Annotated in this window: 51 protein-coding genes and 1 pseudogene; 41 read left to right on the top strand and 11 right to left on the bottom strand. The window is 68.6% G+C overall.

Translation table 11 applies throughout. From position 1 onward, the window contains the following. Positions 1–150: 150 nt before the first annotated feature. The 4 genes from MMF96_RS16560 to MMF96_RS16545 all read right to left on the bottom strand — a co-directional run bounded on the left by MMF96_RS16560 (position 151) and on the right by MMF96_RS16545 (position 2,804). Positions 151–426: a hypothetical protein gene (locus MMF96_RS16560; protein WP_256884186.1), complete on the bottom strand. Its 276-nt coding sequence runs from the start codon at positions 424–426 to the stop codon at positions 151–153. A 104-nt stretch (positions 427–530) separates the two neighbouring features. Beyond that, entirely contained in the window at positions 531–1,151 is a 621-nt protein-coding gene (locus tag MMF96_RS16555; RefSeq protein WP_176618546.1) for a TetR family transcriptional regulator, read from the bottom strand. 4 nt (positions 1,152–1,155) lie between these two features. Next, positions 1,156–1,911, bottom strand: a complete 756-nt coding sequence (locus tag MMF96_RS16550; RefSeq protein ID WP_176618547.1) for an ABC transporter permease — start codon at positions 1,909–1,911, stop codon at positions 1,156–1,158. Next, on the bottom strand, positions 1,908–2,804 hold the full coding sequence (locus MMF96_RS16545; RefSeq protein ID WP_256128111.1) for an ABC transporter ATP-binding protein: 897 nt from the start codon (positions 2,802–2,804) through the stop codon (positions 1,908–1,910). Before MMF96_RS16545 ends, MMF96_RS16550 begins: the two co-directional genes overlap by 4 nt. Positions 2,805–3,039: 235 nt before the next feature. On the opposite strand from MMF96_RS16545, the gene MMF96_RS16540 reads away from it, so the two are divergent. The 3 genes from MMF96_RS16540 (at position 3,040) to MMF96_RS16530 (ending at position 6,132) form a co-directional block, all read left to right on the top strand. Continuing rightward, entirely contained in the window at positions 3,040–3,264 is a 225-nt protein-coding gene (locus MMF96_RS16540; protein ID WP_176618548.1) for a hypothetical protein, read from the top strand. Between the two features lie 143 nt (positions 3,265–3,407). Beyond that, on the top strand, positions 3,408–5,204 hold the full coding sequence (locus MMF96_RS16535) for a proline--tRNA ligase (RefSeq protein WP_256884185.1): 1,797 nt from the start codon (positions 3,408–3,410) through the stop codon (positions 5,202–5,204). Between the two features lie 103 nt (positions 5,205–5,307). Further along, a complete protein-coding gene (locus MMF96_RS16530) occupies positions 5,308–6,132 on the top strand; it encodes a TSUP family transporter (protein ID WP_256884184.1) in 825 nt (274 codons plus the stop codon). Here the strand turns inward: MMF96_RS16530 and MMF96_RS16525 are convergent. The 3 genes from MMF96_RS16525 to MMF96_RS19820 form a co-directional block, all read right to left on the bottom strand. Next, entirely contained in the window at positions 6,129–7,121 is a 993-nt protein-coding gene (locus MMF96_RS16525) for an aminoglycoside phosphotransferase family protein (protein WP_176618551.1), read from the bottom strand. The two genes, MMF96_RS16530 and MMF96_RS16525, sit on opposite strands and share 4 nt — an antisense overlap. Before the next feature lie 15 nt (positions 7,122–7,136). Then, positions 7,137–7,868, bottom strand: a complete 732-nt coding sequence (locus MMF96_RS16520) for a VIT family protein (RefSeq protein ID WP_176618552.1) — start codon at positions 7,866–7,868, stop codon at positions 7,137–7,139. Positions 7,869–7,962: 94 nt separating this feature from the next. Beyond that, on the bottom strand, positions 7,963–9,546 hold the full coding sequence (locus tag MMF96_RS19820) for a DUF4439 domain-containing protein (RefSeq protein WP_256884183.1): 1,584 nt from the start codon (positions 9,544–9,546) through the stop codon (positions 7,963–7,965). 168 nt (positions 9,547–9,714) lie between these two features. Between MMF96_RS19820 and rimP the strand changes: the two genes are divergently transcribed. The 5 genes from rimP (at position 9,715) to rbfA (ending at position 15,263) form a co-directional block, all read left to right on the top strand. After that, positions 9,715–10,344, top strand: coding sequence for a ribosome maturation factor RimP (gene rimP, locus MMF96_RS16510; protein ID WP_256884182.1), 630 nt, complete (start codon positions 9,715–9,717; stop codon positions 10,342–10,344). A 2-nt stretch (positions 10,345–10,346) separates the two neighbouring features. Further along, positions 10,347–11,318: a transcription termination factor NusA gene (gene nusA, locus MMF96_RS16505; protein ID WP_176618555.1), complete on the top strand. Its 972-nt coding sequence runs from the start codon at positions 10,347–10,349 to the stop codon at positions 11,316–11,318. 184 nt (positions 11,319–11,502) lie between these two features. Beyond that, positions 11,503–11,748: a YlxR family protein gene (locus MMF96_RS16500; protein WP_309145237.1), complete on the top strand. Its 246-nt coding sequence runs from the start codon at positions 11,503–11,505 to the stop codon at positions 11,746–11,748. A gap of 161 nt (positions 11,749–11,909) precedes the next feature. Next, a complete protein-coding gene (gene infB, locus MMF96_RS16495; protein WP_256884180.1) occupies positions 11,910–14,741 on the top strand; it encodes a translation initiation factor IF-2 in 2,832 nt (943 codons plus the stop codon). Positions 14,742–14,825: 84 nt separating this feature from the next. After that, positions 14,826–15,263 carry a 30S ribosome-binding factor RbfA gene (gene rbfA / locus MMF96_RS16490; RefSeq protein ID WP_256884179.1) on the top strand — a complete coding sequence of 146 codons (438 nt, stop codon included), beginning with the start codon at positions 14,826–14,828 and terminating at the stop codon, positions 15,261–15,263. A 68-nt stretch (positions 15,264–15,331) separates the two neighbouring features. Here the strand turns inward: rbfA and MMF96_RS16485 are convergent, their stop codons facing one another. Continuing rightward, positions 15,332–16,156 (bottom strand): ScyD/ScyE family protein, encoded by an 825-nt coding sequence (locus MMF96_RS16485; protein ID WP_256884178.1) that lies wholly within the window; start codon positions 16,154–16,156, stop codon positions 15,332–15,334. Positions 16,157–16,472: 316 nt separating this feature from the next. Between MMF96_RS16485 and truB the strand changes: the two genes are divergently transcribed. The 12 genes and pseudogenes from truB to MMF96_RS16430 all read left to right on the top strand — a co-directional run. Further along, complete coding sequence (gene truB, locus MMF96_RS16480; protein WP_176618608.1) at positions 16,473–17,429, top strand: tRNA pseudouridine(55) synthase TruB; 957 nt, start codon at positions 16,473–16,475, stop codon at positions 17,427–17,429. After that, on the top strand, positions 17,426–17,830 hold the full coding sequence (locus tag MMF96_RS16475; protein ID WP_176618609.1) for a hypothetical protein: 405 nt from the start codon (positions 17,426–17,428) through the stop codon (positions 17,828–17,830). The genes truB and MMF96_RS16475 overlap by 4 nt, the downstream gene beginning before the upstream one ends. Continuing rightward, positions 17,827–18,261 carry a hypothetical protein gene (locus MMF96_RS16470; protein WP_176618610.1) on the top strand — a complete coding sequence of 145 codons (435 nt, stop codon included), beginning with the start codon at positions 17,827–17,829 and terminating at the stop codon, positions 18,259–18,261. The genes MMF96_RS16475 and MMF96_RS16470 overlap by 4 nt, the downstream gene beginning before the upstream one ends. Further along, positions 18,258–19,418, top strand: coding sequence for a GNAT family N-acetyltransferase (locus MMF96_RS16465; RefSeq protein ID WP_256884177.1), 1,161 nt, complete (start codon positions 18,258–18,260; stop codon positions 19,416–19,418). Before MMF96_RS16470 ends, MMF96_RS16465 begins: the two co-directional genes overlap by 4 nt. 58 nt (positions 19,419–19,476) lie before the next feature. Continuing rightward, complete coding sequence (locus tag MMF96_RS16460) at positions 19,477–20,421, top strand: bifunctional riboflavin kinase/FAD synthetase (protein ID WP_176618612.1); 945 nt, start codon at positions 19,477–19,479, stop codon at positions 20,419–20,421. 173 nt (positions 20,422–20,594) lie between these two features. Beyond that, positions 20,595–20,864, top strand: a complete 270-nt coding sequence (gene rpsO, locus MMF96_RS16455) for a 30S ribosomal protein S15 (RefSeq protein ID WP_176618616.1) — start codon at positions 20,595–20,597, stop codon at positions 20,862–20,864. A 311-nt stretch (positions 20,865–21,175) separates the two neighbouring features. After that, positions 21,176–23,425: a polyribonucleotide nucleotidyltransferase gene (locus MMF96_RS16450; RefSeq protein WP_176618613.1), complete on the top strand. Its 2,250-nt coding sequence runs from the start codon at positions 21,176–21,178 to the stop codon at positions 23,423–23,425. Between the two features lie 3 nt (positions 23,426–23,428). After that, positions 23,429–24,787, top strand: a complete 1,359-nt coding sequence (locus MMF96_RS16445) for a pitrilysin family protein (RefSeq protein ID WP_256884176.1) — start codon at positions 23,429–23,431, stop codon at positions 24,785–24,787. Positions 24,788–24,842: 55 nt separating this feature from the next. Then, positions 24,843–25,601, top strand: a complete 759-nt coding sequence (locus MMF96_RS16440) for an MBL fold metallo-hydrolase (RefSeq protein WP_256884175.1) — start codon at positions 24,843–24,845, stop codon at positions 25,599–25,601. 198 nt (positions 25,602–25,799) lie between these two features. Then, a complete protein-coding gene (locus MMF96_RS19700; protein ID WP_306295946.1) occupies positions 25,800–26,117 on the top strand; it encodes a dihydrodipicolinate synthase family protein in 318 nt (105 codons plus the stop codon). After that, the gene (locus tag MMF96_RS19695; protein ID WP_306295945.1) at positions 26,089–26,775 is read left to right on the top strand and encodes a dihydrodipicolinate synthase family protein; all 687 of its coding nucleotides are present in this window, start codon (positions 26,089–26,091) and stop codon (positions 26,773–26,775) included. The genes MMF96_RS19700 and MMF96_RS19695 overlap by 29 nt, the downstream gene beginning before the upstream one ends. Positions 26,776–26,902: 127 nt before the next feature. Continuing rightward, positions 26,903–27,872: pseudogene (locus MMF96_RS16430) on the top strand (IS256 family transposase); the annotation flags it as partial. Positions 27,873–28,026: 154 nt separating this feature from the next. On the opposite strand, the gene MMF96_RS16425 reads toward MMF96_RS16430, so the two are convergent. Further along, a complete protein-coding gene (locus MMF96_RS16425; protein ID WP_256884174.1) occupies positions 28,027–28,308 on the bottom strand; it encodes a MoaD/ThiS family protein in 282 nt (93 codons plus the stop codon). 2 nt (positions 28,309–28,310) lie between these two features. After that, positions 28,311–29,399, bottom strand: coding sequence for a GTP 3',8-cyclase MoaA (gene moaA, locus MMF96_RS16420; protein ID WP_256884173.1), 1,089 nt, complete (start codon positions 29,397–29,399; stop codon positions 28,311–28,313). A 102-nt stretch (positions 29,400–29,501) separates the two neighbouring features. Between moaA and MMF96_RS16415 the strand changes: the two genes are divergently transcribed. The 14 genes from MMF96_RS16415 to MMF96_RS16350 all read left to right on the top strand — a co-directional run bounded on the left by MMF96_RS16415 (position 29,502) and on the right by MMF96_RS16350 (position 43,481). Continuing rightward, positions 29,502–31,169: a molybdopterin-dependent oxidoreductase gene (locus tag MMF96_RS16415; RefSeq protein ID WP_256884172.1), complete on the top strand. Its 1,668-nt coding sequence runs from the start codon at positions 29,502–29,504 to the stop codon at positions 31,167–31,169. Positions 31,170–31,268: 99 nt separating this feature from the next. Beyond that, complete coding sequence (gene glp / locus MMF96_RS16410) at positions 31,269–32,546, top strand: gephyrin-like molybdotransferase Glp (protein WP_256884171.1); 1,278 nt, start codon at positions 31,269–31,271, stop codon at positions 32,544–32,546. Next, the gene (moaC, locus tag MMF96_RS16405) at positions 32,534–33,046 is read left to right on the top strand and encodes a cyclic pyranopterin monophosphate synthase MoaC (RefSeq protein WP_176617295.1); all 513 of its coding nucleotides are present in this window, start codon (positions 32,534–32,536) and stop codon (positions 33,044–33,046) included. Before glp ends, moaC begins: the two co-directional genes overlap by 13 nt. After that, positions 33,043–33,543: a MogA/MoaB family molybdenum cofactor biosynthesis protein gene (locus tag MMF96_RS16400; protein WP_176617296.1), complete on the top strand. Its 501-nt coding sequence runs from the start codon at positions 33,043–33,045 to the stop codon at positions 33,541–33,543. Before moaC ends, MMF96_RS16400 begins: the two co-directional genes overlap by 4 nt. Continuing rightward, positions 33,533–34,033, top strand: coding sequence for a molybdenum cofactor biosynthesis protein MoaE (locus MMF96_RS16395; RefSeq protein WP_256884170.1), 501 nt, complete (start codon positions 33,533–33,535; stop codon positions 34,031–34,033). Before MMF96_RS16400 ends, MMF96_RS16395 begins: the two co-directional genes overlap by 11 nt. Positions 34,034–34,043: 10 nt before the next feature. Then, positions 34,044–34,802, top strand: coding sequence for a 4-hydroxy-tetrahydrodipicolinate reductase (gene dapB, locus MMF96_RS16390; RefSeq protein ID WP_256884169.1), 759 nt, complete (start codon positions 34,044–34,046; stop codon positions 34,800–34,802). 4 nt (positions 34,803–34,806) lie between these two features. Next, entirely contained in the window at positions 34,807–35,283 is a 477-nt protein-coding gene (locus MMF96_RS16385; RefSeq protein WP_256884168.1) for a hypothetical protein, read from the top strand. A gap of 93 nt (positions 35,284–35,376) precedes the next feature. Continuing rightward, positions 35,377–36,183, top strand: coding sequence for an alpha/beta hydrolase (locus MMF96_RS16380; RefSeq protein WP_256884167.1), 807 nt, complete (start codon positions 35,377–35,379; stop codon positions 36,181–36,183). Positions 36,184–36,232: 49 nt separating this feature from the next. Further along, the gene (gene dapA / locus MMF96_RS16375; RefSeq protein WP_176617301.1) at positions 36,233–37,138 is read left to right on the top strand and encodes a 4-hydroxy-tetrahydrodipicolinate synthase; all 906 of its coding nucleotides are present in this window, start codon (positions 36,233–36,235) and stop codon (positions 37,136–37,138) included. A 2-nt stretch (positions 37,139–37,140) separates the two neighbouring features. Beyond that, positions 37,141–38,832 (top strand): ribonuclease J, encoded by a 1,692-nt coding sequence (locus MMF96_RS16370; RefSeq protein ID WP_176617302.1) that lies wholly within the window; start codon positions 37,141–37,143, stop codon positions 38,830–38,832. A 68-nt stretch (positions 38,833–38,900) separates the two neighbouring features. Next, positions 38,901–41,768: a DNA translocase FtsK gene (locus MMF96_RS16365; RefSeq protein ID WP_256884166.1), complete on the top strand. Its 2,868-nt coding sequence runs from the start codon at positions 38,901–38,903 to the stop codon at positions 41,766–41,768. Positions 41,769–41,811: 43 nt separating this feature from the next. Beyond that, a complete protein-coding gene (gene pgsA / locus MMF96_RS16360; protein WP_176617304.1) occupies positions 41,812–42,411 on the top strand; it encodes a CDP-diacylglycerol--glycerol-3-phosphate 3-phosphatidyltransferase in 600 nt (199 codons plus the stop codon). Between the two features lie 2 nt (positions 42,412–42,413). Further along, positions 42,414–42,911 carry a CinA family protein gene (locus MMF96_RS16355; protein ID WP_309145236.1) on the top strand — a complete coding sequence of 166 codons (498 nt, stop codon included), beginning with the start codon at positions 42,414–42,416 and terminating at the stop codon, positions 42,909–42,911. Between the two features lie 129 nt (positions 42,912–43,040). After that, entirely contained in the window at positions 43,041–43,481 is a 441-nt protein-coding gene (locus tag MMF96_RS16350) for a helix-turn-helix domain-containing protein (protein ID WP_176617305.1), read from the top strand. A 171-nt stretch (positions 43,482–43,652) separates the two neighbouring features. On the opposite strand, the gene MMF96_RS16345 is transcribed toward MMF96_RS16350, so the two are convergent. Next, complete coding sequence (locus MMF96_RS16345) at positions 43,653–44,138, bottom strand: MarR family winged helix-turn-helix transcriptional regulator (RefSeq protein WP_256884165.1); 486 nt, start codon at positions 44,136–44,138, stop codon at positions 43,653–43,655. A 58-nt stretch (positions 44,139–44,196) separates the two neighbouring features. Here MMF96_RS16345 and MMF96_RS16340 point away from each other — a divergent pair, with 58 nt between their 5' ends. The 7 genes from MMF96_RS16340 (at position 44,197) to dapF (ending at position 51,137) form a co-directional block, all read left to right on the top strand. Further along, positions 44,197–44,418 carry a DUF3046 domain-containing protein gene (locus MMF96_RS16340; RefSeq protein ID WP_176617307.1) on the top strand — a complete coding sequence of 74 codons (222 nt, stop codon included), beginning with the start codon at positions 44,197–44,199 and terminating at the stop codon, positions 44,416–44,418. Positions 44,419–44,669: 251 nt separating this feature from the next. Then, a complete protein-coding gene (gene recA, locus MMF96_RS16335) occupies positions 44,670–45,722 on the top strand; it encodes a recombinase RecA (RefSeq protein WP_176617308.1) in 1,053 nt (350 codons plus the stop codon). Between the two features lie 7 nt (positions 45,723–45,729). Beyond that, complete coding sequence (locus MMF96_RS16330; RefSeq protein WP_256884164.1) at positions 45,730–46,272, top strand: regulatory protein RecX; 543 nt, start codon at positions 45,730–45,732, stop codon at positions 46,270–46,272. Positions 46,273–46,338: 66 nt separating this feature from the next. Next, entirely contained in the window at positions 46,339–47,595 is a 1,257-nt protein-coding gene (locus MMF96_RS16325) for a hypothetical protein (RefSeq protein WP_256884163.1), read from the top strand. A gap of 54 nt (positions 47,596–47,649) precedes the next feature. Then, a complete protein-coding gene (gene miaB, locus MMF96_RS16320) occupies positions 47,650–49,218 on the top strand; it encodes a tRNA (N6-isopentenyl adenosine(37)-C2)-methylthiotransferase MiaB (protein ID WP_256884162.1) in 1,569 nt (522 codons plus the stop codon). Positions 49,219–49,256: 38 nt separating this feature from the next. After that, on the top strand, positions 49,257–50,207 hold the full coding sequence (miaA, locus tag MMF96_RS16315) for a tRNA (adenosine(37)-N6)-dimethylallyltransferase MiaA (RefSeq protein WP_256884161.1): 951 nt from the start codon (positions 49,257–49,259) through the stop codon (positions 50,205–50,207). A gap of 9 nt (positions 50,208–50,216) precedes the next feature. After that, the gene (dapF, locus tag MMF96_RS16310) at positions 50,217–51,137 is read left to right on the top strand and encodes a diaminopimelate epimerase (protein ID WP_256884160.1); all 921 of its coding nucleotides are present in this window, start codon (positions 50,217–50,219) and stop codon (positions 51,135–51,137) included. The last annotated feature ends 123 nt before the right edge of the window (positions 51,138–51,260 follow it).

The following is a 51,260-nucleotide window of genomic DNA, read 5'->3' as shown; positions in this document are numbered from 1 at the left end:
ACCCATCCGACGCTACACCCAGGCCAACGCCGACAGAACCCGCCAACACGCCCTCAACGAGCTGCACCAACTCGGATACCAGGTCACCCTCACCCAGGCAGCCTAACTCACCCTATTTTCGTATCAGTTGGAAGGTGGGGGTGGTGGCGGCTACGTGGAACTGGCGGCTTCCTGGCTGGCAGCCTGGGCGTCCAGCCGCCTGGCCGTCTCTGCCAGCATCGAGGCCGCCTTGCCGATGACGGGGGCGTAGGAGGACTGCCACGCGTGGCGGAACACAAAGGCGTCTGGCCCTTCCCACTGCAGGTTGTGGGCGATGCGGGCGCCCAAGGCCGTCTTGAGTTCCAGGAGCCGCCGGCCCGCGCCGTCCAGCTCGCGCGCGAACTGGCGCAGCGCTTCCGGGTCCGCGCCCTGCAGGGCCTGCGTCATGGGAACTCCTGCGGTTGGCTTTCGTGGTGGGCTTTAACCGTAGGGTGCGGGGCCGGGTGGCAGCCATGGGCAGGGCTCCCCATGGCGCCGGCGCCCGGTGGCGATCATTGCGGAAGGGCCCCGCTTCCGGGCAGCGGGCCGGTCAGGTAGTGCTGGAGGACCGGGGCCACCAGGGCCGCGAGCTCGTCGTGTCCGGCCGAGGCCAGCGGCTCGACCCGCAGCAGGTACCTGGCCACCATCACGCCCATCAGCTGGCTGGCCACCAACGCCCCGCGCCGTTCCAGCTCAGCCGGCGTCCCCGGCAGCCCGGCCAGGGCCCGCGAAAGGATGCGCTTGACGAGGACCTGGCGGATCAGGGCGCCCTGGGACCTGGAACTGATGGCACTGCGCAGGAGTGCAAGCAGCGCCGGCTGGGCGGAGGAGTCCCACAAGCGCAGGAGTGCGCGCAGCAAGGCCTCCCCGCGGGCTTCGGCGGGCGTTTCGCTGACCGTGCCCAGCACCTGTGCCGGGTCTGCCGGAAGTTCCACGCACGCGTTGAACAGCTCTTCCTTGCCGGCAAACCAGTGGTGGACCATGGCCGGGTCCACGCCGGCGTCACGGGCGATCTCACGCAGGCTGGTGGCCGCGAAGCCGTGCTCGGCGAACAATTTCCGGGCGCTGGCCAGGATTTGTTCACGCGAGGTGGTGCGTCCCCGGCGTCGGCCGCGCTGTGGCGGGGTGTGCACGGGACTAGGCCGTCCGGCGTCGCAGGGTCAGGGAGGCCAGCAGCAGTCCGGCCACCACAAAGCAGGCCACCACCACCAGGTCCGTGCCCATGGTGCCGGTCGCCTTGGCATGGCCGGCAATCTGCTGCAGGGCATCCACCGAATACGTCAGCGGAAGCACATTGGAGATGGCTTCGAGCACGGAATTCATCTGGTCACGGGCCACGAACAGGCCGCAGAGCAGAATTTGGGGGATGACCACCACCGGCATGAACTGGACGGCCTGGAATTCCGTGGTGGCAAACGCCGAGCACAGCAGGCCCAGCGCCACGCCCAGCACGGAATTCACCACCGCCACCAGCACCACCCACCCGGCATTGCCCCGGATGTCCATGCCAAACACCCAGTACGCCACGCCCGTGGCCACCACCGACTGCAGGGCCGCCATGAGGGAGAAGGCCAGCGCATAGCCGAACAACAGGTCGCCCTTGTGGATGGGCGTGGAGAGCAGCCTCTCCAGGGTGCCCGACGTCCGCTCGCGCAGCATGGTGATCGAGGTGACCAGGAACATCACAACGAAGGGAAAGATGGCCAGCATCATCAGGCCCACGCGGTCAAAGGTCCGCGGCACGCCAGGTGGCAGCGTCTCGTTCTGGTAGAGCCAATACACCACGGCCAGCAGCACGGAAGGCACCACCACGATCAGCCCGATGCTGCGCGGATCACCCTTGAGCTGCTGCAGGACCCGCACATTCGTGGCCCACATCATCCGCCAGTTCATCGTTTCCCTCCGCGTCCCTTGGGCGTTCCTGCCGCGTCGGCGTCCGCCAAGGCCGGACCTGCCTGGTTGCCTTCCCCGGCCTGGATGAGCCGCAGGAAGGCCAGTTCCAAATCATCGGTGCCGCCGCGCCGCCGCAGCTCGGCCGGGGTGAGCTGTGCCAGCAGCCGGGCCTCGCGCAGCAGCAGCAGCGAATCGCAGTGCCCGGCCTCCTCCATGACATGGCTCGAAATGACCAGTGTGGTGCCCCCGGCGGCCATCTGCGCAAACTGGGCCCACAGGTCCGCGCGCAGAACCGGGTCCAGGCCCACGGTGGGCTCGTCCAGGAACAGCAGCTTCGGCTTGGCGACCAGCGCACACGCCAGCGAGACCCGGTTGAACTGCCCGCCGGAGAGGTCCCCGGCGCGGCGCCTGAGGAAGCCATCAAGCCCGACGGCGGCCACCGCCTCCAGGGCGTCCGCCCGGCTGCGGCCGTGCATGGCGCCGAAATACCGCACATTGTCCAGGACGTTCAGGTCCCGGTACACGCTCGGCGCCTGGGTGACGTAGCCGACGTCGTGCCGCAGGGCCGGGTCCCCGGCCGGCAGTCCCAGCACCTGCACTTGCCCGGAAGTGATCCTTTGCACGCCGACGAGGGCCCTGATCAACGTTGTCTTGCCGCTGCCGGAGGGACCCAGCAGGCCGGTGATGCGTCCGGCGGGGATGCGGAAGCTGATGTCCTGCAGGACATCCGCCTTGCCCCTGTGCACCAGCAGGTGCTCAACGGCGACGCTGTCCCCGACGGTGTCGGCCGACGCTGCGCTGAGTGTTCCGGGTGCCCGGCCCCGGGCCGCGGCGGCGGGGACCGGCGGGTGCACCGCGGGGCCCGGCACCGGCATTTCTGCCCTGTGTGACATGTAACCTCCCAAGGATGTAATTCATCACCTGATGAATTAAATTTAGCGCCCCGCGGCCCCGTTGTCCACGGCAGGTCCACGATTCTTTCCGGCGGGACCCGGGCGTGTTCACGGCAATTACCCAGCCAAGGTTCTTGCCCCGCCCCGCACCGGTGGCATAGCGTGACAGAGGCGGCGCCGTTCGGGTGCGGCTTCCACCTGGTGGAGCATTGTTATTCGATGGAAGGACAAGCACATGGCTGTTGCTGTTGATCTGGCGAAGGCGCTGGACAAGGAATTTGAAGACAAGTCCCTCAAGGAAATTCTCGACGCTTCACCCGCCGCACTTGCCGGCATCACTGACGCCAAGGCCGCTTCGCTGAAGGAGCTGCTGGGCATCAAGACCGTCCGCGAGCTCGGGAGCAACAAGTACTTTGCCGTGGCCGGTGTCCTCGTCGCCCTCGAGGGCAAGGCCGGCTGACCCCCACGTGCACATGTCGGCGGTGTGCCCGCTGCGGCCTTTCACCGCGGCGGGTGTGCCGCCGTTTTGCTGTTAACCGGTAGATTGGTACTGGCCCGCAATGCATGGCGGGCGCACAACTGCTCAAGAAACGGACATCCCGCGTGGCCCTTCGCCTTTCCACACTCTTCCTTCGCACCCTCCGTGAGGACCCCGTCGACGCCGAGGTGGACAGCCACAAGCTGCTCCTGCGCGCTGGCTACATCCGCCGGGCCGCCCCCGGCATCTACAGCTGGCTCCCGCTGGGCCTGCGTGTCCTGCGCAAGGTCGAGGCCATCGTGCGTGAAGAAATGGATGCCATCGGCGCCCAGGAGGTCCACTTCCCGGCGCTGCTGCCCAAGGAGCCCTACGAGGTCACCAACCGGTGGGTGGAATACGGCGACGGCATTTTCCGCCTAAAGGACCGCAAGGGGGCCGACTACCTGCTGGCCCCCACCCACGAGGAAATGTTCACCCTCCTGGTCAAGGACCTGTACTCCTCCTACAAGGACCTGCCGCTTTCGCTCTACCAGATCCAAAACAAGTACCGCGACGAGGCACGCCCCCGGGCGGGCCTGCTGCGCGGGCGCGAGTTCATCATGAAGGACTCCTACTCCTTTGACATTGACGACGCCGGACTCGACGCCAGCTACCTGGCCCACCGGGGCGCGTACCTGCGCATCTTTGAACGCCTGGGCCTGGAAGTCATCCCCGTGGCCGCCACCGCCGGCGCCATGGGAGGGTCCAGGAGCGAGGAATTCCTGCACCCCGTCGCGATCGGCGAGGACACCTTTGTCCGTTCCCCCGGCGGCTACGCGGCCAACGTTGAGGCCGTCACCACCGTGGTGCCCGACGCCATCGACTTCACCGATGCGCCGGCCGCAGTCGTCCGCGACACCCCTGACACCCCCACCATCGAAACCCTCGTCGCGGCGGCCAATGAGCTGGCCCCCAAGCCCGACGGCGGTGCGTGGACTGCCGCCGACACGCTGAAGAACGTCGTGCTGGCCCTCGACCTGCCCACCGGCGAACGCCAGATCGTGGTCATTGCCGTGCCCGGTGACCGTGCCGTGGACCTCAAGCGCATCGAGGCCAACATCGGCGCCCACCTCGCCGTGGGCGGCGAAGTGGGCGTGGAGGCCGCCGGCGAGGCGGACCTCAAGAAGCACCCCGGCCTCGTCAAGGGGTACATCGGCCCCGGGCTGTCCCTGGACGCCGCCGTGCTGGGCACCGAGTCGTCCACGAAGCTGCTGTTCCTGGTCGACCCCCGCGTCGTTTCCGGCACCACCTGGATCACAGGCGCCAACGAACCGGGCAAGCACGTCTTCGGCCTTGTGGCCGGACGCGACTTTGGCTGGGACGGCACCATCGAGGCCGTTGAAGTGCGCGAGGGCGATCCCGCCCCCGACGGCTCCGGCCCCTTGGAGGCGGCCCGCGGCATCGAAATGGGCCACATCTTCGCCCTGGGCCGCAAGTATGCCGAAGCCCTGGACCTGAAGGTGCTGGACCAAAACGGCAAACTGACCGTGGTCACCATGGGCTCCTACGGCATTGGCATCACCCGCGCCGTGGCCGCCCTGGCCGAGTCCAACCACGATGACAAGGGACTTGTCTGGCCGGCAAACGTCGCACCGGCCGACGTCCACGTCGTGGCCGTGGGCCGTGGCGCCGAGATCTTCGAAGCGGCGGCACAGCTGACGGCCGACCTGGAAACCGCCGGACTGGAGGTCATCTACGACGACCGCCCCAAGGTTTCCCCCGGCGTGAAGTTCGGCGACGCGGAGCTCCTTGGCGTACCCACCATCCTGGCCGTGGGCCGCGGACTCGTGGACGGCCTGGTCGAAATCAAGGACCGTGCCACAGGCAACGCCGAAAACGTCGCCGTCGCCGACGCCGTCAAGTACATCCTCGACCACCAGTAGCCGCGCCTCGTTGGTCGGGCGCGTCGAGGCCCGGTGTGGTTGGCTCCGGCGCCGAAGCCAACCACGGCCGGCGCCGAAGCCACCACGATGACAGGGGGAACGCATGATTTCCGGCTTTGAGGACATCACCACCGCCACGGTCCTGCTGATCATTGTGGGGGGCTTTGCCGCGGGCTGGATCGATGCCGTGGTGGGCGGGGGAGGGCTGATCCAGCTGCCGGTCATGCTCATGGTTCCGGGGGTCACGCCCGTGCAGGCGCTGGCCACCAATAAAATGGGGTCGATCTTTGGCACTGCGACGAGCTCGGTCACGTACTACCGGCGCGTGAAACCGGACCTGCGCACGGCGCTGCCCATGGCGGGGATTGCGTTGCTGGGCAGTGTGGGCGGTGCCGTGGTGGCGGCAAGCCTGCCGGGCTCGGTCTTCAAGCCCATCATCGTTGTCGCGCTGGTGGCCGTACTGCTGTTTACGGCGTTCAATCCGGGCATGGGCGGGTTGACGGCGCTGCGGCACTCGGGCCGGCGGCACTACATCCTGGCCGGGTGCATCGGTGCCGTCATTGGTTTTTACGACGGGATGATCGGCTCGGGCACGGGTTCCTTTCTGGTGATCGCACTGGTCAGTCTGCTGGGCTATGCCTTCCTGGAGGCCAGTGCCAAGGCAAAGATCGTCAACCTTGCCACGAACGCAGGGGCGTTGATGTTCTTCCTGCCGCACGGATCCCTGCTGTGGGGCGTGGGACTGGTGCTGGGGGCCGCCAACATGGCCGGCGGCTACCTCGGCGCACGCACGGCGGTCAGGCAGGGCAACAAGTTCATCCGGATCGTGTTTCTGTCTGTGGTCGCGGTGCTCATTGTGAAACTCGGCATGGATGTGTGGAACGAAAACGGCGTGGGGGCCTGGATGGCGGCCGTCCTGGAGCGTTAGTCGAGCGTTTTCAGGTCGTGCGCGGCCGGCAGCCCCGGCAGCGACCTGCCCGCCATGGTGCCCGCCACCCAGAGGGACCGCTGGGCGTCCGCGCCGTGATGCGGGGTTTCCAGGTAGGAGAGCGCATTCTCCACTTCCCTGACCACGGCCCAGGCGGCTGCCAGGTCTGCGTCCAGGCCGGCGGCGGCGGAGAGGTCCGCGCAACGCCGTCGGAGCGCGGCCTCCGCGTCACGGTGCGGAAGTTCGGGAATCCGGTTCCACAGGCACGGTGCCACAGCGAATTCGGCGTCCCCCACCTGCGGTTGCGGGTCGATGCCAAGGTAGCGGCTGCCATCAAGGGATGCCAGGATGTTCTGGTAATGCAGGTCCGTGTGGACCAGCACGTCGCGGGATTCGCGCCGCCCGACAGCACCGCGCGTCTGGCAGACTTCCAGGGCCGCCTCGAGCAGCCACAGCGGAAAGGGCCGGTTGAGGTCGTTCCAGCGCGCCGGCAATTCGTCGCAAAACCGTTCAGCCGTGGCGGCAATGTGCGGCATGCGGGCCCAGCCGTCCCGGGCGTCGGGCGGGATGGACAGTTGCCGGACCACGCCGCCCCAAACTTCAACAGCTTCCGCCATGGGCAGGCTGATCAAGGACTTCCGGTCGTCGAGCCGGGCGATGAGCATGGAACAGGTGGCGGCGTCCTGTTCCAGGAGCTGCACCATGCCGCGCCCGTTCCACAGCTGCAGCGCAATGGGTTCGAGCAGCGTTTCCTCGTAGGGAAAGGCGATTTTCAGGGCAGCCGGTGTTCCGTCACTGCGGCGCACCGGCGCCACGATCCCTGTGTGGCCGTGCCATGGCGGCGTGCCCGGCACCAGGTCCACGGTGAGCTGCCAACGCTGCAGCGCTGCGTCCACCAGCCCGGGCAGTCCGGCCAGCCAAGCCCGGCCTTCGGGGCTGCGGGCGTGGCGCCGGTGCAGGTCTTCCGGGATGTCAACGGCGGCGGGCATGCAGCCAGCCTATCGTCAACCCACCAAGCCGCTGGCGCCCAGCAGGCTGCCGATTGCAAACGTGGCGGCCAGGGCCAGTGCGCCGCCCAGGACCACGCGGGAGGCGGCCCGCGGCTTGGAACCGCCGCCGACCACAGCGCCGATCCACCCCGTAATGGCGAGGGCGGCCAGGACCACCACAAACGCCACGGGGACGCGGGCGGCGGCCGGCGGGAGCAGGATGGCCAGCATGGGCAGAATGGCCCCGAGCGTGAAGGCGACGGCGGACGCAAGCGCAGCATGCCAGGGGCTGACGACGTCGTCCTCGTCCAGGTTCAGCTCGGCGGCGAGGTGCGCGCCGAGGGCATCGTGGTCGGTGAGCTCGCGGGCCACCAGCGTTGCCGTTTCCCGGGAGAGCCCCTTGTCCTCATACAAGGCGGCCAGCCCCGCCAGGTTGGCCCCCGGGTTCTGTGCCAGGTCGCGGCGCTTTTCCTCAATCATGGATTTTTGGCTGTCCCGCTGGCTGCTGACGGAAACATACTCGCCCAGGGCCATCGAGATGGCACCGCCCACCAGTGCGGCCATGCCTGCCGTGACGATCGGTCCCGTGGCGGCCGTGGCGCCGGCAACGCCAACCACCACGGCGGCAACGGAAACAATGCCGTCGTTGGCTCCGAGAACGCCGGCCCGCAGCCAGTTCAGGCGTTGGGCAATCTCGGCCGTGCGGGGCAGGCGCGGCCGGGAGACCAAATCCTCTGCTCGTTTCATGATTCCAGCAAACCACCGGGGCGAAACGGGCGCTAGCAAGGTGAGGATGTCCTCGCTGAGGTTTGGCTGCCCTGTGACCGGAACCCGCGGGGGTCTAGGGTGCTGCTGGTACGGAGGCCGGTACAGTCGGGCCGCCGTTGGAAGGGCCGGCGGCAATTCCGGGGAGCGCGTCCAGGGGGCCGCCCCACTCCTGCTGCCGGCTGGCGGACTGCACCATCCCGGCCACAGCCATGGCGCGGATGTCCGGTGCGGGGAAATCGGCGGACTGGGAGCCTGCTGAGGCGGGGCTGAAGGCGGCAAGGTCGCCGTATACCAGGACGAGCCCGCCCTCCAGCTTTGCCAGGGCGGCTGCCGGGGCCGTTGTGTACCCCGGGGCCAGCACAAAGCCGGGCGCGGGCGCCACGACGGGCAGGCAGTGCTGTGCAAGGGCTGCATTCAGGAGATCCAGGTTGTTTTGGTGCAGCGAGCCCAGCCCCAGGGCCTGGCTGAAGCCCGGCTCGGGCAGCCTGGAACCTGCCACCTGGTAGGCATATACAGCCTTTTGTTCGGCCTGGGCAGCGGCAGTGATTGCGGCATCGCCACTGTTCCCTGGCTGTGGCTGCCGTACTGCCTTGCAGGCTGCGGTGTCGGCAGGGACGGGCTGCACGGCGGCGGGCAGGTACGCCGACTCCGGGGCCGGGCTTCCCAGCTGGCGGTCCAAGGCCGATGCCAGCAGCAGCCTGTTGGTTCCCGCGGCGGCAAAGGTCCTGCCCATGGCGCCCCCGGCCGTCAGGGCATCGGCCAGGAGCGTGTTGGCGCTCCCGGCTAACTCCTTGGCAAAGCTGGTGGCCGTGACCCCGGCCGCGGCAGCCGCGGCGGCAGGAGGTGCGGCGCCGTCTGCCGGCAGCGGGCCGTCCAGGGCCGCGAGCTGCAGTTTGAGGGCGTCGGCACCCTGCCCCAGCAAGGCCTTCACGGCAGGGTCCTTCTGGGCGTCGTGCGCCGCGCGGGCCTGGGCCAGCAGCACCGAGGTCCGGGCCCAGGCTGCGCCCCGATTCACCTCGGTCACCGACGGTCCGGCTGCGGTGTCGTGTCCGGTGACCACAGTGCCCGCGCCCACCACGATGACGCTGATCAGGATCAGGAAGAGCAGCCCCCGGAGCCAGGCCCACGCCCGGTTGGGCTGCCTGGCCCGGGCGGGGGCCGGCCGCGCAACCGGCGCAACGGGCACCTTCCGTGACGGGGGCACGACGTCGGCTGCCGGGCCGGCGTCCCCGGCCAGCCGGCGTGCCCGCCTGGTCAGCGGTGCCGCTTCGGTGTCGGGTTCGGGTGGAGGCGCCGATTGGGTGTCCACCGCGGGTGTGGGTGCCGCTTCGGTGTCGGTGTCGGTGTCGGTGTCGGGTTCGGGTGGAGGCGTCGATTGGGTGTCCACCTCGGGTGTGGGTGCCGCTTTGGGTACCGTCTCGGGCGGGGGCGTCATTTCCGCCTCGGGTGCCGGCGCCTCCACGTCGGGCGCAACGGCGACGAGTCCGCCGGCGTCGAGCACCAGGAGCGACGGCGCAGCGGACACCCGGGCGGGGGAACCCGCGGGTAACGACGCCCGGCGCGGTCCGGTCCGGCGCGGCCGGGGCAGGGCTTTGGGGGGTGCCGATTCCCCGGATGGGTCCTTGGCGGGCTCGGCGGGGGAGTCGGAATCAGTCACAACTGTTGATGTTCTCATGATGTGGGTGCCCCGTGCACGCCGGCCCCACCCCGGACGAGTCCAGCGGCCCGGCATGCGTTCTTACTCACAGCAAAAACGTCCTGCGGCATGCCGGGAAACTCGGTATTGTAGATATCCACAACATCATTTAAGGGAGGCGGTCGTTCCATGACCAAGCCGGACAGGCCCAAAGCGGCCCGAAGCTCGGGGAACTTTCACTCGGTCGTCGACCCCATCGCAGAAGCCACGAGGCTGACCGCCCTGCTGGAACCCACCGTTGCGGCTGCCGGGCTGTTCCTGGAAGAGGTCAAGGTGCAGGTGGCCGGCGCCCACCGCACCGTTTCCGTGGTGGTGGACCTGCCGGAGACCGAAACCGGCGGCGTCGGGCTGGACGCGATCGCCCACGTTTCGAAGGTGCTGTCCGAGACCATGGATGCCGACCCCAACGACGACGGACAGCCGTACAACCTGGAAATCTCCTCCCCGGGCGCCACGCGCCCCCTGACGGAACCGCGCCATTGGCGCCGGGCCACAGGACGCATGGTCAGGGTCAACGCCGTCGGACGGGAAAACCTGCTGGGACGCATCCTGGCCGTGGACGACGACGGTGTGCAGCTGCTCCCGGAACTGCCCGTGAAAAAAGGCATGAAGGCCAAGCAGGGCGAGCCTGAAAAAGTGTTGTTCTCAGCAATCCGGCGTGGCGTTGTTGAAATAGAGTTTGCTCGCCTGGACCAGGCCGAGCTTGATTTGGAATTTGAACCGACCGGCGGCGACGCTGTCGACGGAGAGGAAAGCTGACCATGGACATTGATATGAGCGCGTTGCGGATACTGGAACGCGAACGTGAAATCCCCCTGGATCTGCTGATCCCCACCATCGAGCAGGCGCTGCTCATGGCCTACCACAAGTCCCCGGGCGCCATTGAGCAGGCCCGGGCAGAGCTGGACCGCAAGAGCGGCCACGTCACCATCTGGGCGGCAGAAGTTGACGAGGACGGTGAGCGGATCGGCGAATTTGACGACACCCCCGCCGGCTTCGGCCGCATTGCCGCCAGCACGGCCCGCCAGATCATCCTGCAGCGCCTGCGCGACGTCGAGGACGACAACGTCCTGGGCGAATTCCGCGGCAAGGAAGGTGAACTCGTCTCCGGCCAGATCCAGCAGGGCAACAACCCGAACATGATCCAGGTCAACCTGGGCACGGTCGAGGGCGTGTTGCCGCCCAACGAGCAGGTCCCCGGGGAAAACTACCGCCACGGGAACCGGCTGCGCGCCTTCGTCGTCGACGTGCACCGCGGCCTTAAGGGCCCCTCCATCACCCTGTCCCGCTCCCACCCCGGCCTGGTCCGCAAGCTCTTTGAAATGGAAGTGCCGGAAATTGCGGACGGCACCGTGGAGATCGTGGCACTGGCCCGTGAAGCCGGGCACCGGTCCAAGATCGCCGTGAAGGCGAACAAGGCCGGCGTCAACGCCAAGGGTGCCTGCATCGGCGAGATGGGCTCCCGCGTGCGTGCCGTCATGACCGAACTGAACGATGAAAAGATCGACATCGTGGACTTCCACGACGATCCGGCGACGTTCATCGCCAATTCCCTGTCGCCGTCGAAGGTGATTTCCGTCACGATCGTGGATGAGGGGGCGCGGTCCGCCCGCGTTGTCGTGCCTGACTACCAGCTGTCGCTGGCCATCGGCAAGGAGGGCCAGAACGCCCGCCTGGCTGCCAAGCTCACCGGCTGGCGCATCGACATCAGTTCCGACGCCGCCGCTGAATAGGTAGCTGCCGCTCCGGGCGGTAGACTGGTGGGGACCGGGTCCACGGACCGTCTGCGACTACGATTTGTAAGGCACCGCACAGTTGGCAAAGAATGCTGTCAAGGCACGGGGGAGCGCCCCTGACTTTGCCGGAGCTGTACGGACCTGCATTGGTTGCCGGCAAACCGCCGCCCGGGACGAATTAGTGCGGCTGGTGCGTTCAGCCGGTGCATCCGGGGAGCCGGAAGCACTGGTTGATGTACGACGCCGCATGCCTGGCCGGGGCGCGTGGCTGCACCCCAGCCCGGACTGTTTGCAGTTGGCGTTCAAGCGCCGCGCCATTGGGCGCGCCCTTCCGGGTGCCACCAATGCCGGTGAGCTTGCCGCCCAGCTCGCACAACTGTCAGGAGACGGCATCCAATCACTACGAACCGACATTGTCCCTTTGTGAAAGCGGGTCAGAAAACCGATGGAAACCCGATGAGTACCCAGCGATGAGTGCCCAAAAATGAGCATCTTCGTGCTCTCTCACGCCGCCCATTCCGACATGGAATGTTGCAGTAAGAATTAAGCGGTTCGTACCTGTCCGGTGCGGGCCGAGACAGGAGAAATGTGGCCAAGGCCCGCGTACACGAGCTTGCAAAAGAGCTCGGCATCACCTCAAAAGAAGCAGTCAACAAGCTGCAGGAACTGGGCGAGTTTGTTCGTTCGGCGTCCTCCACGATTGAGGCCCCCGTCGTGAAGAAGCTTCGCGACGCATTCCCCGTTGCCCCGAGGGCTGCGGATTCCAAGCCCGCTCCGGCCGCACCTGCGGCGGCAAAGCCGGGCGCAGTGCCCGCTGCCCCCGCACCGGCGGCAGCAAAGCCTGCCGCAGCGCCGGCTGCGCCGGCCCCGGCAGCCGCGGCACCGCAGGCGGCAACGCCCGCTCCCGCCCCGGCAGCAGTGCCCGGTCCCAAGGCCGCCGCACCGGCCAGCCCGGCGGCTCCGGCCCCGGCAGCACCCGCAACCGGCGGAGCGCGTCCGGGCAACAACCCCTTTGCCTCCTCCCAGGGCATGCCGCGCTCCGGCCGCCCCGAGCGTGGCGAAAACCGTGACGGCAACCGGGCCCCGCGCCCGGCCGGCGCCGGCGGGCCGCGCCCCGGCAACAACCCGTTTGCCACCTCGCAGGGAATGCCCCGTCCCGGGGCACCGCGCAGCGCCGAAGCCGGTGCAGGCGGTCCCCGTCCGGGTGCCCCGCGCCCCGGCGCACCCCGTCCCGGCGCCCCGCGTCCCGCCGGCGCAGCGGGTGCAGGCGGTCCCCGTCCGGGCGCTCCGCGTCCCGGTGGCGCACGCCCCACCCCCGGCATGATGCCCAACCGCACCGAACGCCCCTCGGCTCCCGGCCGTAGCAACGACCGTCCCGGCGGCGCCGGGCGCGGCCGTCCCGGGGCACCGGGCACCACGGGCGGAACACCGGGTGGCGCTCCTGCCGGCGGTGGCTTTGGCAAGGGCGGCCGCGGCCGCGGCGGCACCCAGGGTGCCTTCGGCAAGGGCGGCGCCGGCCGTGGCAAGCAGCGCAAGTCGAAGCGTGCCAAGCGCCAGGAACTGGAACAGATGAGCGCTCCGTCCCTGGGCGGCGTCAGCGTGCCCCGCGGAGACGGCAGCACCGTTGTCCGGCTCCGCCGCGGTTCCTCCATCACCGACTTTGCCGACAAGATCGAGGCAAACCCGGCAGCACTGGTGACCGTGCTCTTCCACCTGGGCGAAATGGCCACGGCCACGCAGTCCCTGGACGAAGACACCTTTGCCCTGCTGGGTGAAGAACTGGGCTACAAGGTCCAGGTTGTTTCCCCCGAGGACGAGGAGCGCGAACTGCTCAGCGGCTTCGACATCGACTTCGAGGCCGAGCTGGAAGCCGAAGGCGACGAGGACCTTGAGGTCCGCCCGCCGGTTGTCACCGTCATGGGCCACGTGGACCACGGTAAGACCCGCCTGCTGGATGCCATCCGCAAGTCGGACGTTGTGGCCGACGAGCACGGCGGCATCACCCAGCACATCGGTGCCTACCAGATCGTGCACGAGCACGAAGGCGACGACCGCCGGATCACCTTCATCGACACCCCGGGCCACGAGGCGTTCACCGCCATGCGTGCCCGTGGCGCAAAGGTCACCGACATCGCCATCCTGGTGGTTGCCGCCGACGACGGCGTCATGCCCCAGACCGTTGAGGCGCTCAACCACGCCCAGGCCGCCAATGTGCCGATCGTGGTTGCCGTCAACAAGATCGACAAGGAAGGCGCGAACCCGGACAAGATCCGCGGCCAGCTGACCGAATACGGCCTGGTGCCCGAGGAATACGGGGGCGACACCATGTTCGTGGATGTCTCCGCCCGCAACAACACCAACATCGAGGAACTCCTCGAAGCGGTGCTGCTGACGGCCGACGCCGCCCTGGACATGCGCGCCAACCCGAACAAGGACGCCCGCGGCATCGCCATCGAGGCGAACCTGGACAAGGGCCGCGGTGCGGTAGCCACCGTCCTGGTGCAGTCCGGCACCCTGCACGTCGGTGACACCATTGTCGCCGGCACCGCCCACGGCCGCGTCCGCGCCATGTTTGATGAGAACGGCGACACCATCACCGAAGCCGGGCCCTCGCGTCCGGTCCAGGTGCTGGGCCTGTCCAACGTCCCGCGTGCAGGCGACACGTTCTTCGTCACCGGGGACGAGCGCACGGCCCGCCAGATCGCTGAAAAGCGTGAGGCAGCCGACCGCAACGCCGCCCTGGCCAAGCGCCGCAAGCGCATCAGCCTGGAAGACTTCGACCAGGCCGTGGCCGAAGGAAAGGTTGACACCCTCAACCTCATCCTCAAGGGTGACGTGTCCGGTGCCGTCGAGGCCCTGGAAGACTCGCTGCTCAAGATCGACGTCGGCGAAGGCGTGCAACTGCGCGTCATCCACCGCGGCGTGGGAGCCATCACGCAGAACGACGTCAACCTGGCCACGGTGGACAACGCCATCATCATCGGCTTCAACGTCAAGCCGGCCGAGCGCGTGGCCGAACTGGCCGACCGCGAGGGCGTGGACATGCGCTTCTACTCGGTCATCTATGGCGCCATCGATGACATTGAGCTGGCCCTGAAGGGCATGCTCAAGCCCGAGTACGAGGAAGTCCAGCTGGGCACCGCGGAGATCCGTGAAGTGTTCCGTTCCTCGAAGTTTGGCAACATCGCCGGCTCGATCGTCCGCTCCGGCATCATCCGCCGCAACTCGAAGGCACGCGTCCTTCGTGGCGGGAAGGTCATTGGCGACAACCTCACCGTTGACTCGCTCAAGCGCTTCAAGGATGACGCAACCGAAGTGCGCGACGGCTTCGAGTGCGGCATCGGCCTCGGGTCGTTCAACGACCTGCAGGTCGAGGACATCATCGAGACGTTCGAGATGCGCGAGAAGCCGCGGGCCTAGCATGCAACGGCCGGCCGGGCGCCCCCACGGGCGCCTGGCCGGCTTTGCCTTCCCCGATACGATTTCCCTGAAAAGGAGAACACCATGGCTGATTCAGCCCGCGCAGCCAAACTGGCCCAGCGCATCAAGGTCGTCGTGGCCGAAGGCCTCCGCAAGCGGGTCAAGGACCCGCGCGTCGAAGGCATCACCGTCACCGACGCCCGCGTCACCAACGACCTCCAGCACGCCACCATCTACTACACCGTCTTCGGTGACGAGACGGCCCAGTCGGACGCCAAGACCGGACTGGAACGCGCCAAGGGCGTGCTCCGTGCCGAGGTGGGCCGGAACATCACCGTGCGCCTGACCCCCACGCTGGAGTTCGTGGCGGACGAGATCCCCGTCAACGCCTCCAACCTGGAGGCGCTGCTGCGCGTGGCCAAGGAACGCGACGCGAAACTGGCCGAACTCTCCGCCACCGCCGAGTTCGCCGGTGACGCCGACCCGTACAAGACGGACGGCGGGGACGCCGAAGAAGCGTAGCCCTACCGGCACGACGGCGGCCGGCCACCTTTCGACGAAAAGGTGGCCGGCCGCCGTCGTGCCTGGCCCTACTTCAATGCCATCGTCACCAGGTTCCCTCCGTTCCCTCCGTTCCCTCCGTTCCCTTCGTTCACTTCGTCGAAGGCATTGGCCAGTGCCACGAGGGTGCTGCCGGTGACGGCCACGTCGGAGGACATCATGGCGGGGAGCACCGTGGTGGCCGTGCCGTTCTTGACCTCGACGACGCCGTCGCCCATCAGCTGGGAATCATGGACGTTGTTGTCCTTGTCAACGGCGATCCCCGTGGGCGCGGCAAGCCCCTCGGCCAGCAGCTGCGTCGTGCCGCTGCGCACATTCATCCGGTAGGCCTTTCCGTACCCCAGCTCCATCCCCGGGGCACCCGGGAGCACCTTGTAGTAAAGCCATTGACCGCTCATCGCCCGGCTGGTGGGTACGGCCTCGGCCCAGTAGTCCAGTCCCAGCATGCAGTCGGGGACGGGCATGCCCATCTCCGCGGCCAGGGCAGCGAACCGTGCGTCGACGGTGACCGGCTCGGCCGGCAGGGCCTTGACCAGGCTGACCGCCCCGGCATCCGTGACGAACAGGATGGTGTTGGCACCGGCGTCGCCCACGTACACACCGCCGGCAACGGGCCCGGACGAATAGGGGTGGGAGAAGGTGCCGCCGGCGGATTGGAGCCCGGGGGCCTGGGCCAGGCACACAGGCATGGCGTCACGGACCCCGTAGACGGTGGCGCCGTCCGGGTTGTTGGCCCCCCGAACACCGTTCAGGTCCGCGATTTCCCGGCCGGAGGCGAGCTTCAGCGGGCTGTTCAACTGCGATGCGATGTTCGTGACGGGGCCGGGCTGGTGCTTGTTGCCCGGCTGTGCCACGGCTGGTCCTGCCGCCGCGATTTTTGACCTTATTTGTAGTCCCTTGGAAGGGCCCGGGGATGACGGGCGGATCGATCAATCGGGACCCGTCAGCACTCGGTGTTCGCCGCACGGCAACGGGTCCGGCACCCGCTGCCGTTGCCGGCCGGGTGGACTGGACATTGCCCCGAGCACCAAATCTCCACCAGACGCTGTCCGGGCGGACCGGACACGTGGCGCCACCACATGTGAGGACCGTCACAAAGTCAACCGGTGGAGTCCGGCCGGCAGGACGGTGGCGCGGGGGAGGCCTGCCCGGGCCGATATACTACTAAGCGTGCTTTCCGGACTGGTAATCGTTGACAAACCGCAGGGATGGACCAGCCATGACGTGGTTGGCCGGATGCGAAGGCTTGCGGGGACCCGGAAAGTGGGACACGCAGGCACACTGGACCCCATGGCCACGGGCGTCCTGGTGGTCGGCATCAACAAGGCCACCCGCCTGCTGACATACATTGTCGGCACTTCCAAGAGCTATGACGCCACGATCCGGCTCGGCGCCACCACCGTCACGGACGACGCAGAGGGTGAGACCACCGGCACGCGTTCGACGGCGGATGTCACCGAAGCCGCCATCCGCGCCGGTGTTGCGGCGCTCACCGGGCCCATCAGCCAGGTGCCCAGCAGCGTCAGCGCCATCAAGGTCAACGGCGAACGCGCCTACGCCCGGGTCCGCTCCGGCGAGGACGTGACGCTGGCGGCCCGGCCCGTCACCATCCACTCCTTTGAAATCCACGGCCTTCGCCGCGGCCACCACGCGGGCGGCGTGGAGGAGGGCCTGGAGTACATCGACGTCGACGTGAGCGTGGAGTGCTCCTCCGGCACGTACATCCGCGCCCTGGCCCGCGACCTCGGCTCCGGCCTGGCCGTGGGCGGCCACCTGACAGCGCTGCGGCGCACCAGCGTGGGCCCGTACGCCCTGGACCAGGCCCACACCCTGGAGCAGCTGGCCGAAGAACTGCATGTCCTGGACATTGCCGACGCCGCCCGCGCGCTCATGCCCGTGCGTGAACTCACGGCCGCGGAAGCCGTGGAACTCTCCTTCGGCCGCCGCATCCCCGCCAGCGCCGACGGCCTGCACACGGCCGCGAACCCGGCCGCCGCCTTCGCCCCCGACGGCACGCTCACCGCACTGCTGGCCGACGCCGGCAAATACGCCAAGCCGGTGCTGGTTTTCCCGCCCGACCCGGACCCCGCGCCGAAGCGCCCAGAGCCAGGGGAGGCTGCCCAGTGACGGTCGACGGCTGGTTTTATGCCGGACTCGTGGTGGGCCTGGCCTCCACCATCATCTGCATCGTCGCTGCGGTGATGAAGAAAAGGCCCAACGACATCACGCTGCTCTCGCTGGCCGGCGTCGAACTTTTCACCATCATTTATGCTGTGGCTTCGCTGCTCCGCCTGACCACGGGCGAACACCTGGCAGGCGCCGGGTGGGAGTTCTGGGGCTACATGTTCACCGCCGCGGCCCTGCCCGTGGCCGGCTTTTACTGGGCCATGATGGAGCGCACCTTCTGGTCGAACTACGTGATGGGCGCCGTGGGCGTGACCGTGGTGGTCATGCTGGCCCGCATGGCACAGATTTGGTACGGCCTGAGCCCGGCCGTACAGCACCTGCAACCTGGAATTGGACAATGAAGAACACCCTCGGCAACACCCCGGACGCACCCGCCCCGGGACGGACCACCGGCGCCGGCCGCCTCCTGATCACCGTCTACGGCATTTTTGCCATCTCCGCCACCGCCCGGGCGGGCTTCCAGATCGCCACGGCCTTTAACGACGCCCCCGTGGCCTACCTGCTCTCGGCATTTGCCGCGGTCGTGTACATCGTGGCCACCATCTCGCTGGCCCGTCCCGGCCACAAATCGGCCGTTACCGCCACCACGGCCATCTGCATTGAACTGGCCGGAGTGCTGGTGGTGGGCCTGCTGAGCGTTTTCGACGCCCAGGCGTTCCCGCACGCCACGGTGTGGAGCATGTTCGGCCAGGGATACGGCTACGTGCCCCTCGTGCTGCCGCTGGTCGGCTTGTGGTGGCTGTACCGCCACCGCGCGGCAGCAGCCAAATGAGCGCTGTGGAATACACGACGCCGGCACCGGCCCCGACGGCCGGGCCCACCTCCCTGCGCCGCTTTACGGCGGCCGATGCCGCCGACTTTGCCGCAATCCACCACGATCCCCTGAACGTGAAGTGGGCCGGCGCGGACGCCTCGATGACGGCGGAGCGGGCCGCGGCACTGATTGCCGGGCCGGTGGCAACCGGCTGGGACGATGGCACGCTGCTGCGCTTTGCCATCGTCGAGGGCCCCGGCGACGGCCGCATCATTGGCACGCTCAGCCTCCGGGACGTCCGCCACACCCGCGACGGCGGGTCCGCCGCCGTCGGCATCAAGCTGCTGGCCGCGGGCCGGGGCAGGGGGAGCGCCACCCGCGCCGTCGGGCTCGCCTGCGACTACGCCCTTGGCGTCCTCGGGCTGTCCGTGCTGCACTGGCACACCACCGTGGGCAACCACGCCAGCCGTGCGCTGGCCGAACGCTGCGGCTTCCGGCTTGCCGCCGAGATCCCCGGCCACGGCCACGTCGACGGACACCTCGCCGGCGGGTGGGTGCTGGTGCGCGAAGCCGCCGCCCCGGAGCTCGAGCTGCGCCCGGAGGTGCCACGCCTCACGGACGGCACCGTGCTGCTGCGGGCCCTGCAGGATTCCGACGCCGAACAACTCGTGGCCAACTGCTCCAACCCCGGGGCCATCCGCTGGACCACGGTCCCGCTGGGCTACACGCGCGAACACGCGGTGCACTTCATCAACACCATCACCCCGGAAGGCTGGCGGAGCGGGGCAACCCTGACCTTCGCCGTGGCCGACCCGGACACCGACGGGCTGCTGGGCACCGTTGACCTGCAATGCAAAAACCCGGGCACGGCCGCCGTCGGCATCAACTTCGGCGAGCAGGCCCGCGGCACCGGCGCGGCGGAAAAGGCCGTGCGCCTGTTGGCCGGCTACGCCTTCGACCAGCTCAACCTCAGCTTCCTGTACTGGTCCGCCATGGTGCCCAACTGGGGCAGCCGCAAACTGGCCTGGAAGCTCGGATTCACCCTGGAGGGACAGGTCCGCGGCATGTTCAACGACCGTGGCACGCCCGCGGACCGGTGGATCCTGACCCTGGCGGACACGGACCCGCGCACGCCGCAGGCCTCGTGGGACGGACCGGCGGCCCCAACGCGGTAACCTAGAAAAGTCTGCCCGCAGGCAGCTTGCCGGCACGCCAAACGCAAGAGGATTAGTAGTGCACATTTGGAACTCATTGGAGCAGGTCCCGCACGGGTTCGGCCCCTGCGTGGTCGCGCTGGGAAACTTTGACGGGATGCACCGCGGGCACCAGCAGGTGCTGGGCCAGGTCAAGGCCGAGGCCGTGCGCCGCGGTGCCCTCGCCGTCGCCGTGACCTTTGACCCGCACCCGGCCCTGGTGCACCGCCCGGAGACGGCACCGGCACAGATCATGGGGCTGGCGGACAAGCTTGCGGCCATGGAAGCGCTGGGCATGGATGGCGTGCTGGTGGTTCCCTACTCGCTGGAATTTGCCCAGCAGACCCCGGAAGGGTTTGTCCGCAACGTCTTTGTTGACACCCTCGGTGCCTGCGCGGTGGTGGTGGGCCACGACGTCCGCTTCGGCCGGGGCAACGCCGGCGACCTGGCCACCATGGTGAGCCTCGGCACCCAACTGGGGTTCGACGTCGTGCCCGTGGAAGACGAAGGGCACGACCGCCGCTGGTCCTCCACCTGGGTGCGGGAGGCGCTGGCCAAGGGAGACGTCGCCACGGCCGCCGAGGTCCTGGGCCGTTGGCACGCCATGAGCGGGGAAGTGGTGCACGGGGCGGCGCGCGGGCGGGCCCTGGGCTTCCCTACGGCGAATCTCTCACCCGATGCCTGCGGCATCATCCCGGCCGACGGCGTCTACGCCGGGTGGCTGCGGGACGAGCACGGCCACCGCTGGCGGTCGGCAATCTCGGTGGGCTCAAACCCCACCTTCGTGGGCGTCAGCCGGCAGGTCGAGGCCTTCGTCATCGGACGCCCCGAGGAGCCGGTGGAGGCCTTTGACCTGTACGGCCAGCATGTCACGGTGGAATTTGTCCAGCGGCTGCGCGGCATGGTCGCCTACACCGGGCCCGAGGCGTTGATTGCGCAAATGCACCAGGATGTGGACCAAAGCCTGGAAGTCCTTCAGGCGTGAGCGGGGCGCCCCCGCCCGCCGCTTCGACATAACGCCATCATCTGCCGTAAACTAGGGGATTGAGTCCGGCTGCAGTCCGTGGTGGCTGGATTCCGTTGTGTTCCATGGTTTCCTGCAAGGGAATTGCCGGGCACGGCGACACCACGTTCACGGCACATTACAAGGAGTTCCCTGTGGCACTTGACGCCGCTGTAAAGCAAGAAATCATGCAGGCATATGCAACCAGCGAAGGTGACACTGGTTCGCCTGAGGTTCAGATCGCGATGCTCTCACGACGCATCTCGGACCTGACCGAACACCTGAAGATGCACAAGCACGACCACCACACCCGCCGCGGCCTCATGGCCCTGGTTGGCCGCCGTCGTCGCCTGCTCAGCTACCTGAAGGACACCGACATCACGCGCTACCGTACGCTCATCGAGCGCCTCGGACTGCGCCGCTAGCCTGTGAAAAAAGGCGGTCTTCCCCGTTCTGCGGGGGAGGCCGCCTTCACAGTATCGACGTGGGCCGGCCCGCAACCGCGCACCGGCCACGCACCTTGAACCACGGAACCCAACCGTCCGCCGCGCATTCGCGGTCCTCGGTAGTGGTCTCCGGGAACGGCCCTGCGGGGCGCCCGTGGACCTCGATCGAAGACCGGGTGTTGTACAGGTCCCCACAGCACGATCCGGTGGGGGTGCCTGGGCAGGTGGCGGGGAAATTCTGCGGAGCAGGATTTTTGAACACCTACACAAGAAATGGAGGTGACTCTCTTATGGAGGGTCCCGAGATTCAGTACGCAGAGGCCGTCATTGACAACGGCCGTTATGGCAAGCGCGTGGTCCGCTTTGAGACCGGCCGCCTTGCCCAGCAGGCAGCCGGCTCCGCGATGGTCTACATCGACGAGGACACCGTCATGCTGTCGGCCACCACGGCCGGCAAGCACCCGCGCGAAGGCTTTGACTTCTTCCCGCTGACCGTTGATGTCGAAGAGCGCATGTACGCCGCCGGCCGCATCCCGGGCAGCTTCTTCCGCCGCGAAGGCCGCCCGTCCACGGACGCCATCCTGGCCTGCCGCCTCATGGACCGTCCGCTGCGCCCCGCCTTCAAGAAGGGCCTGCGCAACGAAGTCCAGATCGTCGTCACCATCCTGGCGATCAACCCGGACGTGCTCTACGACGTCGTGGCGATCAACGCCTCCTCAATGTCCACCCAGCTCTCCGGCCTGCCGTTCTCCGGCCCCATCGGCGGCGTCCGCGTCGCCCTGGTCGACGACGGCAACGGCGCCCAGTGGGTTGCCTTCCCGAAGCACTCCGAGCTGGAAAACGCCGTGTTCAACATGGTGGTGGCCGGCAAGGTGACCGGCGGCGCCAACGGCGATGACATTGCCATCATGATGGTGGAAGCCGAAGCCACGGACAACTCCTGGAACCTCATCAAGGAACAGGGCCACAAGGCCCCCACCGAAGAGGTCGTGGCCGAAGGCCTCGAGGCCGCCAAGCCGTTCATCAAGGCCCTCTGCGACGCCCAGGCCGACCTGGCCGCCCGCGCCGCCAAGCCCACCGTTGAATTCCCGGTCTTCCTGGACTACGAGGACGACGCCTACGCCGCCGTCGAGGCTTCCGCCGCCACCAAGCTGGCCCAGGTCTTCTCCATTGCCGACAAGCAGGAGCGCGACGCCGCTTCCGACGTCCTGAAGGAAGAGACCGTTGCCGCCCTGGCCGCGGACTTCGAAGGCCGCGAGAAGGAACTCTCCGCAGCGTTCCGCGCCGTGACCAAGCAGGTCATCCGCCAGCGCATCCTCACCGAGCAGGTCCGCATCGACGGCCGCGGCCTGACGGACATCCGCCAGCTCACCGCCGAGGTTGAGGTCCTGCCCCGCGTGCACGGCTCCGCAATCTTCGAGCGCGGCGAAACCCAGATCATGGGTGTCACCACGCTGAACATGCTCAAGATGGAACAGCAGATCGACTCGCTGAGCCCGGTGACGCGCAAGCGCTACATGCACAACTACAACTTCCCGCCGTACTCCACCGGTGAAACCGGCCGCGTGGGCTCGCCCAAGCGCCGCGAAATCGGCCACGGCGCCCTGGCCGAGCGTGCGCTTGTGCCGGTGCTGCCTTCGCGCGAGGAGTTCCCCTACGCCATCCGCCAGGTCTCCGAGGCCCTCGGCTCCAACGGTTCCACCTCCATGGGCTCCGTCTGCGCATCGACCCTGTCGCTGCTCAACGCCGGCGTGCCCCTGAAGGCGCCCGTTGCCGGCATCGCCATGGGCCTGGTCTCCGACCAGGTGGACGGCCAGACCCGCTACGCGGCCCTGACCGACATCCTCGGCGCCGAAGACGCCTTCGGCGACATGGACTTCAAGGTGGCAGGCACCTCCGAGTTCGTCACGGCCATCCAGCTGGACACGAAGCTCGACGGCATCCCGGCCTCCGTGCTGGCCGCCGCCCTGAAGCAGGCCCGCGAGGCCCGCCTGCACATCCTCAGCGTCTTGAACGCCGCCATCGACGTCCCGGACGAGCTCTCCGAGTTCGCGCCGCGCGTCATCGCGGTGAAGATCCCCGTTGACAAGATCGGCGAGGTCATTGGCCCGAAGGGCAAGATGATCAACCAGATCCAGGAAGACACCGGAGCCGACATCTCCATCGAAGATGACGGAACCGTGTACATCGGTGCAACGAACGGCCCCTCCGCGGAAGCCGCCCGTTCAGCGATCAACGCCATCGCCAACCCGCAGGTCCCGGAAATTGGCGAGCGCTACCTGGGAACCGTTGTCAAGACCACCACGTTTGGCGCGTTCATTTCGCTCACCCCCGGCAAGGACGGCCTGCTGCACATCTCCGAGCTGCGCAAGCTCGCCGGTGGCAAGCGTGTTGACAACGTTGACGACGTGGTTTCCGTCGGCCAGAAGATCCAGGTGGAAATCACCAAGATCGACGACCGCGGCAAGCTGTCCCTCTCCCCGGTTGTTGCCGAGGCGGAGACCGCCGAAGAAGCAGTGTCCGAAGGCGTTGCTGAATAATTCATGGCATTTACCCTTTTGCCGCTGACCTCCGCTGCCGACGGACTGGCAGACACGGAATCCACGCTCATCTCGGGCACGGCCGGAGGCGCCGCAGTGCGCCGTTCGGTCCTGCCCGGGGGAGTGCGGGTCCTGACCGAGTCCATGCCGGGGCAGCGCAGCGCGACAATTGGTTTTTGGGTCGGTGTTGGCTCCCGGGACGAATCCGAGGGCCAGCACGGCTCGACCCATTTCCTTGAACACCTGCTGTTCAAGGGCACCCGGCGCCGGACCGCGCTGGAAATCGCGTCCGCCTTTGATGAGGTGGGCGGGGAGTCCAACGCGGCCACGGCGAAGGAAAGCACCTGCTATTACGCACGCGTACTGGACACCGACCTGCCCATGGCCATCGACGTCATCGCCGACATGGTCACCTCCGCCGTGCTGGACCCGGCCGAGCTGGAGCAGGAACGCGACGTCATCCTGGAAGAAATCGCCATGGACAGCGACGACCCCACCGACGTTGCGCACGAAAAATTTGTTGAAGCCGTCATGGGCCGCCATGCCCTGGGCCGCCCCATCGGCGGGACCCCGGACGCCATCAAGGCCGTCCCGCGGGACTCCGTCTGGGCGCACTACCAAAAGCACTACCGGCCCGAAACCCTTGTCATCACCGCTGCCGGCGGGCTGGACCACGACGCCGTCTGCGAGCACGTCCTCTCGGCCCTGCGCACCGCGGGCTGGTCCCTGGACGACGGCGTTGCCCCGGCCCCGCGCCGCGACTCCGCCCCCGCAGCCATCACCGGCACGGCCGGGCTGCACGTGGTCAAACGCCAGGTCGAGCAGGCCAACATCATCATCGGCTGCCCGTCGCTCACGGCCACGGACCCCCGCCGCTACGTCATGAGCGTGCTGAACTCCGTCCTGGGCGGCGGCATGTCCTCGCGCCTGTTCCAGGAGATCCGCGAAAAGCGCGGCCTGGTGTACTCCACGTATTCCTTCGCCTCCTCCTATGCCGACGCCGGCTACTTCGGCATGTACGCTGGCTGCTCCCCGCAAAAGGTCGGCCAGGTCATTGCGCTGCTGACCACCGAGCTGGAGAAGCTTGCCGCGGACGGCATTACGGAGGCCGAACTCGCCAAGGCCCTGGGCCAGATGTCCGGCGGGATCGTGCTGGCCCTGGAAGACACCGGCTCGCGCATGTCCCGCCTGGGGCGTGCCGAACTCGTGGCCGGCGAATTCCTGGACATCGACGAGACCCTCGGGCGCATCCGTGCCGTCACGGTGGAGGAAGTCCGGCAGCTGGCCCGCGAACTAGCCGCCGCCCCGCGCACCATCACCGTCGTCGGCCCCTTCGACGAGTCCGAGACCTTCGGCCTGTAGCGGCCGGCCGATCGAAGGGGCGGGCCTGCCCCGCCCCTTCCCCAAGGAGTCCGGTTTGAACAGTACCGCCCAGCCGCAGGAATGTGCCGACGGTGTTTTCCTTGTGGCGGGCCCGGCGTCCAACTGGATCATCCTGCGCGAGGGCAGGGAGTTCACCGCCATTGACTCGGGGTATCCCGGCGACCGCGCGGACTTCATAAAGTCCATCCGGCAGCTGGGGCTCGAACCCCGGAACATGGCCGCGTTGCTCATCACCCACGGCCACGTCGACCATACCGGTTCGGCCCGGATGCTCTCGGACGGGTTCGGCGTTCCCGTCCTCAGCGCGGCGGCCGAACAGGGCCAAATGACAGGCCGGGACAAGAACCAGGTGTCACCGCGGCAAATCCTGGTGCGCGCATGGCGGCCCCGCGTCTTCCGATGGACCCGCCACATTGTCGCAGCGGGCGGCGCGAACCCCACCCGCGTGCCGGGCTCGGGCGCCTTTACCGACGAATTGCTTGCCGGGCTGCCGGGGTCGCCGCGGGCCCTGGCCACCGCCGGCCATACGCCGGGCCACACCGCGTTCCTTCTCCCGTCCGGCTGCCTGGCCACGGGCGACGCGTTGGTCACCGGGCATCCGCTTTCCACGGTCGACGGGCCACAGCGGCTGCATCCCATGTTTGACCACGACAGGGGCAGGGCCGGACGGTCCCTGGACAGGCTGCTTGAGGGCGGTGCCACAACCATCCTGCCGGGACACGGAAAGGTGCTGGCCATGCCCATCGCTGAAGCGGTGGCACGCGCGCGGCAGGCGCCAGTGCCGCGCTGGTGACCGCGGGCGTGGCTGCGGCGGCCGCGGCCGACGGGCACTGATGCCGTGACCGAAAATACGCTGGACACCCATGGCATCGCAAGGCGCTGGTACGGGCAATGGCTTGGAAAATACGGTGTTGTCATTGCAGGGGTGCACTCGTTTTGTGGGTGTTGCTCGCTCGGCCTTGAACTCTCACCGCCAAAGGAGTAGACCCGCATGGTCACAGGACTCAGTTCATGTCCCCTGACGCCTTTGGTAGACGATGGCGTTGCTGGGGCATCGTTCATTCGAATCATGGAACGGCTCGAGGCATCGGGTACGGATTCGATTACCGCCCTCGGATCCACGGGTTCCTGCGCGTATCTCACGGGTGGGGAGCGGGCAAGGGTGGCCCAACTGGCGGTCGAGCATGCCGGCGGGATACCGGTATTCATCGGTGTCAGTGCGCTGCGCACCTCCCAGGTGCTGATGAACGTGAAAGAGGCCGGGCGGGCTGGTGGCGGCCATGTCCTACCAGGCACTTACGGCAGATGAGGTATTCGTGCTCTATCGAACGGTGACGGAGAATGCAGGGCTAGCGGTCATCGTCTACGACAATCCAGGGACCACGCACTTCACCTTCACCGATGGGCTGTACGGGCGAATCGCCCGGCTGCCGGGCATCGCCTCGATCAAGGTCCCCGGCGGCCCCGGCGAAGCCCAAGGGGATGTTCAGGCAACCCGGGCGATGGCGCCCCAACACGTCACCATCGGGGTCTGGGGTGACGCCTTCGCCGCAACCGGGCTGAACGCGGGATGTGACGCGTGGTACCCGGTTGTTGGCGGCACGCTGCCGCGCCTGGCCCTGGGCATCGTCCGTGCCGCACAAGAAGGGCGCGCGAACGAGGCAATTGCCGCGTTGGAACGGCCCGCACCGCTGGGGAATTTGTTCAAGGAGTTCGGGGGAAGCGTGTGTGTTGTTGCCGCAATCGCCGAACACCTCGGCCTGGTGCAGCGTAGGAGCCTGCCGCTGCCGATCCAAGGGCTGGAGGGGAGTCAACGGGCCCGCGTTGCTGAAGTGGTGAATGCCTTGGGCGTTGCCGGGCAACGTCGGGCGCCACGGGTCCTTCACCGCCGATTTGTTAAACCGGCCCCACGGACGCGACCGGGACTGTACCGTCAACGGTGTAACTCCGATCAAGGAGGAACGTGATGAGTACGCGGGTTGAGTTGGTTGCTGAGGCGACAGTGGAAGAGGTGCAGCAGGTGTCGACGATCGAGGTCTCGCCGGTGTTGGATCGGGGCCTGGTCGCCCAGCTCGTGGGTGATGCCCGGTCGCGGGGGTCGCGATCGACGGGGAGGGCGGGCTGCTCGCGCAGCTGACGAAGCTCGTCGTCGAGTCCGCGCTCGAGGGTGGGATGACCGCGCACCTTGGCTACGGGAAGCACGAACGTGTCGGCCAGGACGGTGCCGGGAACGCCCGCAACGGGTCCCGGTCCAAGACGTTGTTGACCAAGGCCGGCCCGATCGAGATCGATGTGCCGCGGGACCGGGCGGGCACGTTCACGCCGGCGATCGTCGTGAAGATCCGGGACGGGCAGGTCGCGAACCGACCCATCTACGTCGCCCTGGCGGTGACCGCGGAGGGCAATCGGGACATCCTCGGCCTGTGGGCCTGTGGGCCTGTGGGCCTGTGATGGCGGTGGGGGTGCGAAGTACTGGCTGCAGGTGCTCACCGAGATCCGCAACCGTGGCGTGGCTGACGTGCTGGTGGTGGTGTGTGACGGGCTGAAGGGGCTGCCCGAGTCGGTGGACACGGCGTGGGCGGACACGATCGTGCAGACCTGCATCGTGCACCTGATGCGCAACAGCTTCAAGTACTCCGCCCGGCAGGACTGGGACGCCATCTCACGGGCGCTCAAGCCTGACTACCAGGCCGCGACGGTCGCCGGGGCCGAGGACCGTTTCCTCGACTTCGAGGAGGCGTGGGGTGCGAAGTATCCCGCGGTGGTGAAGCTGTGGGAGACCGCGTGGGCCGAGTTCGTCCCGTTCCTGCAGTTCGACCGGGAGATCCGCCGGATCGTGTGCACGACCAACGCGATCGAGTCCGTGAACGCCCGGATCCGCAAGGCCGTCCGTGCCCGCGGCCACTTCCCGAACGAGCAAGCCGCACTCAAATGCGTCTACCTCGCCGTGATGGCCCTCGACCCCACCGGACGTGGCAGGGCCCGGTGGACCCAACGATGGAAGGGCGCGCTGAACGCCTTCGACATCGCATTCAACGGCCGGCTGTCCGCCCACAGCCACTAACCGAGATACACCGTTAAGTTGACAGTCCCGCCCCGCACCACCGTCACCACCCCCACCGGCCACCACTACATCACCACCGCACCGCCACTGCCCGGCCCCGCCAGGCAACACCCCACATGATGCCGACCGTCAGGCGGGGGAAAAGGTCAGCCGGTTACCCGCCGGCGAACGGCGGGAGGACGTCGACGACGTCGTCCGGGGCCAGCGCGGTGGCCAGGTTGCGCTGGGAAACCTCGTTGACCAGGAAGCTGCACCGTGTCAGCAGCTCGGAGAGTGGGGGAGTGCTCAATGAAGCAGACACCGGAAACGACTCGACCAGGAACTTCGAGAGGTCGCCGAGCGTGAAGGGCGCCGTCCCGGCCAACGCCGCCAGGTCCACCGCCTGCTCTTCAACACCCGTCGCCGCCGCGGCGGCGGCAAAAAATCGTACGTCCATTCTCAGCCTCCTATGGCGCTCATGCTGCGGTCGGGCTGGACAAAATCAGCGTCGCCCAGGCCCGGATGGCCCATGCCGTGGGCCTTCGGCTTCGCCCACATGGCGTCCTGCCAGCGGGCCGTGACAGCATCGTCGTCGGCCGGGGACGCCCCGGCACGCAGCAGGGCCAGCAGGTCTACTTCGGTGCGGGAAAACAGGCAGCTCATCACCTTGCCTTCGGCGGTGATGCGGGTGCGGCGGCAGTCGGCGCAAAACGGTTCGGTCACCGACGCGATGATGCCCACCGTGCCCAGGAGCTCCCCGGTGCCGGGGCGCCGGACCTCAAAGCGTTCGGCGGGGGCGCCGTCGCGTGCGCGGGGGTCGGGCGAGAGGGCGAAGCCGCGGCCAAGCAGGGCGCGGATTTCGGCGGCGGTGATCATGCCCTCGCGGGTCCAGCCGTGGTCGGCGTCCAGCGGCATCTGTTCGATGAACCGCAGCTCGCAGCCGCGTTCCAGGCACCAGTCCAGCAGCTCCACCGCATGGTGGTCATTGACGCCACGCATTAGCACGGCATTGACCTTGACCGGGGGCAGGCCGGCGGCAGCGGCGGCGTCAATGCCGGCCAGCACCTGGTCCAGGAACGGCCGTCGCGTGAGCTGGAGGAAGGCGTCGTGGTGCAGGGTGTCCATGGAGACATTCAGCCGCGTCAACCCGGCGTCGGCCAGGGCCTGGGCCTTGCGGGCCAGCCCCACGCCGTTGGTGGTCAGCGAAATGGGCAGCTCAGGATGGTTGGCGCGCAGCGCGGCAATGATGTCCACGAGATCTGCGCGCACCAGCGGTTCGCCGCCCGTCAGCCGCAGCTCGCGCACACCGAGGCGGTCCACGCCCAGCCCCACCAGCCGCACAATCTCGGCGGCAGTCAACAGCTTGTCCTTCTTCAGCCACTCCAGCCCGTTCTCGGGCATGCAGTATTGGCAGCGCAGGTTGCATTTGTCCGTCAGCGACAGGCGCATGTCCGTGGCCGTCCGGCCAAACTGGTCAAGCAGCCCGGCTGCCGGCCCCGGCGCCCCTGCTGCGGGGCGTGCGGGGGCTGCGCCGGGAACCGCCGGCATGCCCAATAGTGTGCGTCCCGTATCCATGCCACCACGCTACGCCATCGGCGCCATTTGGGGGCAGGCGGAGCTTTGCCCCGCCCGCGAAACTAGAATTGTGACATGGGGCTGCCGGACCTTGCCCCCAACGGAAGGGAAGCCATGGAGGCGCGTCGCAACTGGGGCTTGGCCGGAGTGGTGTGCACGGGCGTGGGCGTGGCGGCCGGTGAACTCATCGCCGCCGTGGTGAGCCCGTCGGCGTCGCCCGTGAGCGCCGTGGGGCAGGGTGTCATCGGCGCACTGCCCGGGGGCACCAAGGAATGGGCCATCCACCTCTTCGGAACCTCGGACAAAACCGTCTTCCTTGCCACCATGGTGGTGATCATGGCCGTGCTGGCCGCCGTCGCCGGGCTGCTCGAACGCACCCGCCGGGGTCTTGGCCTGGCCCTCATTGCGGTGTTTGGTGTCGCCGGGATCGTCGCGGTGGCCGCCCGGCCGGACATCTCCGGCATGGCGTTCGTGGCCCCCGTGGTTGCAGCCGGACTCGCGATGGTGCTGCTGGCCTGGGTCCGCAGCAGGTTCCTCGCGCCGTCGCTGGCACGGGTGCTGAAGGCGGAGTACGACGCCGGGAGGCGGGCCCGGGTTCCCGGCCCGCCTCCCGTGCCGGCCCCCGGAGATACGGCCCCCGAACCAACCGACCCGGCCGCGGGCGCCGGGCAGGGCACCACCCGCCGCAGCTTCCTCGGATACATGGGCGCCGGCGCGGCCGTGGCAGTGCTCGCCGGCGGTGCCGCGGTCATGCTGCGCAGGGCGTCGGTTGCGGTGGCGGGGCTGCGCGCGAAGGTCGTGCTGCCCCGCGCCCTCCGGCCCGCGCCGCCGGTCCCCGCCGCCGCAGTCCTGGACATTGCCGGCATCACCCCGCTGGTCACGGACCCCAACAATTTTTACCGCATCGACACGGCGCTGGTGGTCCCGGCCGTGAACTCCGATACGTGGAAGCTGACCGTGACCGGGCTGGTGGAGCATGAAATCACCATGGACTTTGCCCAGCTCCTGGCCAAGCCGATGGTGGAAAGCTATGTGACCATCGGCTGCGTCTCCAACGACGTCGGCGGGAACCTGGTGGGCAACGCCCGCTGGCTCGGCTGGCCGGTGCGGGAGCTGCTGGCCGAGGCCGGGGTGAAACCCGGGGCGGACATGGTCCTCTCGCGCAGCACCGACGGATTCACCGCCGGTACCCCGCTGGCGGCCATGACGGATGCCCGGAACGCCATGATCGCCGTGGGCATGGACGGCGCGCCGCTGCCGTTGGTGCACGGCTACCCGGCACGGCTCATAGTGCCGGGCCTGTATGGCTACGTCTCCGCCACGAAATGGCTGGCCGAGCTGAAGGTCACCACCTTCACCGCCGACCAGGGCTACTGGACGCCGCTGGGATGGAGCGCGCTCGGGCCGATCAAGACGGCGTCGCGCATCGACGTCCCGAACGCCGGTGCGACGCCCGCGGCCGGCCGGTATGTGGCAGCCGGCGTGGCGTGGTCGCCGGAGCGCGGCATCGCGGCCGTGCAGGTCCAGCTCGACGGCGGGCCCTGGCAGGGTGCCACGCTGGCGGCCGCGCTGAACAAGGACACCTGGGTCCAGTGGCAGGCACCCCTGGACCTCACGGCGGGGCACCACCAGCTGAAGGTCCGCGCCGTCGACGGGACCGGGGCCGTCCAGACAGGCGACATTGCCCCGCCCGCGCCAAACGGGGCCACGGGCTGGCACACGGTGGAATTCACCGCACGGTGACGGGCATCCGCGGGCGCGCCACCCCGCCGGGGGAGCCCCGGACGTCACCTAGGATGGGTCTAACGTCCGCCGCCGCATGTTGTTCCGGGAGGAAAACCGATGCGTAGAACAGTTGCAGAACACCAACAGGCCGTGCTTGAAATGCTGGGCCGCGCCTGGCAGGGCACCGGCGGTGTCCCGTTGTTGCACGACGCCGCAACCCGGGTTCCGCTGACCGGGCTGCCCGGGCGTGTGCTGGCTGCCGAACTGCTGGCGCCCATCGACCTGCCGCCGTTTGCCAACTCCCAGATGGACGGCTTCGCCATCCGGGTGGACCCGTCAGCGAAACAACCCCATAACATTGATTCCAGAAAATCAACCATCTACCGTGTGGCGAAAACGATCCCGGCCGGGATCCTGCCCCCGCCCCTGGAACCGGGCACCGCCGCCCCGATCATGACCGGGGCAATGCTCCCGGTGGGGGCCAACGCCGTGGTGCCCGTGGAGCAGGCCCGCCCGGCCGCCTTTCCGGCGGCAGGCGGCACGGTGAAGCTGCCGGCCACCCGGCCCGGCACCTTTGTCCGCGCGAAGGGCAGCGACCTCGCCGCCGGCAGCGTTGCCATCGCCGCAGGTACGCTGCTGAACGCCGCCCACATCGGCCTGGCTTCCGCCTTGGGCTGCAGTTCCCTGCCGGTGCGCCCGGAACCGCGGGTGCTCCTGGTGACCACGGGCGACGAAGTGTTGCTGCCGGGGGACCCCCGGGCCGCGGACGGCCTGCCGGAGGGGAGGATCTTCGACGCCAACATGGCGCTGCTGCGCGCCAACCTGGTGCAGGCCGGGGTTGAGGTGGTCCTGGCGCCCGTGGTCCGGGACGAGCCCCACGCGCTGCTGGAGGTGCTGGACGGGTATGTGGACAGTGTGGACCTGATCCTGTCCACCGGCGGCATCAGCGCCGGCGCCTTTGAAGTGGTGAAGCAGGCCCTGTCCGGGCTCGACGTGGACTTTGTCTCCCTGGCCCTGCAGCCGGGCGGGCCCCAGGCGCTGGGCACGTACAAGGGCGTGCCGTTCATCGGTTTCCCCGGCAACCCCGTCAGCGGCGTGGTCTCCTTTGAACTGTTCCTGCGCCCGGCGCTGACGGCGCTGCTGGGCGCCCCGGCACCGCGCCGGCGGGTCCTGGCAGCCCTGGAGAACGCGCTGGACTCGCCGGCCGGCAAGTACCAGGTCCGCCGCGGCGTGTACCAGGGCCCGGGGTTTGAATCCGCGGCCTCCGTGCGCGAGGTGGGCGGCCCGTCGTCGCACTTGCTGGGGGCCTTGGCCCAGGCCAACGCGCTCATTCACATCCCGGCGGGGGTCACGGAATTGCACGCCGGGTCAAAGGTGGAAGTATGGCTGTTGTGACTGATCCCCAGACCCCCGAATTAACCCACCTGCGCCACGACGGCACGGCCCACATGGTGGACGTCTCCGCCAAGGCCGCCACCGTCCGGGAGGCCACCGCCACCGGCACGGTGCACACGACCCCGGCGGTCATGGCGCTGCTGGGCGCGGGCGAGCTGCCGAAGGGCGACGCCCTGGCCGTGGCCCGCGTGGCCGGCATCATGGGCGCCAAAAAGACGCCGGAACTCATTCCCCTGTGCCACCCGCTGCCAATTTCCAAGGTCACGGTCGACTTTGGGCTCGGCGCCGCCGCCGTCACCATCACGGCCACCGTCAAGACCCGTGGCGTCACGGGCGTGGAGATGGAGGCGCTGACGGCCGTCTCCGTTGCGGCGCTGAGCGTGTACGACATGGTCAAGGCCGTGGACAAGCACGCCGTCATCTCCGGCATCCAGGTGCTGGCCAAGAGCGGCGGCAAGAGCGGGGACTGGACCGCCGGGCCCGCGGAGGTGGCGCAGTGAGTGCCTGCGAACCCGCTGCCGGGCCGGGCCGGGCCGGGGTGGTCATCGCCTCCACCCGGGCCGCCCTGGGCGTCTACGCGGACAAGACCGGGCCCGTCATCACCGGCTGGCTGCGGGAACACGGATTCGACGTCGCCGAGCCCGTGGTGGTGCCCGACGGCGCCCCCGTCGGCGCGGCCCTGCGCGCCCTGCTGGCGCAACGGCCCGCCGTCGTGCTGACCAGCGGCGGCACCGGACTGAGCCCCACCGACGAAACCCCGGAAATGACCCTGCCGCTGCTGGACCGCGAGGTCCCGGGCATCATGGAGGCCATCCGCGCAGCGGGCCTGGCCAAGACGCCCATGGCCGCCCTCAGCCGCGGGCACGCGGGCCTGGCGGGGCGGACGTTCGTGGTGAACCTGCCGGGCTCGCCGTCCGGCGTCATGGACGGGCTGGCCGTGCTTGATCCCCTCATCGGGCACATCTGCGAACAGGTGGGAGGCGGGCATGGACACTAACCTTGAGGTGGTCGCCGCGCTGCTGAGCTCCGCGCCGATCTCGGTGGACGCCGCCATGGCCGCCGTGGAATCGGACACGGCCGGTGCCGTGGTCAGTTTTAGCGGCATTGTCCGCAACCACGACGCCGGAAAGCAGGTGGCGCGGCTGTCCTACAGCGCCCATCCACTCGCCCAGGGCGTGCTCGATGCCGTGGTGGCCTCCGTTGCGGAGGGCGCCGCCGACCCCGACGGGCACCCCGTGCGCGTCTGGGTGGCCCACCGCGTGGGCCCGCTGGAAATCGGCGAGCCCGCGCTGGTTGCCGCCGTCGCCTCATCGCACCGGGCCGAGGCCTTCGCGGTGTGCTCGGAACTCGTGGAACGGATCAAGGCCGAGGTGCCGATCTGGAAGGAACAGTTCTTCACCGACGGCACGGCGGAGTGGGTGGGCGCCGGGGCGCTGCCCGACGCCGGCGCTGGGACGGCGGACAATCCGGGGGCTGAAAGCCAGTAGTCTTAAAAGCATGAGTGAAATGCTGAGGGTGGCCGTGCTCGGTGCCAAGGGACGAATGGGGGCAGCTGCCGTTGCGGCCGTCGGGGAAGCCGAGGGCATGGAGCTGGTGGCCGCGCTGGGCCGCAACGATCCCCTGGACAGGCTGGTGGAAAAGGGCGTGCAGGTGGTGGTGGACCTGACCGTCCCCACCTCCACGGAGGCCAACGTCCGCTTCGCCGTGGAACACGGGATCCACGCCGTGGTGGGCACCACCGGCTGGGATGCCGCACGCCTGGCTTCCCTGGCGGACCTGCTGGCCTCCCATCCCGCAACCGGGGTGCTGATCGCCCCCAACTTTGCCCTGGGCTCGGTGCTGGCCACCCACTTTGCCGCCAAGGCCGCAAAATACTTCGACTCGGTGGAGATCATCGAGCTGCACCACCCGCGCAAGGTGGACGCACCCTCCGGCACCGCGCTGCGCACCGCCGCGCTCGTGGCCAAGGCCCGCAGCGACGCCGGCGTCCCGGCCGCACCAGACGCCACGGAGACCGAACTCGACGGCGCCCGCGGCGCCTCGGTGGACGGCATCCCCGTGCACAGCGTCCGGCTCGCCGGCCTCGTGGCACACCAGGAGGTGCTGCTGGGCAGCCCGGGGGAAGCGCTGACCATCCGCCACGACTCCTTCAACCACGCCTCCTTCATGCCCGGCGTGCTGCTGGGCGTGCGCACCGTGGGGACACGCCCCGGACTGACCGTGGGCCTCGACGGCTACCTCGACCTTGAAGGCTGACCCCATGTCAAAGATAACAAGGCCCGGGATCCGCATCTCGAAGACGAAGGTCTGGGTGGCGCTGATCTGCCTGCTGCTGGTGTTTTACCTGGTGGTCATGTTCCAGCGCTCCTTCACGCTGATGTTCGTCTCCCCGGAGTGGCAGGCCAAGGCCATGGGCGCCGGCTACTTCCTCATCCCGCTCGTGGCCGCGTGGGCGCTCATCAAGGAAGTGCTCTTTGGCGCCCGCACCGAGAAGCTGGCCAACATCCTTGAGGCCGAGGGCGGCCTGCCGGTGGACAACCTCCCGCGCACGCCCGGCGGCCGGATCGTCCGCGCCGCCGCCGACGCCGAATTTGAAAAATATCGGCTGGAGGCTGAGGCCGCGCCCGGCGACTGGCGCTCCTGGTTCCGGCTCTCCTGCGCCTACGACGCCGCCGGGGACCGCAAGCGCGCCCGCAAGGCCATGCGCGACGCCGTCACCCTGTACCGTGCCGGCTGACGCAGCACTCCGGGCTGCCGGACGCGGCCTCCTCGCCGGCAGATCCCCGGGCCACGGCCGCACTACCCGACCCATGCAAGAGGCAGGACCAAGGTGACCAGCACCCACAACCCGGACGACGGCGTCGAACTTTCCTACGATGTGGTGGGGGAGGGCGACCCCATCCTGCTGCTCCACGGCAGCGCGCTCAGCCGCGCCATCTGGCGTGGCTTTGGCTACACCAAGGCATTGCGCGAAAACCACACCGTCATCACGATGGACCTGCGCGGGCACGGCCGCTCCGGCAAGCCGCACACCCAGGCGGCGTACGCCATGGACGTGCTCGTGGCGGACGCCCTGGCCGTGCTGGACGCCGCGGGTGCGCCACGGGCCCACATCGGCGGCTATTCGGTGGGCTCACGCATCGGCTACTCCCTGGCCGTGGCCGCCCCGGAGCGGCTGCTCTCGCTGACCACCCTGGGCGGGACCTACCGCATCCAGCCCGGAAGCGTGGGCAGGCTGTTTTTCCCCGGGTACGACGCCGCCCTCGGCTCCGGCGGCATGCCCGCCTTCGTTGCCGGCTGGGAGGCACAGATAGGCGGCCCGCTCGACCCGCAGACCAAGGCAGCCTTCCTGGCCAATGACGCGGCGGCCCTGCAGGCCTACTTCCGCCAGACGGAGGCCGAACCCGCCATCGCCGAGGCCGACGTGGCCGCCCTGGCCATGCCCGCCCTGCTGCTGGCCGGCACGGCGGACAGGGACCGGCTGGCGGACTCCCGGCGCGCGGCCGGCCTCATGCCCCATGCGCGGCTCGTGGAACTGCCCGGGCGCAACCACGGCACCACGCTGTTTCCCGCCCAGCCGGTCCTTGACGAATGGCTGCCGTTCCTGCAGGACGGCCGGTCGGCAGGCCGTCCATAACGTGGCGCGCGTTGAACGAATCGGCCCGGTAGCAGGTAACGTTTTACCCATGTCTGAGTCTGCTATTGCCACCCGCCCCTTTGGAACACTGGTGCCCGCCATGGTCACCCCCTTCACCGAGGACGGGGCAGTCGACTACAAGCAGGCAGCGGCGCTGGCCAACAAGCTGGTCGACGACGGCTGCGACGGCATCCTGGTCACCGGCACCACGGGCGAAACCTCCACCCTGACGGACGAGGAAAACCTGGGCATGTTCCAGGCCGTCCTGGACGCCGTGGGGGACCGGGCCCGCGTCATCGCCGGCACCGGCACCAATGACACCCGCCACTCCATCAGCCTGTCCCGGCGCGCCGCGGCCCTGGGCGTCCACGGCCTGCTGATCGTCACCCCTTACTACAACAAGCCCAGCCAGGCCGGCATCCAGGCGCACTTCACGGCCATTGCCGACTCCACCGATCTGCCCGTCATGCTCTATGACATCCCCGGCCGGGCCGGCGTGCCCATCGCCACCGAAACCATCATCAAGCTGGCCGACCACCCGCGCATCACCGCCCTCAAGGATGCCAAGGCCGACTTCAGCGCCACCACCCGCGTGCTCGCCAACACCGACCTCGACGTCTACTCGGGCGACGACGGACTGACCCTGCCGCTCATGGCCGCCGGCGCCGTCGGCCTGGTCAGCGTCAGCGCCCACGTGGCGCCGCAAAAGTTCCGTGCCCTCGTCGACGCCGCTGCCGCCGGCGACTTCGCCACGGCCCGCCGCCTCCACTTTGAGCTGGACCCGGTGGTGCGTGCCACCATGGGCCACATCCAGGGTGCCGTGTCGGTCAAGCAGATTCTCAAGTGGCAGGGAATCCTGCCCACCTCGGTGGTCCGCCTTCCCCTCGTGGAACCGGGTGCGGCCGAGATTGCCCTGATCAAGGCTGACCTTGCGGAAGCTGGAATGGAATTGTAGACATGACCCAAATGACCGAGCCCGGTCTGCTCGCCCCGCCCGCACTGGCGCCGGACACGCTGCGCATTGTCCCGCTCGGCGGCATCGGCGAGATCGGTCGCAACATGACCGTCTTTGAAATTGACGGCAAGCTGCTCATTGTGGACTGCGGGGTGCTCTTCCCCGAGGAGGACCAGCCGGGCGTGGACCTGATCCTGCCGGACTTTTCCTACATTGAGGACCGTCTGGAGGACGTGGTGGGCGTGGTGCTCACCCACGGCCACGAGGACCACATCGGCGCCGTGCCCTACCTGCTGCGCCTGCGCAACGACATTCCCCTGATCGGTTCGCAGCTGACGCTGGCCTTCGTTGAAGCCAAGCTCACCGAGCACCGCCTCAAGCCCTGGACGCTGACGGTCATGGAAGGCCAGGTGGAGCAGTTCGGCCCGTTCCAGTGCGAATTCGTCGCCGTCAACCACTCCATCCCGGACGCCCTGGCCGTGTTCATCCGCACGGGCGGGGGCACCGTGCTGCACACCGGCGACTTCAAGATGGACCAGCTGCCGCTGGACGGCCGGCGCACCGACCTGCGCCACCTGGCCCGCCTGGGCGAGGAAGGCGTGGACCTTTTCCTGGTGGATTCCACGAACGCCGACGTACCCGGCTTCACCACCAGCGAGGCGGAGATCGGACCGACGCTGGAGGCGCTGTTCGGCCAGGCCGACAAGCGCATCATCGTGGCCAGCTTCTCCTCCCACGTCCACCGGGTCCAGCAGGTCCTCAACGCCGCCGTGCAGCACGACCGCAAGGTGGCCTTCGTGGGCCGCTCCATGGTCCGCAACATGGCCATTGCCGCGAAGCTGGGCTATCTGTCCGTGCCGGACAACGTGCTGGTGGACCTGAAAAACGTCAACCAGCTGCCGGACAGCCAGGTGGTGCTCATGTCCACCGGGTCCCAGGGCGAACCCATGGCCGCCCTGTCCCGCATGGCCAACGGGGACCACAAGATCGCGGTGGGCCAGGGCGACACCGTCATCCTGGCGTCCTCGCTGATCCCCGGCAACGAAAACGCCGTGTTCCGGATCATCAACGGCCTGCTCAAGCGCGGCGCCGACGTCATCCACAAGGGCACGGCCAAGGTGCACGTCTCCGGGCACGCAGCGGCCGGGGAGCTGCTGTACTGCTACAACCTCGTGGAGCCCAGGAATGTCATGCCGGTGCACGGGGAAACCCGCCACCTGATTGCCAACGGCAGGATCGCGCAGTCCTCCGGTGTGCCGGCCTCGAATGTGCTGTTGACCGGCGACGGCGCGGTGATCGACCTGGCCGCGGGCCGGGCGAGGATCGTCGGCCAGGTCGAATGCGGCTTCGTGTACGTCGATGGCCAGAGCGTGGGCGAAATCACCGACGAGGACCTCAAGGACCGGCGCATCCTTGGCGATGAAGGATTCATCTCCATCATCACCGTCGTCAACCGCTCCACGGGCAAGATCGTCTCCGGCCCGGACATCCACGCCCGGGGCATGGCCGAGGACGACGCCGTCTTTGACGAGATCAAGCCCAGGATCGCCGCCGCACTCGAGGAAGCCGTCACGGCCAGCACGGACCACACCACCCACCAGCTCCAGCAGGTGGTGCGCCGGGTGATCGGCACCTGGGTCAACCGCAGGCTCCGCCGCCGCCCCATGATCATCCCGGTGGTCCTGGAGGCCTAGCCCGCCACCACTGCCGCCGGGAGCGGAAATCCGCGGAAAGTTGCGCCAAACAAGGTAGCTTTAAGGTTATGGCGACTCGTTCTTCCCCCGCTCGCGCGTCCGCCGGCAAGCAAGGTGGCAGTTCCACGCGCCCTGCGAAGACCGCCAAAATGCCGAGCGCCCGCAGCAGGCAATCCGTTCCCGAACCGCAGCATGTCTGGCCGGTGCGCTTTGCCGTCGGCATCTGGCAGGGGCTCGGACACCTCGTCGGCGGGGCGGTGCGCCGCATGGGCGCCGACGTCAGCGGCATCGCCCACGAGGAGCGGCGCGACGGCAGCGGGCTGTTCTTCATCCTGCTCGCGGCCCTGATCGCCACCTTCGAGTGGTGGGGCCTGGCCGGCGGCCTGGCCGACGCCGTCCACGGCGTCTTCCAGGGGACCTTCGGCTGGTTCGCGGCCATGTTGCCGCCCATGTTGCTGATCTTTGCCATCCTGGTCTTCCGCCAGCCGGGCAATGTCCGCGCCAACAACCGGGTGGCCATCGGGTTTTCCCTCATGATCATTTCCGGCTGCGCCCTGGCCCACGTGGCCGGCGGCATGCCGGACGCCGCCAGCGGCTTTGCCGGCGTCAGCCGGGCCGGAGGCATGGTCGGCATGATCGCCGGCGGCCTGGTCGCCGCGGCCAGCCCCGTGCTGGCCATCGCCGTGTTCTCCATCCTGGCCTTCTTCAGCGTCCTGATCCTCACGGCCACGCCCCTGCGCCACATCCCGGACCGGCTGCGGGCGCTCTACACGCAGCTGGTGGGTGCGGGCCCGCAATACGATCCCGCGGACAACGGCCACGACCAGAGCTACCTGTACGACCGTGACGGCCTCCCCAAGGAGAAGAAGTCCCGGGCCCTGCGCGGCCGCAAGAAGGCCGCCGCCGAGGCCCTGGAAGCCGGCCGTGACACCGACGGTGCGTTCGAGACCGCGCTGGTGGACGCGGACGACGACGATGCCCTGCCCACGGTGCCGGCCGCGCCTTCCCTGCCACCGGGCGTCCGGCGCCCCACGCGTGACGAGCTGGCCGCGGACAAGATCAAGGCACGCCAGGGGCTGCCCACCACGGCCGGCGGCCGTGGGGCCGCTGACGGCCACGGCCCCGAGGCGGTCACCGAGGCCATCGGGATCGTCGCCGCCAACGCCGCAACCCACGCCATCCCGGCCGCTCCCACCACCTTGCCCGCGCCCATTCCGGCACGGTCGGAACAACTGCAGCTCTCCGGCGACGTCACCTACACCCTGCCGGGATCGGAGTTCCTGCCGGCCGGTCCGCCAGGGAAGGAAGCCACGGAGGCGAACGACGCCGTCGTGGCCGCGCTGACCGACACCCTGAACCAGTTCAACGTGGACGCGGCCGTCACCGGTTTCAGCCGCGGCCCCACCGTTACGCGGTACGAAATTGAGCTGGCCCCGGGCACCAAGGTGGAGCGGGTCACCGCCCTGAGCAAGAACATCTCCTACGCGGTGGCGTCCTCGGACGTGCGCATCCTCAGCCCCATCCCCGGCAAGAGCGCCATCGGCATTGAAATCCCCAACGCGGACAAGGAAATCGTGGTGCTCGGCGACGTGCTCCGCTCCGCCAACGCCCGCCGCACCGACCACCCCATGGTGATGGGCGTCGGAAAGGACGTCGAGGGCGGCTTCGTCGTGGCGAACCTGGCAAAGATGCCCCACCTGCTCGTGGCCGGCGCCACCGGCGCCGGAAAGTCTTCCTTCGTCAACTCCATGATCACCTCCATCCTTATGCGGGCCACGCCCGACGAGGTCCGCATGGTCATGGTGGACCCCAAACGGGTGGAACTGACCGCCTACGAAGGCGTGCCGCACCTGATCACCCCCATCATCACGAACCCGAAGAAGGCCGCCGAGGCGCTCCAGTGGGTGGTGCGGGAGATGGACCAGCGCTACGACGACCTCGCCAACTACGGCTTCAAGCACATTGACGAGTTCAACAAGGCCGTCAAGGCCGGCAAGGTCCACCCGCCCGTGGACTCCAAGCGCGTCATCCGCCCGTACCCGTACCTGCTGGTGATCGTGGACGAGCTCGCCGACCTGATGATGGTGGCCCCCCGCGACGTGGAGGATTCCATTGTCCGCATCACCCAGCTGGCCCGTGCCGCCGGCATCCACCTGGTGCTGGCCACCCAGCGCCCGTCCGTGGACGTGGTGACCGGCCTGATCAAGGCCAACGTCCCGTCCCGCATGGCGTTTGCCACCTCCTCCGTCACCGACTCCCGCGTGGTCCTGGACCAGCCCGGCGCCGAGAAGCTGCTGGGCCAGGGTGACGCCCTGTTCCTGCCCATGGGCAAGTCCAAGCCCATGCGCGTCCAGGGCGCCTGGGTCACGGAGGCGGAAATCAAGCGCGTCGTGGACCACGTCAAGGGCCAGCTCACCGTCCACTACCGCGACGACGTGGCCGTGGAAGCGCCCAAGAAGCAGATCGACGACGACATCGGGGACGATCTGGAGGTGCTGCTGCAGGCCACCGAACTGGTGGTCACCACGCAGTTCGGTTCCACCTCGATGCTCCAGCGCAAGCTGCGCGTCGGTTTCGCCAAGGCCGGGCGCCTCATGGACCTGCTGGAGTCCCGGGGTGTGGTGGGCCCGTCCGAAGGCTCCAAGGCCCGCGACGTCCTCGTCAAGCCCGACGACCTTGCCGCCACCCTCGCCGCCATCCGCGGCGACGGCCCCGTGCCGGCCAGTCCGGGCGGCGACGGGGAGCCCGACGGCGGCGAGGCGCCCGCCGTCGACCCGATGACCGCGGCCCTGGCGGAGAACGCGAACGCCAACCATGGCTGGGGCACCGACCTGGTGGCCGAGGACCTGGCCGGCCGTCCCGAAGCCGTGGACTACTACGACGGGGACGACTCCGACGACGACGGCGAGGACGCCTGGTCGCTGACGGGCCGGTAGGCCCGCCTAGCTGCCCGGCACGGAATGGCGATAGCCTTGCACCGTGACCGATAACGCCGCGCCCGTGCCTGCCAGCCCTTCAAACTGGAACCTGCCCAACGCCCTGACCCTGCTGCGCATCGTGCTGGTGCCGTTCTTCATCTGGTTCTTCCTGGCCGACGACGGCCGCTACGGCTGGTGGCGCTGGGCGGCCGTGGTGGTGTTCCTGGTTGCCATCTACACCGACAAGCTTGACGGCGACATCGCCCGGGCACGCGGGCTCATCACGAGCTTTGGCAAGATCGCGGACCCGATCGCGGACAAGCTGCTGATTGGCTCGGCCCTCATCATGCTGTCCGCCACGGGGGAGCTGTGGTGGTGGGTCACCATTGTGATGCTGGTCCGGGAAGTCGGCATCACGGCCCTGCGGTTCGTGGTGATCCGCTACGGCGTCATGGCCGCGTCCAAGGGCGGCAAGCTCAAGACCGTGCTGCAGACGGTGGCCATATTTGTCTACCTGCTGCCGGTCACCCCGGCCACGCCGTGGCTGTCCGTCGTCGCGCTGGTCATCATGCTGGCCGCGCTGGCCGTCACCGTGGTCACGGGGGCCGACTACCTGATCAAGGCCGTGCAGCTGCGCAACGCCGGCCGCGGGGCTAAGTAGCCGTGGCGGTTCCGGGCATGGACCTGGCCGCCCTGGTGGCCGACGCCACGGCGGCGGGCCTGAGCGTGGCGACTGCGGAGTCCTTGACAGGCGGGCTGCTGGCGGCCACCCTGGTCGACGTGCCGGGCGCGTCCGGCATGCTCAACGGCGGCGTGGTCGCCTACCAAAACGAGGTCAAGGTGCGCGCGCTGGGCGTCCCCTCCGAACTTTTGGCCGAACACGGCGCGGTCGATGCCCGGGTGGCCTGCGCCATGGCCCTGGGCGCCTGCCATGTGGCGGGCGCCCGGGTGGGCCTGTCCACCACCGGGGTGGCCGGCCCCGAGCCGCACCAGGGCAAGGCCGTGGGGCATGTGTTCATCGGCGTGGCCATCGACGGGGAGGTGCAGGCCTACGAATACCACTTTGGCGGTGACCGGGCCATGGTCCGCCAGCAGGCTGTCGACGAGGCACTTGCGCTGCTCCACCAGGTGGTCGCCGCGGCCCGGGAACAAAAGTTGTGACCGAATAGTTAGTGATAGTGAACGCATTGGTTGGTGTATGCCCCTAGGATGGGATGACCAACTGGGGTGTGGCCTTTTCGGAACAGCCGAAGAGGATAAATATAAATTGCGAGGAGCAAGGCGATAACGATGGTGAAACAACCCGTATCCGTAAACGGCGTGGTGCGCTGGCGGGATGTGGGTTTGGCGGATGAGGCAAAGCATCAGCAGAAGGAGCGCAAAATGGTGGTTCTACGCCACGAGATTGGAGACGTCCTTCGGGATGTACGCCAGCGTCAAGGCCGCACACTCCGCGAAGTCTCACACAACGCACGCGTCTCACTCGGCTACCTGAGCGAGGTGGAGCGCGGGCAGAAGGAAGCTTCGTCCGAGCTGCTGTCCTCAATCTGCTCTGCCTTGGATGTGCCCCTCTCACTCATGCTCCGTGAAGTGAGCGACCGTTTGGCCATCGCCGAAGGCGTGGCCGTCCCGGACACCGTTCCGCAGGAGTTCGCGGCCCGCTATGGCCGCGACCTCAACGAGGAACTCTCCGACGAACTGCGCAAGGGACTCATGTCCAACGCCTACTAGGCGCCCACGGCGCCTGGACCGGCACTTGCCGAATAAGGCTGCCGCCCCGGCCGCCAACCGGAACGCGGCCCCGAGTTTAGTTTTAGTCAAGCCCCGCGGTGTGTGGGCTTGAGACGAAAAGCGGCCCCCGCCCCCTGGGCGGGGGCCGCTTTGCTGCGTCAGGGCAAGTGCTCAGCGGGCGGCGTCGTCGTTGAGCCTGGCGATAAGCTCCGCCAGGGTGGTGAGGTCCTTGGGGTCCCAATGGGCCAGCAGGCTGTGGAAGGCCCGCTGCCGGCCGTCATGGACCTCGCGCATCTTGGCCAGGCCCTGGGGCGTGAGCTCAATCAGCTGGGCCCGCCCATCGCGGGGGTCCGCTTCCTTGCGGACGAGCCCCACGCTTTCCAGAAAGCTGATCTGCCGGCTCACCGACGGCTTCCCCACACCAATGCACCGGGCCAGCTCCGTCAGGCGCATGCCGCCCTGTTTCAGGAGGACGGACAGCAGCCCGTAGGCGGCCGGCTCAAGGTCGGGGTGCACGCTGCGGGACAGGGAGTGGCTCGTGGCGCGGGCACGGCGCCACAAGAGGCTCAGCTCAACTTCCAGTACCTCAATGGCCGCCTGGGTCTCGGCGGGGAGGGGCGGACTGGCGTTGCCGTCCGGCGCAGCTTCTGTGGTCATGGCCCAAGTCTAGCTATTCGCCGCCTGCCGGCAGGCCCGGCCGTGCGAGAATGGAACTGTGCGAGTAAGCGAATTTTGGCGATTGATGGACGACGAGTTCACCCCGGGGTATTCCCGGGTGCTGGCCAGGGAACTGCACCTGACGGGAGTGGGCGGGAAGACGGCCCTGGATGCCCTCTCGGCCGGGTACGATCCCCGGGAGGTCTGGCTGGAAGTGTGCCAGATGCAGGACGTGCCGCAGTCGCGGAGGCTGGGGCGCGACATCCCCGTGAAGAAATAGCAGCACCCCCGACGGCGACACGCCGCACCGGGACTCGAAGATCTATTCGAGCACGCCTACAATTGAAACGGCGGGTATGGCGGGGACGAACAAGTTTTCCACATATTCGGCCGCAGGGCCGGACCGGACCGGACAATGTCAGAGCCTTGAACTAGCGTTTTAAGTAATTAAACCAACACCCGCCGGCTGCGCACCACGAGCAGCCCGGACGGGGCCGATGAATCGGCACAGATGAAAGACCGAGGTGAACCATGGCTGCTCCTGCAGACCGTGAAAAGGCGCTGGCCGCAGCACTGGCCCAGATCGACAAACAGTACGGCAAGGGTTCGGTCATGCGGCTGGGCGACGACGTCAGGGCCCCGATTGAAGTCATCCCCACCGGCTCCATTGCCCTGGACGTCGCCCTGGGCATTGGCGGGCTGCCCCGTGGCCGCGTCGTGGAGATCTACGGTCCGGAATCGTCGGGTAAGACCACCGTGGCCCTGCACGCCGTGGCGAACGCGCAGAAGAACGGCGGCATTGCGGCGTTCATCGACGCCGAGCACGCCCTGGACCCGGACTATGCCGCCAAGCTCGGCGTGGACACCGACGCCCTTCTGGTGTCGCAGCCGGACACGGGCGAGCAGGCCCTGGAAATCATGGACATGCTGATCGGCTCCGGCTCCCTGGACGTCATCGTCATCGACTCCGTGGCAGCACTGGTCCCGCGCGCCGAAATTGAAGGCGACATGGGCGACAGCCACGTCGGCCTGCAGGCCCGGCTCATGAGCCAGGCGCTGCGCAAGATCACCGGGCGCCTGAGCCAGACCAAGACCACCGCCATCTTCATCAACCAGCTGCGCGAAAAGATCGGCGTGTTCTTCGGCAGCCCGGAGACCACCACGGGCGGAAAGGCGTTGAAGTTCTACGCCTCCATCCGCATCGACGTCCGCCGCATCCAGACCCTGAAGGAAGGGTCCGACGCCGTCGGAAACCGTACCAAGGCCAAGGTCGTCAAGAACAAGATGGCGCCGCCCTTCAAGATTGCCGAGTTCGACATCATCTACGGCCAGGGCATTTCCCGCGAAGGCGGGATTATCGACATGGGCGTGGAGCACGGCATCATCCGCAAGTCGGGATCATGGTTTACCTATGACGGGGACCAGCTGGGGCAGGGCATGGAGAATTCCCGCCGTTTCCTGCGCGACAACCCGGAACTCGCCGCGGAACTCGAGCGCCTGATCAAGGAGAAGCTGGGTGTGGGCGTCGCTGCTGAACCTGAAGCGGAGGCAGCACCGAAGCTGAAGGCCGTCGACGGCTTCTAGGCACCCCGTGAACACCAGACGCCCCGGCCCGGAACCGGAACAGGACCCCGACGCCAACCCGGCGTCGGTGGCCCGGTCCGTCATCCTGCGCCAGCTGACCAACTCGCCCAAGAGCCGGTACCAGCTGGCCCGGAAACTGGCCGAACGGCATGTCCCCGAGGACGTTGCGGAGGCGGTGCTGGACCGCTTCGAGGAAGTCAAGCTTGTCGACGACGCCGAATTCGCCCAGCTCTGGGTGCGCAGCCGGGCCCGCAACAAGTCGATGGCCCGTGGGGCACTTAAGCGTGAACTGGCCGAGAAGGGGATCGCCCCGGAGCTGGCCGAGGAAGCGCTGGCCCAGGTCAGCGACGAAGACGAGGCGGACAACGCCGAAGCCTTGGTGCGCCGGAAGCTGCGCGGGTCCATGGACCTGGCCGACCGGGACGAGCGCGAGAAGTACACGCGCCGCTGGGTGGCCATGCTTGCGCGCAAGGGTTTCAGCCCGGCGGCGGCCTTTGCCGTGGTGGGCCGGCTCATCGATGAACACCTGGATGGCGAATCACCGCAGTAATTGCCGCCAAATCCGGGCCGGCCGCAGTTATGCTGGCCACCTATGATTAGTTTTCCGCGTCGAGGAGTGAGTGTCCTGGCAGCCGCAGCAGCTGCCGGGTTGATCGTGGTTTCCGGAGTTTCCGCCAGCCCCGTCCAGGCCGACGACGGACCGCCCAGCGGATACCCCACCTGGTCCGACGTGCAAAAGGCGAAGGGAAACGCCGCCGCCACGCAGGCGGAAGTGGTGAAAATCAACGGGCTGCTGGCCAGCCTGTCCGCCGAATCCGACACCCTCGGCACCGCCGCCGTCCAGGCCGGCGCCGTCTACGCCGCCACCCAGGCGAAACTGGACACGGTCACCGGCCAGGTGAACGTCCTGCGGGCCCAGGCCGGCCGGGCGGAAAAGCAGGCCCGCGGCTACGAGCAGGACGTGGCGGCCGTGGCCGTGCAAAGCTACAAGTCCGGCGGGGCCAACCTCGGCATCTTCGACACCCTGGCCACCCTGGGCTCCAGCAATGCGCTGCAGGGCCTGGGCCTGCTGGCACAGGTGGGGGAACAGACCGCTGACCGTGCCGTCAGGGCCAAGGATGCCACGGCCGTGGCGGACGCGCTCACCAAGTCGCGCCAGTCGGCAGAAGCTGAGCAGGCCACCCTGACGGCGGCATCGAAATCCGCGCTGGCAGCCGCCGTTGCGGCCCAGCAGGCCGTCGCCAACCAACTGGCTGCCCGGAAAAAGGACAGCGTCACCCTGAATGCGCAGCTGGCGTCGCTGAACCACACCACGGCCGCCGTCGAAAAGAAGTACCGCCAGGGCCAGGAGGCGCTGGCAGCCTACGAGGCCGCACAGGAAGCCAAGCGCCGGGCCGCCGCGGCTGAGGCGGCACGGGAGGCCGCCGCCGCCCAGGCTGCGGCAGCTGCGGCAGCCGCGCAGCAGCAGGCCAACCAGGCAGCGCCGGCACCGCAGGCCGCCCCGGCCACCTCCGGTTTCATCCCGGTGGCGGTCCTGCTGCCGAACATCCCCGGCGGCGCCGTCAACGACCCCGCCGGGGCACAGGCCTACGCCGCGTCCCGGCTGGGTGGCTACGGCTGGCCGCAAAGCCAGTTCCAGTGCCTGCTCCAGCTCTGGAACCAGGAGTCCGGCTGGCTGACCAACGCCACCAACCAGAGCAGCGGGGCCTACGGCGTCGCCCAGGCACTGCCTCCCGGCAAGTACTCCGACACCGGCGCCGACTGGCTCACCAACTACCGCACCCAGATCGACTGGGGCCTGGGCTACATCAGCAACCGCTACGGTTCCCCGTGCGGCGCCTGGGCCCACGAGGTGTCCAACAACTGGTACTGACGGACCCCGGGCAGGCATTTAGCGCCTTTCCCCGGCAGGACTTAAGCTTGATGGGTGAGCCTGACCCTAGACAGCGTTGATTCTTCCGCCACCTCCAGCCGCCCCCGCACCTACCAGGTGCGCACCTACGGTTGCCAAATGAACGTCCATGATTCCGAACGCATGGCCGGCCTGCTCGAGGCAGCCGGCCTGGTGTCCCTGGCCGACGCCGGCGACGCGCCGGTGCGCGACGGCCACGGCGAGCCCGTGCCCGACGTGGTGGTGTTCAACACCTGTGCCGTGCGCGAAAACGCGGACAACAAGCTCTACGGCAATCTCGGGATGCTCGCCCACATCAAGGAAACCAACCCCGGCATGCAAATTGCCGTCGGCGGCTGCCTGGCGCAGAAGGACCGCGACAACATCCAAAAGCGCGCCCCCTGGGTGGATGTGGTCTTTGGCACGCACAACGTCGGAGCCCTGCCGGTCCTGCTGGAACGCGCCCGCCACAACGCCGACGCCCAGATGGAAATCCTGGAATCCCTGGACGTGTTCCCTTCCACGCTGCCCACCCGCCGCGACGCCGTCTACTCCGGCTGGGTCAGCATCTCGGTGGGCTGCAACAACACGTGCACCTTTTGCATCGTGCCCTCCCTGCGCGGCAAGGAACGCGACCGCCGCCCCGGGGAAATCCTGGCCGAGATCCAGGCCCTCGTGGACGACGGCGCCATCGAGGTCACGCTGCTGGGCCAGAACGTGAACTCGTACGGCGTGGAGTTTGGCGACCGGCTGGCCTTTGGCAAGCTGCTGCGCGCCTGCGGCGGGATCAAGGGGCTGGAGCGCGTGCGCTTCACCAGCCCGCACCCGGCCGCGTTCACCGACGACGTCATCGCCGCCATGGCCGAAACCCCCAACGTCATGCCCCAGCTGCACATGCCGCTGCAGTCCGGCTCGGACAAGGTCCTCAAGGACATGCGTCGTTCGTACCGCTCGGCGAAATTCCTGGGCATCCTGGAGAAGGTGCGCGAAAAGATGCCGGACGCGGCCATCTCCACCGACATCATCGTCGGCTTCCCCGGGGAAACCGAGGAGGATTTCCAGGCCACGCTCGACGTCGTCGAAAAGTCACGCTTCGCCACCGCCTTCACCTTCCAGTACTCCAAGCGCCCCGGCACCCCCGCAGCGGACCTGCCGGACCAGCTGCCCAAGGAAGTGGTGCAGGAACGTTTCCTGCGCCTGACCGCGCTGCAGGACAGGATCGCCGCCGAGGAAAACGCCCGGCAGGTGGGCCGCACCGTGGAGGTCATGGTCACGGCGCAGTCTGGCCGCAAGGCCGCCGAAACGCACCGGCTGTCCGGCCGCGCCCAGGACCAGCGCCTGGTCCACTTCAGCGTCCCCGAGGGCGCCACGGCGCCGCGCCCGGGCGACGTCGTCACCGTCACCATCACCGGGGCTGCGGCCTTCCACCTGGTGGCGGACCCGTCACCGGCGGACTACCGGCTGCGCCGCACCCGGGCCGGCGACGCCTGGGACCTGGCCCAGGCCGAATCCTGCGGCGCACCGGCCCCGGGCGCCGGCACGTCCGCCGGGGGCCGGCAGGCAGTGTCCCTGGGCATGCCTGCGCTGCCCGTGCGCAGCGCGTGAGCCCAGCCGGCGCGCCGCGGGCCGGCCGCAGGGACGCGGTGCCGCCCGTTGTCGCCGTCGTCGGGCCCACGGGTTCGGGCAAGTCGGAGCTGGCCCTGCAGCTGGCCGAACGGTTCAACGGTGAGGCCGTCAACGCCGACTCCATGCAGTTCTACCGCGGCATGGACATCGGCACCGCCAAGCTGCCGCCGGCCGAACGCCGCGGCATCCCGCACCACCTGATGGATTTTCTCGGCGTCCGGGAAGACACCACGGTGGCCGGGTTCCAGGCGATGGCGCGCGCCGCCGTCGCGGACATCCAGTCCCGCGGGAAGCTGCCCATCCTTGTGGGCGGCTCCGGGCTGTACGTGCGCGCCGCCGTGGACGTGCTGGAATTCCCCGGCACGGATCCGGGCGTGCGTGCCCGCCTGGAAGCGGAGCTCGACGCCGGCGGGCCGGACGCGTTGGCCGCCCGCCTGGCCCGCGTGGATCCGGTGTCGGCGGCCCGCATCAGCGACGGCAGGCGGCTGGTCCGCGCCCTGGAAGTCCACGAACTGACGGGCCGCCCGTTCAGCTCCTTCATGCCGGAGCGGCAGTACGTCCAGCCGACGCTGCAGATCGGGCTCAACGGCGACCGGGCCGCCTTGCACCAACGGCTGGCGGCCCGCGTCGACGCCATGGTCGCCGCCGGGCTGGAAGAGGAGGTGCGGGCCCTCATCCCGCAGGGCCTGCGGGAAGGCCGGACCGCGCGCAAGGCGCTGGGCTACCAGCAGTTCCTGCGCGTCATCGACGGCACTTCCACGGTGGAGCAAGCCGCCGGGGACACCGTCACGGCCACGCGGCAGTTTGCGCGCCGCCAGCTGACCTGGTTCCGCGCCGACCCCCGCGTCCAGTGGCTCGATTGGTCACAACCGGACCTCGCCGCGGCTGCCGCGGCGCTCGTGGACCGCGTTTGGGGCGGCACGGCAGCGGCAGGCGGGGAGTCCGGCGTCGAACCCCAGGTGCCTTAGTCTTAAACCATGACTGACACGCTTGGCACCCTGACCGGACTCCGCTTCGCCAAGGGGCACGGCACCGGCAACGATTTCGTCCTGGTGGCCGATCCCGACGGCGAACGCGAACTCGCCCCGGAGCAGGTCGCCCAGTTGTGCGACCGGCACCTGGGCATCGGCGCCGACGGGCTCATCCGCGCCGTCCGTTCCGTGCACCTGCCGGAGGGCGCGGCGCTGCTGGGGCAAAACCCGGACGCCGAATGGTTCATGGACTACCGCAATGGCGACGGCTCGCTGTCGGAGATGTGCGGCAACGGCGTGCGCGTCTTTGTGCACTTCCTCATCAACCAGGGCCTGGCCGTCCTGGCCGAGGGCGAGGCGATGACCATCGGCACCCGGGGCGGCCCCAAGGTGGTGTCCCGCACCGCCGGCGGCTACCGCGTGGACATGGGGCCGTGGGAGTTCATCTTCCCGCAACAGGCCCGCGAGCACGGCACGGATTCGCTGGTGGAGGCCGCCGGCCTGGAGGTGGCCCGCCCCGCCCTGTCGGTGGACATGGGCAACCCGCACACCGTGGTGGCGCTGGCCGACCGCGGAGAACTTGCGCGCACGGTCCTGGTGGATGCGCCGTCCGTGACCCCGCTTCCGCCCCACGGCACCAACGTGGAGTTTGCCGTGCCCGCCGAACCGCTGGTGACCGGCGACGTCGGCAACATCACCATGCGTGTCCACGAACGTGGCGTGGGGGAGACCATGTCCTGCGGCACCGGGGCGTGTGCCGCAGCGGCCGCGACCCGTTTCTGGGCCGGTGCCGACGCCCCGGACACCTGGGCCGTGGCGGTGCCCGGCGGCACCGTGGGCGTACGGTTCTTCGCCGCCCCCGACGGCCGCGAACACGTGGAACTGAGCGGGCCGGCAGTGATTGTGGCCGACGGGGTGCTCGCCTAGATGAGTAATTCCAAGTTGGTTAATGGTCGTAGGCGGTGAGTGAGCGGCGGATGGCTTGCCCGGTTTGGTCGTTGTGCCAGATCGCGGCGGTCATGGCCAGCAGGCGTTGGATGACGCGGGCGG

The organism is Arthrobacter sp. STN4 (assembly GCF_024539665.1).
In the GTDB taxonomy this organism is placed as follows: domain Bacteria; phylum Actinomycetota; class Actinomycetes; order Actinomycetales; family Micrococcaceae; genus Specibacter.
The sequence above is the reverse complement of the archived record's forward strand: the minus strand, read 5'-3'. Positions and strand labels throughout refer to the sequence as shown.

What these genes read in the sequence shown, in the direction of transcription:
- MMF96_RS16560 (WP_256884186.1), bottom strand. Translation starts at nt 426, where the DNA reads ATGACGCAGGCCCTGCAGGGCGCGGACCCGGAAGCGCTGCGCCAGTTC.
- MMF96_RS16550 (WP_176618547.1), bottom strand. Translation starts at nt 1,911, where the DNA reads ATGAACTGGCGGATGATGTGGGCCACGAATGTGCGGGTCCTGCAGCAG.
- MMF96_RS16545 (WP_256128111.1), bottom strand. Translation starts at nt 2,804, where the DNA reads ATGTCACACAGGGCAGAAATGCCGGTGCCGGGCCCCGCGGTGCACCCG.
- MMF96_RS16540 (WP_176618548.1), top strand. Translation starts at nt 3,040, where the DNA reads ATGGCTGTTGCTGTTGATCTGGCGAAGGCGCTGGACAAGGAATTTGAA.
- MMF96_RS16530 (WP_256884184.1), top strand. Translation starts at nt 5,308, where the DNA reads ATGATTTCCGGCTTTGAGGACATCACCACCGCCACGGTCCTGCTGATC.
- MMF96_RS16525 (WP_176618551.1), bottom strand. Translation starts at nt 7,121, where the DNA reads ATGCCCGCCGCCGTTGACATCCCGGAAGACCTGCACCGGCGCCACGCC.
- MMF96_RS16520 (WP_176618552.1), bottom strand. Translation starts at nt 7,868, where the DNA reads ATGAAACGAGCAGAGGATTTGGTCTCCCGGCCGCGCCTGCCCCGCACG.
- rimP (WP_256884182.1), top strand. Translation starts at nt 9,715, where the DNA reads ATGACCAAGCCGGACAGGCCCAAAGCGGCCCGAAGCTCGGGGAACTTT.
- nusA (WP_176618555.1), top strand. Translation starts at nt 10,347, where the DNA reads ATGGACATTGATATGAGCGCGTTGCGGATACTGGAACGCGAACGTGAA.
- rbfA (WP_256884179.1), top strand. Translation starts at nt 14,826, where the DNA reads ATGGCTGATTCAGCCCGCGCAGCCAAACTGGCCCAGCGCATCAAGGTC.
- MMF96_RS16470 (WP_176618610.1), top strand. Translation starts at nt 17,827, where the DNA reads ATGAAGAACACCCTCGGCAACACCCCGGACGCACCCGCCCCGGGACGG.
- MMF96_RS16465 (WP_256884177.1), top strand. Translation starts at nt 18,258, where the DNA reads ATGAGCGCTGTGGAATACACGACGCCGGCACCGGCCCCGACGGCCGGG.
- MMF96_RS16450 (WP_176618613.1), top strand. Translation starts at nt 21,176, where the DNA reads ATGGAGGGTCCCGAGATTCAGTACGCAGAGGCCGTCATTGACAACGGC.
- MMF96_RS16445 (WP_256884176.1), top strand. Translation starts at nt 23,429, where the DNA reads ATGGCATTTACCCTTTTGCCGCTGACCTCCGCTGCCGACGGACTGGCA.
- MMF96_RS19700 (WP_306295946.1), top strand. Translation starts at nt 25,800, where the DNA reads ATGGTCACAGGACTCAGTTCATGTCCCCTGACGCCTTTGGTAGACGAT.
- MMF96_RS19695 (WP_306295945.1), top strand. Translation starts at nt 26,089, where the DNA reads ATGTCCTACCAGGCACTTACGGCAGATGAGGTATTCGTGCTCTATCGA.
- MMF96_RS16425 (WP_256884174.1), bottom strand. Translation starts at nt 28,308, where the DNA reads ATGGACGTACGATTTTTTGCCGCCGCCGCGGCGGCGACGGGTGTTGAA.
- moaA (WP_256884173.1), bottom strand. Translation starts at nt 29,399, where the DNA reads ATGCCGGCGGTTCCCGGCGCAGCCCCCGCACGCCCCGCAGCAGGGGCG.
- MMF96_RS16415 (WP_256884172.1), top strand. Translation starts at nt 29,502, where the DNA reads ATGGGGCTGCCGGACCTTGCCCCCAACGGAAGGGAAGCCATGGAGGCG.
- glp (WP_256884171.1), top strand. Translation starts at nt 31,269, where the DNA reads ATGCGTAGAACAGTTGCAGAACACCAACAGGCCGTGCTTGAAATGCTG.
- moaC (WP_176617295.1), top strand. Translation starts at nt 32,534, where the DNA reads ATGGCTGTTGTGACTGATCCCCAGACCCCCGAATTAACCCACCTGCGC.
- MMF96_RS16395 (WP_256884170.1), top strand. Translation starts at nt 33,533, where the DNA reads ATGGACACTAACCTTGAGGTGGTCGCCGCGCTGCTGAGCTCCGCGCCG.
- dapB (WP_256884169.1), top strand. Translation starts at nt 34,044, where the DNA reads ATGAGTGAAATGCTGAGGGTGGCCGTGCTCGGTGCCAAGGGACGAATG.
- MMF96_RS16385 (WP_256884168.1), top strand. Translation starts at nt 34,807, where the DNA reads ATGTCAAAGATAACAAGGCCCGGGATCCGCATCTCGAAGACGAAGGTC.
- dapA (WP_176617301.1), top strand. Translation starts at nt 36,233, where the DNA reads ATGTCTGAGTCTGCTATTGCCACCCGCCCCTTTGGAACACTGGTGCCC.
- MMF96_RS16370 (WP_176617302.1), top strand. Translation starts at nt 37,141, where the DNA reads ATGACCCAAATGACCGAGCCCGGTCTGCTCGCCCCGCCCGCACTGGCG.
- MMF96_RS16365 (WP_256884166.1), top strand. Translation starts at nt 38,901, where the DNA reads ATGGCGACTCGTTCTTCCCCCGCTCGCGCGTCCGCCGGCAAGCAAGGT.
- MMF96_RS16350 (WP_176617305.1), top strand. Translation starts at nt 43,041, where the DNA reads ATGGTGAAACAACCCGTATCCGTAAACGGCGTGGTGCGCTGGCGGGAT.
- MMF96_RS16345 (WP_256884165.1), bottom strand. Translation starts at nt 44,138, where the DNA reads ATGACCACAGAAGCTGCGCCGGACGGCAACGCCAGTCCGCCCCTCCCC.
- recA (WP_176617308.1), top strand. Translation starts at nt 44,670, where the DNA reads ATGGCTGCTCCTGCAGACCGTGAAAAGGCGCTGGCCGCAGCACTGGCC.
- dapF (WP_256884160.1), top strand. Translation starts at nt 50,217, where the DNA reads ATGACTGACACGCTTGGCACCCTGACCGGACTCCGCTTCGCCAAGGGG.